Origin of the sequence: Streptomyces sp. RB17 (assembly GCF_009604455.1) — a bacterium.
Classification (GTDB): domain Bacteria; phylum Actinomycetota; class Actinomycetes; order Streptomycetales; family Streptomycetaceae; genus Streptomyces.
Genome location: NZ_WEGL01000001.1, coordinates 1471517 through 1523491, shown reverse-complemented (window position 1 = coordinate 1523491; position 51975 = coordinate 1471517). Strand labels below are relative to the sequence as shown.

54 protein-coding genes (1 of these 54 running past the window's edge) are annotated in these 51975 nt (G+C 71.5%); 26 read left to right on the top strand and 28 right to left on the bottom strand.

From position 1 onward, the window contains the following. Positions 1-405: 405 nt before the first annotated feature. A complete protein-coding gene (locus tag SRB17_RS07010; protein WP_153535428.1) occupies positions 406-1056 on the bottom strand; it encodes a DNA-3-methyladenine glycosylase in 651 nt (216 codons plus the stop codon). A gap of 99 nt (positions 1057-1155) precedes the next feature. Between SRB17_RS07010 and SRB17_RS07005 the strand changes: the two genes are divergently transcribed. The 3 genes from SRB17_RS07005 to SRB17_RS06995 all read left to right on the top strand — a co-directional run bounded on the left by SRB17_RS07005 (position 1156) and on the right by SRB17_RS06995 (position 3198). Further along, complete coding sequence (locus tag SRB17_RS07005; protein WP_153535426.1) at positions 1156-1938, top strand: sporulation protein; 783 nt, start codon at positions 1156-1158, stop codon at positions 1936-1938. A 45-nt stretch (positions 1939-1983) separates the two neighbouring features. Continuing rightward, entirely contained in the window at positions 1984-2523 is a 540-nt protein-coding gene (locus SRB17_RS07000) for a YbhB/YbcL family Raf kinase inhibitor-like protein (protein WP_323375099.1), read from the top strand. Positions 2524-2691: 168 nt separating this feature from the next. Continuing rightward, entirely contained in the window at positions 2692-3198 is a 507-nt protein-coding gene (locus tag SRB17_RS06995; RefSeq protein ID WP_153535422.1) for an HNH endonuclease, read from the top strand. A gap of 110 nt (positions 3199-3308) precedes the next feature. On the opposite strand, the gene SRB17_RS06990 is transcribed toward SRB17_RS06995, so the two are convergent. From SRB17_RS06990 to SRB17_RS06980, 3 genes are all read right to left on the bottom strand, one after another. Then, the gene (locus SRB17_RS06990) at positions 3309-4277 is read right to left on the bottom strand and encodes an SPFH domain-containing protein (protein WP_153535420.1); all 969 of its coding nucleotides are present in this window, start codon (positions 4275-4277) and stop codon (positions 3309-3311) included. 110 nt (positions 4278-4387) lie between these two features. Then, positions 4388-4819 carry an NfeD family protein gene (locus tag SRB17_RS06985; RefSeq protein WP_323375098.1) on the bottom strand — a complete coding sequence of 144 codons (432 nt, stop codon included), beginning with the start codon at positions 4817-4819 and terminating at the stop codon, positions 4388-4390. An 85-nt stretch (positions 4820-4904) separates the two neighbouring features. Continuing rightward, positions 4905-5696 (bottom strand): ABC transporter ATP-binding protein, encoded by a 792-nt coding sequence (locus tag SRB17_RS06980; protein ID WP_153535416.1) that lies wholly within the window; start codon positions 5694-5696, stop codon positions 4905-4907. 150 nt (positions 5697-5846) lie between these two features. Between SRB17_RS06980 and SRB17_RS06975 the strand changes: the two genes are divergently transcribed. Then, a complete protein-coding gene (locus SRB17_RS06975; protein ID WP_153535414.1) occupies positions 5847-6635 on the top strand; it encodes a hypothetical protein in 789 nt (262 codons plus the stop codon). Between the two features lie 156 nt (positions 6636-6791). On the opposite strand, the gene SRB17_RS06970 is transcribed toward SRB17_RS06975, so the two are convergent. The 3 genes from SRB17_RS06970 to SRB17_RS06960 form a co-directional block, all read right to left on the bottom strand. After that, positions 6792-7037, bottom strand: a complete 246-nt coding sequence (locus SRB17_RS06970; protein ID WP_323375097.1) for a chaplin — start codon at positions 7035-7037, stop codon at positions 6792-6794. A 159-nt stretch (positions 7038-7196) separates the two neighbouring features. Beyond that, positions 7197-7838, bottom strand: a complete 642-nt coding sequence (locus tag SRB17_RS06965; RefSeq protein WP_323375096.1) for a response regulator transcription factor — start codon at positions 7836-7838, stop codon at positions 7197-7199. Continuing rightward, positions 7831-8976: a GAF domain-containing sensor histidine kinase gene (locus SRB17_RS06960; RefSeq protein ID WP_153535412.1), complete on the bottom strand. Its 1146-nt coding sequence runs from the start codon at positions 8974-8976 to the stop codon at positions 7831-7833. The genes SRB17_RS06965 and SRB17_RS06960 overlap by 8 nt, the downstream gene beginning before the upstream one ends. Before the next feature lie 227 nt (positions 8977-9203). Between SRB17_RS06960 and SRB17_RS06955 the strand changes: the two genes are divergently transcribed. The 3 genes from SRB17_RS06955 (at position 9204) to SRB17_RS06945 (ending at position 12049) form a co-directional block, all read left to right on the top strand. Beyond that, positions 9204-9899, top strand: a complete 696-nt coding sequence (locus tag SRB17_RS06955; RefSeq protein WP_153535410.1) for an SDR family NAD(P)-dependent oxidoreductase — start codon at positions 9204-9206, stop codon at positions 9897-9899. Continuing rightward, complete coding sequence (locus SRB17_RS06950; RefSeq protein WP_153535408.1) at positions 9896-10978, top strand: S-adenosylmethionine:tRNA ribosyltransferase-isomerase; 1083 nt, start codon at positions 9896-9898, stop codon at positions 10976-10978. Before SRB17_RS06955 ends, SRB17_RS06950 begins: the two co-directional genes overlap by 4 nt. A gap of 300 nt (positions 10979-11278) precedes the next feature. Further along, complete coding sequence (locus SRB17_RS06945; protein ID WP_153535406.1) at positions 11279-12049, top strand: transglycosylase SLT domain-containing protein; 771 nt, start codon at positions 11279-11281, stop codon at positions 12047-12049. 84 nt (positions 12050-12133) lie between these two features. On the opposite strand, the gene SRB17_RS06940 is transcribed toward SRB17_RS06945, so the two are convergent. After that, positions 12134-14743, bottom strand: coding sequence for an FHA domain-containing protein (locus SRB17_RS06940; protein WP_323375095.1), 2610 nt, complete (start codon positions 14741-14743; stop codon positions 12134-12136). Positions 14744-14985: 242 nt separating this feature from the next. Between SRB17_RS06940 and SRB17_RS06935 the strand changes: the two genes are divergently transcribed. Next, a complete protein-coding gene (locus SRB17_RS06935; RefSeq protein ID WP_153535404.1) occupies positions 14986-16989 on the top strand; it encodes a streptophobe family protein in 2004 nt (667 codons plus the stop codon). A 323-nt stretch (positions 16990-17312) separates the two neighbouring features. Further along, complete coding sequence (gene serB, locus SRB17_RS06930; RefSeq protein ID WP_153535402.1) at positions 17313-18536, top strand: phosphoserine phosphatase SerB; 1224 nt, start codon at positions 17313-17315, stop codon at positions 18534-18536. A gap of 64 nt (positions 18537-18600) precedes the next feature. Here the strand turns inward: serB and SRB17_RS06925 are convergent, their stop codons facing one another. The 4 genes from SRB17_RS06925 to SRB17_RS06915 form a co-directional block, all read right to left on the bottom strand. Next, entirely contained in the window at positions 18601-19119 is a 519-nt protein-coding gene (locus SRB17_RS06925; RefSeq protein ID WP_153535400.1) for a SixA phosphatase family protein, read from the bottom strand. A 78-nt stretch (positions 19120-19197) separates the two neighbouring features. Further along, on the bottom strand, positions 19198-19404 hold the full coding sequence (locus SRB17_RS06920; protein ID WP_153535398.1) for a hypothetical protein: 207 nt from the start codon (positions 19402-19404) through the stop codon (positions 19198-19200). 182 nt (positions 19405-19586) lie between these two features. Then, positions 19587-19706, bottom strand: a complete 120-nt coding sequence (locus SRB17_RS47490) for an SGM_5486 family transporter-associated protein (protein ID WP_267133403.1) — start codon at positions 19704-19706, stop codon at positions 19587-19589. 897 nt (positions 19707-20603) lie between these two features. Further along, complete coding sequence (locus SRB17_RS06915; RefSeq protein ID WP_228395839.1) at positions 20604-22061, bottom strand: CynX/NimT family MFS transporter; 1458 nt, start codon at positions 22059-22061, stop codon at positions 20604-20606. Between the two features lie 100 nt (positions 22062-22161). Here SRB17_RS06915 and SRB17_RS06910 point away from each other — a divergent pair, with 100 nt between their 5' ends. After that, a complete protein-coding gene (locus SRB17_RS06910) occupies positions 22162-22854 on the top strand; it encodes a FadR/GntR family transcriptional regulator (RefSeq protein ID WP_153535396.1) in 693 nt (230 codons plus the stop codon). A gap of 11 nt (positions 22855-22865) precedes the next feature. On the opposite strand, the gene SRB17_RS06905 is transcribed toward SRB17_RS06910, so the two are convergent. The 5 genes from SRB17_RS06905 to SRB17_RS06885 form a co-directional block, all read right to left on the bottom strand. Further along, positions 22866-23216 carry a hypothetical protein gene (locus tag SRB17_RS06905; RefSeq protein WP_323375094.1) on the bottom strand — a complete coding sequence of 117 codons (351 nt, stop codon included), beginning with the start codon at positions 23214-23216 and terminating at the stop codon, positions 22866-22868. A 155-nt stretch (positions 23217-23371) separates the two neighbouring features. Beyond that, positions 23372-24139 (bottom strand): enoyl-ACP reductase FabI, encoded by a 768-nt coding sequence (gene fabI, locus SRB17_RS06900; protein ID WP_153535394.1) that lies wholly within the window; start codon positions 24137-24139, stop codon positions 23372-23374. Between the two features lie 5 nt (positions 24140-24144). Continuing rightward, positions 24145-24849, bottom strand: coding sequence for a 3-oxoacyl-[acyl-carrier-protein] reductase (gene fabG / locus SRB17_RS06895; protein WP_153535392.1), 705 nt, complete (start codon positions 24847-24849; stop codon positions 24145-24147). A 205-nt stretch (positions 24850-25054) separates the two neighbouring features. Beyond that, entirely contained in the window at positions 25055-26197 is a 1143-nt protein-coding gene (locus SRB17_RS06890) for an SEC-C metal-binding domain-containing protein (protein ID WP_153535390.1), read from the bottom strand. Between the two features lie 54 nt (positions 26198-26251). Next, the gene (locus tag SRB17_RS06885) at positions 26252-26704 is read right to left on the bottom strand and encodes an ATP-binding protein (protein ID WP_153535388.1); all 453 of its coding nucleotides are present in this window, start codon (positions 26702-26704) and stop codon (positions 26252-26254) included. A 167-nt stretch (positions 26705-26871) separates the two neighbouring features. Here SRB17_RS06885 and SRB17_RS06880 point away from each other — a divergent pair, with 167 nt between their 5' ends. The 5 genes from SRB17_RS06880 to tyrS all read left to right on the top strand — a co-directional run bounded on the left by SRB17_RS06880 (position 26872) and on the right by tyrS (position 32305). Then, positions 26872-27723 (top strand): helix-turn-helix domain-containing protein, encoded by an 852-nt coding sequence (locus SRB17_RS06880; protein ID WP_153535386.1) that lies wholly within the window; start codon positions 26872-26874, stop codon positions 27721-27723. Beyond that, positions 27720-27914 (top strand): DUF397 domain-containing protein, encoded by a 195-nt coding sequence (locus SRB17_RS06875; protein ID WP_153535384.1) that lies wholly within the window; start codon positions 27720-27722, stop codon positions 27912-27914. Before SRB17_RS06880 ends, SRB17_RS06875 begins: the two co-directional genes overlap by 4 nt. 141 nt (positions 27915-28055) lie before the next feature. Beyond that, positions 28056-29579, top strand: a complete 1524-nt coding sequence (locus SRB17_RS06870; RefSeq protein WP_323375093.1) for a TldD/PmbA family protein — start codon at positions 28056-28058, stop codon at positions 29577-29579. Further along, the gene (locus SRB17_RS06865) at positions 29576-30970 is read left to right on the top strand and encodes a TldD/PmbA family protein (RefSeq protein ID WP_153535380.1); all 1395 of its coding nucleotides are present in this window, start codon (positions 29576-29578) and stop codon (positions 30968-30970) included. The genes SRB17_RS06870 and SRB17_RS06865 overlap by 4 nt, the downstream gene beginning before the upstream one ends. Positions 30971-31036: 66 nt before the next feature. After that, the gene (gene tyrS / locus SRB17_RS06860) at positions 31037-32305 is read left to right on the top strand and encodes a tyrosine--tRNA ligase (RefSeq protein ID WP_323375092.1); all 1269 of its coding nucleotides are present in this window, start codon (positions 31037-31039) and stop codon (positions 32303-32305) included. 79 nt (positions 32306-32384) lie between these two features. Here the strand turns inward: tyrS and SRB17_RS06855 are convergent, their stop codons facing one another. After that, positions 32385-32672, bottom strand: a complete 288-nt coding sequence (locus SRB17_RS06855) for a GlsB/YeaQ/YmgE family stress response membrane protein (protein ID WP_153535376.1) — start codon at positions 32670-32672, stop codon at positions 32385-32387. A gap of 202 nt (positions 32673-32874) precedes the next feature. On the opposite strand from SRB17_RS06855, the gene SRB17_RS06850 reads away from it, so the two are divergent. Beyond that, positions 32875-33270: a DUF3099 domain-containing protein gene (locus SRB17_RS06850; protein ID WP_153535374.1), complete on the top strand. Its 396-nt coding sequence runs from the start codon at positions 32875-32877 to the stop codon at positions 33268-33270. Positions 33271-33510: 240 nt separating this feature from the next. After that, entirely contained in the window at positions 33511-33729 is a 219-nt protein-coding gene (locus SRB17_RS06845; RefSeq protein ID WP_153535372.1) for a hypothetical protein, read from the top strand. Here SRB17_RS06845 and moaA read toward each other — a convergent pair. The 3 genes from moaA to SRB17_RS06830 all read right to left on the bottom strand — a co-directional run bounded on the left by moaA (position 33726) and on the right by SRB17_RS06830 (position 36844). After that, a complete protein-coding gene (moaA, locus tag SRB17_RS06840; RefSeq protein ID WP_323375091.1) occupies positions 33726-34715 on the bottom strand; it encodes a GTP 3',8-cyclase MoaA in 990 nt (329 codons plus the stop codon). The two genes, SRB17_RS06845 and moaA, sit on opposite strands and share 4 nt — an antisense overlap. A gap of 156 nt (positions 34716-34871) precedes the next feature. Beyond that, a complete protein-coding gene (locus SRB17_RS06835; RefSeq protein WP_153535370.1) occupies positions 34872-36491 on the bottom strand; it encodes a cation acetate symporter in 1620 nt (539 codons plus the stop codon). Beyond that, positions 36488-36844 carry a DUF485 domain-containing protein gene (locus SRB17_RS06830; RefSeq protein ID WP_323375090.1) on the bottom strand — a complete coding sequence of 119 codons (357 nt, stop codon included), beginning with the start codon at positions 36842-36844 and terminating at the stop codon, positions 36488-36490. Before SRB17_RS06830 ends, SRB17_RS06835 begins: the two co-directional genes overlap by 4 nt. 261 nt (positions 36845-37105) lie before the next feature. Between SRB17_RS06830 and SRB17_RS06825 the strand changes: the two genes are divergently transcribed. The 4 genes from SRB17_RS06825 to SRB17_RS06810 all read left to right on the top strand — a co-directional run bounded on the left by SRB17_RS06825 (position 37106) and on the right by SRB17_RS06810 (position 42794). Continuing rightward, a complete protein-coding gene (locus tag SRB17_RS06825; RefSeq protein ID WP_153535366.1) occupies positions 37106-38635 on the top strand; it encodes a S8 family peptidase in 1530 nt (509 codons plus the stop codon). Between the two features lie 79 nt (positions 38636-38714). Next, complete coding sequence (locus SRB17_RS06820) at positions 38715-40238, top strand: S8 family peptidase (RefSeq protein WP_153535364.1); 1524 nt, start codon at positions 38715-38717, stop codon at positions 40236-40238. A 42-nt stretch (positions 40239-40280) separates the two neighbouring features. After that, positions 40281-41657, top strand: coding sequence for a CoA transferase (locus SRB17_RS06815; RefSeq protein ID WP_153535362.1), 1377 nt, complete (start codon positions 40281-40283; stop codon positions 41655-41657). A gap of 126 nt (positions 41658-41783) precedes the next feature. Continuing rightward, entirely contained in the window at positions 41784-42794 is a 1011-nt protein-coding gene (locus tag SRB17_RS06810) for a CopD family protein (protein ID WP_323375089.1), read from the top strand. A gap of 4 nt (positions 42795-42798) precedes the next feature. Here SRB17_RS06810 and SRB17_RS06805 read toward each other — a convergent pair whose 3' ends face one another. Then, positions 42799-43848, bottom strand: a complete 1050-nt coding sequence (locus SRB17_RS06805; protein ID WP_153535358.1) for a zinc-dependent alcohol dehydrogenase family protein — start codon at positions 43846-43848, stop codon at positions 42799-42801. 114 nt (positions 43849-43962) lie between these two features. Continuing rightward, the gene (locus tag SRB17_RS06800; RefSeq protein ID WP_323375088.1) at positions 43963-44673 is read right to left on the bottom strand and encodes a VIT family protein; all 711 of its coding nucleotides are present in this window, start codon (positions 44671-44673) and stop codon (positions 43963-43965) included. Positions 44674-45251: 578 nt separating this feature from the next. On the opposite strand from SRB17_RS06800, the gene SRB17_RS06795 reads away from it, so the two are divergent. The 5 genes from SRB17_RS06795 to SRB17_RS06775 all read left to right on the top strand — a co-directional run bounded on the left by SRB17_RS06795 (position 45252) and on the right by SRB17_RS06775 (position 50105). Next, entirely contained in the window at positions 45252-46253 is a 1002-nt protein-coding gene (locus tag SRB17_RS06795; protein WP_153535356.1) for a DEDDh family exonuclease, read from the top strand. A gap of 109 nt (positions 46254-46362) precedes the next feature. Next, positions 46363-46596 carry a hypothetical protein gene (locus SRB17_RS06790; protein ID WP_153535354.1) on the top strand — a complete coding sequence of 78 codons (234 nt, stop codon included), beginning with the start codon at positions 46363-46365 and terminating at the stop codon, positions 46594-46596. A gap of 34 nt (positions 46597-46630) precedes the next feature. Next, positions 46631-47440: an SURF1 family protein gene (locus tag SRB17_RS06785; protein ID WP_323375087.1), complete on the top strand. Its 810-nt coding sequence runs from the start codon at positions 46631-46633 to the stop codon at positions 47438-47440. Between the two features lie 119 nt (positions 47441-47559). After that, complete coding sequence (locus SRB17_RS06780; RefSeq protein WP_323375086.1) at positions 47560-49344, top strand: glycoside hydrolase family 15 protein; 1785 nt, start codon at positions 47560-47562, stop codon at positions 49342-49344. Between the two features lie 5 nt (positions 49345-49349). After that, positions 49350-50105: an SDR family oxidoreductase gene (locus tag SRB17_RS06775; protein ID WP_153535347.1), complete on the top strand. Its 756-nt coding sequence runs from the start codon at positions 49350-49352 to the stop codon at positions 50103-50105. Positions 50106-50117: 12 nt separating this feature from the next. Here SRB17_RS06775 and amaP read toward each other — a convergent pair whose 3' ends face one another. The 5 genes in view from amaP to SRB17_RS06750 are tightly spaced (at most 46 nt apart) and all read right to left on the bottom strand, a layout consistent with a single transcriptional unit that may run on beyond the window. Then, on the bottom strand, positions 50118-50699 hold the full coding sequence (gene amaP / locus SRB17_RS06770) for an alkaline shock response membrane anchor protein AmaP (protein WP_153535345.1): 582 nt from the start codon (positions 50697-50699) through the stop codon (positions 50118-50120). A gap of 5 nt (positions 50700-50704) precedes the next feature. Next, positions 50705-51319: a DUF6286 domain-containing protein gene (locus tag SRB17_RS06765; protein ID WP_228395838.1), complete on the bottom strand. Its 615-nt coding sequence runs from the start codon at positions 51317-51319 to the stop codon at positions 50705-50707. Further along, positions 51319-51675 carry a hypothetical protein gene (locus SRB17_RS06760; RefSeq protein ID WP_323375085.1) on the bottom strand — a complete coding sequence of 119 codons (357 nt, stop codon included), beginning with the start codon at positions 51673-51675 and terminating at the stop codon, positions 51319-51321. Before SRB17_RS06760 ends, SRB17_RS06765 begins: the two co-directional genes overlap by 1 nt. 6 nt (positions 51676-51681) lie before the next feature. Further along, positions 51682-51876, bottom strand: a complete 195-nt coding sequence (locus tag SRB17_RS06755; RefSeq protein ID WP_153535343.1) for a hypothetical protein — start codon at positions 51874-51876, stop codon at positions 51682-51684. 46 nt (positions 51877-51922) lie between these two features. After that, positions 51923-51975, bottom strand: partial view of an Asp23/Gls24 family envelope stress response protein gene (locus SRB17_RS06750; RefSeq protein WP_153535341.1) — the final stretch only. It continues 418 nt past the right edge of the window; only the last 53 of its 471 coding nucleotides appear in the window; its start codon lies beyond the right edge, outside the window; it ends in the stop codon at positions 51923-51925.

The window sequence follows — 51975 nt, the reverse complement described above, 5'->3', positions numbered from 1 at the left end:
ACCGAAGACGGGGTATCAACATATCTGGCGTTGACTTTTGGCACGCTGTTGAGTTCTCAAGGAACGGTCGCTTCCTTCGTACTCACCCTCTCGGGCTTTCCTCCGGGCGCTTCCCTTCGGTGTTTCCGACTCTATCAGATCTTTTCTCGATCCGATTCCCTGTCGGCGGGCCGTCTTCGGGGTTTTCGGCTTTCGCCGTCCGCCCTTTCGACATTCACTACGTTAGCTCATTCTCTCGGCGACTCATAATCGAGTCTCGCGAGTTCGAATTCGGGCACGCGAGCGCGCCAAAATCGACCCCGGCGAGGGGTTGTAGCTAGGTAGTGGGTTGGCCGCTCCGGCTGCAGGCGATCGCCGTACCCGGTTCAGCGGCTCGGGATAGATTACGCACCTTCGTGGGTCGCGTCAACTTAGGCGCCGCTTCGGCACATGTGCCCGATAGGGGCTCACCGTCGGGTCGTCAGCCACCCAGTACCGCCAGGGGTGGATGTCGCCGTTCCCGCCTTCGCCGGCGACTCCGGTGCGGGGGCCGTTTCGTACCTGGTCAGCGGCTACCGGCGTACCGGTGAGCATCCGCAGCGGGGTCTCGCCGGAGGTGCACGCGTCCGTGCCGTCCAGGGCGCGGTCGACTTCCAGCGCCGTCGCCAGGCGGGCCGGCCCCTTGGCCAGTTCCTTGTCGTTCCGGGCCGAAACTCGCCGTTTGCGGGCCAGTTCGATGCCGTCGACGACCTCGCCCGCGCGGAGCAGGACGGCGCTCGCCCGGCCCTCGGGACCGCAGACGAGGTTCATGCAGTGCCACATGCCGTAGGTGAAGTAGACGTACACGTGTCCGGGAGGACCGAACATCACCGCGTTGCGGGCGGTGGGGCCACGGTAGGCGTGTGAGCCGGGGTCGTTCGGGCCGTCGTAGGCCTCGACCTCCGTGAGGCGGACGGCGATCGGCCCGTCGGGTGTCGTACGCACCAGGACGCGGCCGAGAAGGTCCGGTGCCACCTCCAGGACCGGGCGGTCGAAGAACTCTCTCGGGAGTGGCGTACGGTCCGGGGGCGCGATCATGCCGTCCGAGGGTAATGCAGACGGGTCAGCGCGTCGGCGGAACCGGGCGCGGACGGATCGCGTTTGTAGGGGCGAGGTCCGTTCGTAAAGGGAGAGTCAATGGCGTTCAAGAAGCTGCTCGCGAGCCTCGGGGCCGGCGGGGCGTCGGTCGAGACGGTGCTGACCGAGGTCAATGTCGTGCCGGGCGGTGTCGTCCAGGGTGAGGTGCGGATCCAGGGCGGGTCCGTCAACCAGGACATCGAGGGGCTGTCGGTCGGTCTGCAGGCCAGGGTCGAGGTGGAGAGCGGCGACGAGGAGTACAAGCAGAACATCGAGTTCACCAGGACGCGGCTCGGCGGTGCCTTCGAGCTGCAGGCGGGTGCCGTGCACGCGGTGCCGTTCGGTCTTGAGATCCCCTGGGAGACGCCGGTCACGATGATCGACGGGCAGGCGCTGCGCGGGATGCACATCGGGGTGACGACCGAGCTGGCGATCGCGCGGGCCGTGGACTCCTCCGACCTCGACCCGATCAACGTCCACCCGCTGCCGGCGCAGAAGGCCATCCTGGACGCCTTCATCCAGCTGGGCTTCCGCTTCAAGAACGCGGACATGGAGCGCGGTCACATCAGGGGCACGCGGCAGACGCTGCCGTTCTACCAGGAGATCGAGTTCCACCCGCCGTCGCAGTACCGGGGGCTGAACCAGGTCGAGCTGAGCTTCGTCGCCGACGAGCACGCGATGGACGTCGTGCTGGAGATGGACAAGAAACCGGGTCTGTTCAGCGAGGGTTCGGACACCTACCGGTCCTTCCAGGTGGGTCTGAACGACTGGATGGGGACCGACTGGGCGGCTTATCTGAACAATTGGCTGTCCGAGGTCGGCAGCAAGCGCAACTGGTTCTAGGCTCGGGAACCGCTGGTTCCAGATCATCGATCAGGAGGTACCGAGGTGACCGAGCTCAAGCGGCGGCCGCTCCCCCATGACTTCCATCCGCCCGTCCCGTCGTTCACGGTGACGAGCGCGGACATCGAGGAGGGTGCGACGCTGGGGAGCGCCCAGGTCCATGCGGAGGGCAACACCTCGCCGCACCTGCGGTGGGAGGGCTTCCCGCCGGAGACCAAGAGTTTCGCCGTGACCTGCTACGACCCCGACGCGCCGACCGGCAGCGGGTTCTGGCACTGGGTCCTGTTCGACATCCCGGCCTCCGTGACGGAGCTGCCGACGGGTGCGGGCAGCGGCAAGTTCGAGGGCCTGCCCGAGGGCGCGGTGCATGTGCGCAACGACTACGGGACGAAGGACTTCGGTGGCGCCGCGCCGCCGCCCGGGGACGGGCCGCACCGGTACGTCTTCACGGTGTACGCGGTGGACCAGGAGAAGCTCGGTCCGGATGCCGATGTCTCTCCGGCCGTCGTCGGCTTCAATCTGCGGTTCCACGCGATCGCGCGTGCCCAGCTCATCGGTGAGTACGAGAATCCCGCGCAGGGCTGAGCGCGGCGCCGTGATTCAGCCGAGCGTTCATTGAACGTTTGCCCGTCTCCGGTCTTGGAAGTGATCGGAGGCGGGCATTTTTTATTGCGTTGTCCATCTCGGCGCGCCCGTCCAGAGTTGATCCAAGCCCGCCGGGGGGTGGGCAGGTGCGCACGGGAGGTGGGCTGGATGCGGGACACGCTGGTGCTGAACGCGAGCTTTGAGCCGCTGTCGACGGTGACGTTGAATCGGGCCGTCGTTCTGGTGCTCCAGGACAAGGCCGTCGTCGAGCAGGCCCACCCCGAACTGCGTATGCGGGGTGCCGATGTGGACATACCCGCGCCCCGGGTGATCAGGCTGTGCAGGTACGTACGGGTGCCGTTCCGAAGACAAGCCCCGTGGTCGAGGCGGGGGGTGCTGGTCCGGGACCGGCACCGGTGCGCGTACTGCGGGCGCAGGGCGACGACGGTGGACCATGTGGTACCGCGGGCGCAGGGTGGGCAGGACACGTGGCTGAATACGGTGGCCGCGTGTGCGGAGGACAATCATCGGAAGGCCGACCGGACTCCGGCGCAGGCGGGGATGGCTTTGCTGCGGGAGCCGTTCGAGCCGACGCCGGCGGATGCGATGCTGTTGGCTTTGGGGACCGAGGAGTTCGAGGCGCTGCCTGATTGGCTCGGCCGGGATGCGGCCTGAGCATCTGCCGGGTTCTGTTCGGCGGCGGCTGGGGGTTGCCTTGGGTTTCTCGCGCAGTTCCCCGCGCCCCTGACGGGGCGCGGTAGGAACCCGGCGCCGTTCAGCAACCCTCAGTCGATGCTCGGCTTCTCGCGGCGCTCTGTGTTGGGGCCGTTGTTCTGGGCGGGGACATTGGCTCCGCCGTTGCCCTGGTTGCCGCCGCCGAGGGGGCCGAAGTTGCCCATGGCGCCGGAGAGGCCCTTGAGCGCGTCGCCGATCTCGCTGGGGACGATCCAGAGCTTGTTGGCGTCGCCCTCGGCGATCTTCGGGAGCATCTGCAGGTACTGGTAGGACAGGAGCTTCTGGTCCGGGTCGCCGGCGTGGATGGCCTCGAAGACCGTACGGACCGCCTGGGCCTCGCCCTCTGCGCGCAGGGCGGCGGCCTTGGCCTCACCCTCGGCGCGCAGGATCTGGGACTGCTTCTCGCCCTCGGCGGTGAGGATGGCGGCCTGGCGCGTACCTTCGGCGGTGAGGATCGCGGCGCGCTTGTCACGGTCGGCGCGCATCTGCTTCTCCATCGAGTCCTGGATGGAGGTGGGCGGTTCGATGGCCTTGAGTTCGACGCGGTTGACTCGGATGCCCCATTTGCCCGTCGCCTCGTCGAGGACGCCGCGCAGGGCGGCGTTGATCTCCTCGCGGGAGGTCAGGGTGCGTTCGAGGTCCATGCCGCCGATGATGTTGCGGAGTGTGGTGACCGTGAGCTGTTCGATGGCCTGGATGTAGCTGGCGACCTCGTAGGTGGCCGCGCGGGCGTCCGTCACCTGGTAGTAGATGACCGTGTCGATGTTGACGACCAGGTTGTCCTGGGTGATCACCGGCTGCGGCGGGAAGGGTACGACCTGTTCGCGCAGGTCGATGCGGTTGCGGATGGTGTCGATGAACGGGACGACGATGTTCAGGCCCGCGTTCAGGGTGCGTGTGTAGCGGCCGAAGCGCTCGACGATGGCCGCGCTGGCCTGTGGGATGACCTGGATGGTCTTGATCAGGGCGATGAAGACCAACACCACCAGAATGACCAGGACGATGATGACCGGTTCCATCGTGTTCCCCGTACCCCTCTCCGCCTCGGCGCCTTCGGCAGATCTCGTGATTGCAGAAGATCTTGCTGGTCGAGTCTGACAGACTTCGCCCAACTCGTGGGCCGGATGCCTCAGATGACGAGGGCGGTGGCCCCTTCGATGTCCACGACGTCCACCTCCTGGCCCACTTCGTAGGCCCGGCCGGTGTCGAGGGCGCGGGCCGACCAGACCTCTCCGGCGAGCTTGATACGGCCGCCGGAGCCGTCGACGCGTTCCAGGACGACCGCCTGCTTGCCCTTCAGGGCGTCGACGCCGGTGGCGAGCCGGGGGAGTTGTCTGCCGTGCCGGGCGGCGATGGGGCGCACGACGGCGATGAGCGCGACGGAGACGACGACGAACACGAGGACCTGGATCACGCCGTCGAGGCCGAGTCCCGCGGCGACGGCGGCCGCGACGGCTCCCACCGCGAGCATGCCGAACTCCGGCATGGCGGTGACCACGAGCGGGATTCCGAGCGCCGCCGCGCCGACGAGCCACCACACCCATGCGTCGATGTCGTTCACACGGTCATGGTAGGGCCGGGGTCGGGCGGCGGACAGGGCGCGAGAAGGAGCGGGACGGGCTCGGGAAGGCCTTGCGCGGCGGGGGTCAGGACAGGGGCAGGCCCTGGGCCGTCCAGCGGTCGCCGACCTGCTCGACGACGAGCGGGAGGCCGAAGCAGAGGGAGAGGTTGCGGGAGGTCAGTTCCAGCTCGATCGGGCCGGCGGCGAGGACCTTGCCCTGGCGGATCATGAGGACGTGGGTGAAGCCGGGGGCGATCTCCTCGACGTGGTGCGTGACCATGATCATCGAGGGGGCGATGGGGTCGCGGGCGAGCCGGCCGAGGCGGCGGACCAGGTCCTCGCGGCCGCCGAGGTCGAGGCCGGCGGCGGGCTCGTCCAGCAGGAGCAGCTCGGGGTCGGTCATCAGGGCGCGGGCGATGAGGGTGCGCTTGCGCTCGCCCTCGGAGAGGGTGCCGAAGCGGCGGTCGACGTAGTCGCTCATGCCGAGGCGGTCGAGGAAGGCACGGGCGCGCTGCTCGTCGACCTCGTCGTACTCCTCCTGCCAGTGGGCGGTCATGCCGTAGGCGGCCGTCAGCACGGTCTCCAGCACGGTCTGGCGCTTGGGGAGCTTCTCGGCCAGGGCGATGCCGGCCACGCCGATGCGGGGCCGCAGCTCGAAGACGTCGACCTTGCCGAGGGTGTCGCCGAGGATGGTGGCGGTGCCCTTGCTGGGGAAGAGGTAGCTGGAGGCGACGTTCAGGAGGGTGGTCTTGCCGGCGCCGTTGGGTCCGAGGATGACCCAGCGCTCGCCCTCCTTCACCGACCAGGAGACCTGGTCCACCAGAGCCCGGCCCTCGCGGACCACGGATACGTCCTGAAGCTCCAGAACATCGCTCATGAGCGCGTTGTCTCCCCTTGCAGTGTGCCGGTCTCGGCTGGTCGCGTACGCCTGTGGCTCGGTCCGCCGCGCCTGTGGGCGCAGCCCCTATGAAATCTACGCCACGAGTGCCCGGCCCCATTCCCTCGGTCCGGTCCTTAGGGTGGTGGCATGCTCTCGGAACCGCGTTCAGGACGCCTTGCCGCATGGGGAAACGCCCTTTTGGCCGGACTTGTCTCGCCGGATGACGCCGCTCTCGCCATTGTGGGCGAGGACACGGTGCACCGGGTGGAGGGGCTGCCCGGGGAGTCCGCGCAGGTCGGGCTCACGCTCGCGCTGGGGCGGCTGCGGACGCTGGGGGCGTCCGGGCTGCGGATCGCGCTGCCGGCGCCGGGGCATCCGCTGGGGCTGAGCGGTCCGCCCGAGTTCAACGCGCGGGCGCTGGAGGCCGAGGAGGCGGTGGTCTGTCACGGCGCCGCGTTCGGGCTGGTGCCTCAGGTGTACGAGGCCGGGCCGGAGGGTGATGTACATGCCGAGGTGGTCTGGCATGTGCTGCCGGTGCGGGAGGCGCCGCCCGCCGATGTGCCGTCGCTGGGCGAGGCCGAGCGGGAGCTGGCGGAGGCGCTGCACGAGGCGACCGAGGTGCTGTCGAAGCTGGACGTCGCCGGGTCGGGGCCGGTGGCGGAGGCGGCGATCGACGCGTACCGGGCGCGGGCCGAGCAGGGGCGGGAGGTACTGGCGCCGGGGTATCCGCCGCGTGCGGTGCGGGTGTTGGAGCTGGCGCAGCGGGTCGCGCTGCTGGTGTCGCTGGCGTACGGCAGGGGTCACGGCGGTGCGGTCAGCTCCAGCGAGATGGCGGCTCGGGCGCAGGCGTTGCGGCCGGTGGAGCGGACGGCCAGGCGGGCCCAGGTGGCGGCGTACAACTCCATCGTGGAGGAGCGGGAGCGGGGGGCCCGGTGACGGGAGGGCTGGGGCGAGTGCACCGGCTCAGGGGCGCGGGGGTGTGGCGATCTGCGGCTCCGCCGCGGGGGTGCGCCCCCGCGATGCGCGGCGAACGAACATGACAGGCCTCCCGGTGGGCACCGGGAGGCCTCTCTGGTCAGTGTCGGCCGGACCTCAGTGGTTGATGCCGAGGTTGCCGAAGGCCGGGTTCAGCACGCCGATCACGCTCACGCTGTTGCCGACGGCGTTCACCGGGACGTGCACCGGGGCCTGGATGACGTTGCCCGAGATGACGCCCGGGGAGCCCTGGGCGTCGCCGCACGCGTGGGCACCCTCCGTGGCAGAGGCCATCCCCGCACCGGCGGCCACCAGACCACCGGCCACCATCGTCACGGCCGCGGCCTTCTTCAGGTTCTTCACTGTCCAACCCCTCCTAGACGTTCACCGCGGCGGTTCGCCGCAGCACGCACTGGAGAACGGCGGAGATCGCCGAAGGATGCGCCGTCCGGGTGACATTCCCACGACGGTATGAATCTCAGCCTGGGCTGTTGCCGTGGGTGAGGCCTTGGGGAGGGCGTGTCAGCCGGTCACGCCGTGGCGTACGGCCCACAGCGCGGCCTGGGTGCGGTCGGCGAGGTCGAGTTTCATCAGGATGTTGGAGACATGCGTCTTGACGGTCTTCTCGGACAGGACGAGGGCGCGGGCGATCTCGCGGTTGGAACGGCCGTCCGCGATCAGGCCGAGCACCTCGCGTTCCCGGTCGGTGAGCGAACCGCCCCTGCTCTGGCCGGAGTTGGCCTCCTCCTGGGAGAGCAGGGCGCCGGCGACCTCCGGCTGGAGCAGGATGTGGCCGGCGTGCACGGAGCGGATGGCGCCGGCGAGGGCGTCGGGGTCCACGTCCTTGTAGACGTACCCGGCGGCGCCCGCGCGCAGGGCCGGTACGACCGTGCGCTGCTCGGTGAAGCTGGTGACGATGAGCACGCGCGCGGGGTTGTCGAGTTCGCGCAGCTTGCGCAGGGCCTCGACGCCGTCCATGCCCGGCATCTTGACGTCCATCAGGACGATGTCCGGGCGCAGTTCCTCGGCGCGGGCGACTCCCTCGGCGCCGTCGGCGGCCTCGCCGACGACCTCGATGTCGTCCTGCACCTCCAGGAAGGTGCGCAGGCCCCGGCGGACGACCTGGTGGTCGTCGACGAGCAGCACCCTGATTGCGTCAGCCACCGGGGACCTCCATCTCGATCGTGGTGCCCTTGCCGGGCACCGATTCCACGGTCAGCGTGCCGCCGACGCCGCTCGTGCGGTCGCGCATCGAGACCAGGCCCAGATGCCGTCCGGCGCGGCGGACCGCCTTCGGGTCGAAGCCGCTGCCGTCGTCGGTGACGCGCAGCACGATTCCGCCGCCGCGCCGCTCCACGGCCACCTCGACGTGTTCGGCACCGGAGTGACGCAGGGCGTTGTGCAGGGCTTCCTGGGCGACCCTGAGGAGGGCTTCCTCCTGGGCGGCGGGCAGGGCGCGGAAGCCGTTGCAGCTGAAGGTCACGCGCGCGGTGTGGGCGCGGTCGAGGACCTGGGTCTGGGTGCGCAGGGTGGCGATCAGGCCGTCCTCGTCCAGGGCGGCGGGGCGCAACTCCACGACGGCGGCGCGCAGTTCGTCGGCGGCCTCGGCGGCGAGCGCGGCGACCTGGTGGAGTTCGCCCTTGGCGCGGGCGGGGTCGCGGTCGACGAGGGCCGCCGCGGCCTGGGCGGTCAGGCGCAGCGAGAAGAGTTTCTGGCTGACCGCGTCGTGCAGTTCGTGGGCGAGCCGGGAGCGTTCCTCGGCGATGGTGAGTTCGCGGCTGCGTTCGTAGAGCCGGGCGTTGGTCAGGGCGATGGCGGCGTGCTGGGCGAGGATGGCGAGGAGGTCCTGGTCCTCCTCGGTGAACCCGCAGCTCCCTTCCGGCTTGGGGCAGTTCTTGTTGGCCAGGAAGAGGGCTCCGATGACCTCGTCGCCGTCGCGGATGGGCAGGCCGAGGAAGTCGGCCAGGTCCGGGTGGGCGGCCGGCCAGCCCTCGAAGCGGGGGTCCTTGCGCACGTCGGCGAGGCGCTCGGTCTTCGCCTCGCGCAGCATTGCGGCGAGGATGCCGTGCTGGCGCGGTAGCGGGCCGATGGCGCGCCACTGCTCGTCGCTGACGCCGTCGACGACGAACTGGGCGAAGCCGCCGTGGTCGTCGGGGACGCCGAGGGCGGCGTACTGCGCGTCGAGCAGTTCGCGTGCGGAGGCGACGATCGTCTTCAGGACGTCGCGCACCTCCAGATGCCTGCTCATGGCCAGCAGCGCGGAACTGACCGCCGCGAGGCCGGACCGGGGGCCTTGACTCATGTCCTCACGGTACCGGCGGGGTGTGACAAGCGGATCGGACCTGTGGCGGCGGGGCCCGGTCCGCCGGCCCTAGGGCGGGCGGCCTAGGTCCCGGGGCCCCGGACGTGCGGTGTACGCCGAAGGGCCCCTGCGGTTTGCGGCCCGCGTCCGAGGCGGCCGAGGCGGTGCCGTTCCTAGGTTGTGGTCACCGCCCGAAGGAGGCGGAGGGCGACGAGGGGACGGTAGTCATGCCGGTGGCGATCATCACGGGGGCCTCGAAGGGCCTGGGGCGGGCGCTCGGAGCGGCGCTGGCCGCGCGGGGCTGGGATCTGGTGCTCGACGCCCGAGGCGCCGAGGCCCTCGAGGAGACCGCGGAGAGCCTCGCCGGGCACGGCACGCGCGTGGAGGCGCCGGCGGGGGATGTGACGGATGCCGGGCACCGGGCCGCGCTGGTGGCGGCCGCGCGCCGGCTGGGCGGGCTCGACCTGCTGGTCAGCAATGCGAGCGCGCTGGGTGCCGAGCCGCTGGTGCGGCTGGCGGAGCTGCCCCTGGAGGGACTGCGGCGGGCGCTGGAGGTGAACGTGGTGGCCGCGCTGGGCCTGGTCCGTGAGGCGCTGCCGCTGCTGCGGGAGTCGCCGGCCGGGACGGTGGTCGCGGTCAGCTCGGACGCGGCGGCCGAGGCGTACGGGACCTGGGGCGGCTACGGCGCCTCGAAGGCGGCCCTGGACCAGCTGGCGGCGGTGCTGGGCGTGGAGGAGCCCGGCCTGCGGGTGTGGGCGGTGGATCCCGGGGACATGGCGACGGACCTGTACGCGGCGGCCGTACCCGGTGACGACGATCCGCGTCCGGCGCCGGACACGGTCGTACCGGCGTTCCTGCGGCTGCTCGACGAGCGGCCGGCCAGTGGGCGGTACGCGGCGCCGGCGCTGCTGGAGCGGCGATGAGGACGTTCGTGCGCGTACCGGAGGGGCTGTCCGCGCGCGTGCCCGTCGAGCAGCGGGGTCCGGGGCTGGGCCGGGACGCCGTACGACTGCTGGTGTCGCGGGGTACGGAGGTGACGCATCACGGGTTCCGGGAGCTGCCGCTGCTGCTGCGGGCCGGGGACCTGCTGGTGGTGAACACCTCGCCCACGCTGGCCGCCGCGGTGGACGGGCGGGTCGGGCACGCGCGCGTGGTGGTGCACTTCTCCACGCGCGGGGACGACGGCCGGTGGGCGGTCGAGCTGCGGGAACCGGACGGGCGCGGTACCACGCGCGCGCGTACGGGCACGCGTGCGGATACCGAGGTGGTGCTGCCCGGGACCGGACGGCTGGTGCTGGAGGAACCGGTGAGCCCGCGCGGGGAGCGGTTGTGGTGGGCCCGTTCGGACGGGGACGTGCTCACGATGCTGCGCGTGCACGGGCGGCCCATTCGCTACTCCTACACGGAGCACGACCAGCCGCTGTCGGTGTACCAGACGGTGTTCGCGCTGCCGTCGCCGGACGGGTCGGGCAGCGCGGAGATGCCGAGTGCGGCCCGCCCCTTCACCGCGGGCCTGGTGGCGGAGCTGGTGAGCCGGGGTGTGCAGTTCGCGCCGGTCACCCTGCACACGGGGGTGGCGTCGGCGGAGGCGCACGAGCCGCCGTATCCGGAGCGGTTCGCGGTGCCGGAGGCGTCGGCGCGGCTGATCAACGCGGTGCGGGCGAGCGGGGGACGGGTGGTGGCCGTGGGCACGACCGCCGTGCGGGCCGTGGAGTCGGCGGCCGGGCCGGACGGGGTGGTGCGGGCGGCCGAGGGGTGGACGGATCTGGTCGTGACGCCTGAGCGTGGGGTGCGGGTGGTGGACGGGCTGCTGACCGGGCTGCACGAGCCGGAGGCCTCGCATCTGCTGATGCTGGAAGCGGTCGCGGGGCAGGCGACGGTCGACCGTGCCTACGAGGAGGCGCTCAGCGGGCTCTACCTGTGGCACGAGTTCGGCGACGTGCATCTCATCCTCCCGGCGGAGAACCCTCACACAGAGCGTTGCGATGGCAACTCCTGGTGAAACTGTTTCGTCTCCGATGTGAGCCCGCGCATAGGGTCCACATCACGTACGAAGAGACATAGGAGATAAACCCTCCCCGCATGAACGGGACAGACGGTCCAGTCTGTCCCGTTTTGCCCTTCCGTGATCCACTAAGGAGGATCGTACGTCACACCTTTGCCACCAAATTTTGCGCCAGCTAAGAATTGCTTCCGTCGCTCAGCGCCGTGGGTCACCGGCCCGCGGCGTTCGTGTGGGAGGAGCCGATTCCCCCGGCGGACGCAGGAGCGACCTCCGCGCTATCGAAGAGGTCCATCAGCTATGCCCAAGAACATCCTCAACCGTGCTCATAAGAACATCCTCAACCGTGCTCATAGTCTCGCCCTGACCAAGCAGCACAAGATCGGCATCGCCGGTGTCGCCTGCCTCGGCACCGCCGCCATCGCCCTCTCGGCCGTCCCGGGCAACGCCGACACCGTCACCACCGGTGCCCCGGCCGCCGCGGCCCAGGTCGCCGCCGGCACGACGCTGAAGAACGTCAAGGGCACGGTCACCGACCAGCTCGCCCCCGAGACGGTCAAGCTCGACACGTTCGCGGCGCAGAAGAAGGCCGCCGACGAGGCCGCCGCCGCCAAGCAGCGCGCCGAGGCCGCGAAGAAGGCCGCCGCCGACGCCGACGCCAAGAAGGCCGCGCAGGACCGCGCCGCCAAGGAAACCGCGAGCCGCTCCGCCCAGCGCATCGACATGCAGCCGGTCGCCGCGAAGACCTACGCGAACAACCTGGACGGCTGGATCCGGCAGTCGCTGGACATCCTGCGCGCCAAGGGCATCCCCGGCAGCTACAACGGCATCTACCGCAACATCATGCGTGAGTCCTCCGGCAACCCCAGCGCCATCAACAACTGGGACATCAACGCCCAGAACGGCATCCCGTCCAAGGGGCTGCTCCAGGTCATCGACCCGACCTTCCGTACGTACCACGTCTCCGGCACGTCGTGGAACATCTACGACCCGGTCGCCAACATCACGGCCGCCTGCAACTACGCGGCGCACCGGTACGGCTCGATGGACAACGTCAACAGCGCGTACTGAGGCCTGGCGCGGACCTCGGACACGTGACGCCGAAGGGCGGCACCCCATCGCGGGGTGCCGCCCTTCGTGTCGTACGGGGCGCGGTTACTTGCGCATGACCTCCGGTTCGTGGCGGCGCAGGAAGCGGGCCACGAAGAAGCCGCAGACGACGCCGAGCGCGATGAGCGCGATCATGTCCAGCGTCCAGGCCCCGGCGGTGTGGTTCCACAGCGGGTCCGTGCTGGTCGGGTCGTCGGTGTTCGGGGCGATGTTGTTGAAGTCCAGCGTGGCGCCGGCCGCGGCCACCGCCCAGCGCGACGGCATCAGGTACGAGAACTCGTTGACGCCGAACGTGCCGTGCAGGGTGAAGAGGCAGCCGGTGAAGACGACCTGGATGATCGCGAACATCACGAGCAGCGGCATGGTCTTCTCGGCGGTCTTCACCAGCGAGGAGATCACCAGGCCGACCATCATCGAGGTGAAGCCGAGCGCCATGATCGGCACGCACAGCTCGAAGAGGGTGGAGCCACCGAGGACGAGTCCCTGGTCGGGGATCTCGCGGCTGGAGAAGCCGATCACACCGACCATCAGGCCCTGCAGCACCGTGACGGCACCGAGCACGACCACCTTGGACATCAGGTACGCCGACCGGGACAGGCCGGTCGCGCGCTCCCGCTCGTAGATCACCCGTTCCTTGATCAGCTCACGGACGGAGTTCGCGGCGCCCGCGAAGCACGCGCCGACCGCGAGGATCAGCAGCACCGTGGTGGCCGTGCCGTTCGGGATGTGCAGTCCGGTCCTCGGGTTGACCGCCGGATTGACCAGCAGGCCGTGCTTGTGGTCGATCAGCAGGCTGACCGCACCGAGCACCGCCGGCAGGATCACCGTCAGCGCCAGGAAGCCCTTGTCGGAGACGATGACCGACACATAGCGCCGGATCAGCGTCATCAGCTGCGAGCCCCACGACTGCGGCTTGGGCGGCTTGATGGCCTGCGGCGGAGGCATGTGTACGGCCTGCGGGGCGACCGCGTCCACGTCCGCGGCGTACATCTGGTAGTGCTGCGAGCCCTTCCAGCGGCCCGACCAGTCGTAGTCGCGGTAGTTCTCGAAGGCGGAGAAGACGTCGGCCCAGCTGTCGTAGCCGAAGAAGTTCAGCGCCTCCTCCGGCGGGCCGAAGTACGCGACCGCGCCGCCCGGCGCCATCACCAGCAGCTTGTCGCACAGCGCGAGCTCGGCCACCGAGTGGGTGACGACCAGCACGGTGCGCCCGTCGTCGGCGAGGCCGCGCAGCAGCTGCATGACATCGCGGTCCATGCCCGGGTCGAGGCCGGACGTCGGCTCGTCCAGGAAGATCAGCGACGGCTTGGTGAGCAGCTCCAGGGCCACGGACACGCGCTTGCGCTGGCCGCCGGACAGGGAGGTGACCTTCTTGTCCTTGTGGATGTCCAGCTTCAGCTCGCGCAGCACCTCGTCGATGCGGGCGTCGCGCTCGGCCGCGGTGGTGTCGGACGGGAAGCGCAGCTTGGCCGCGTACTTCAGGGCCTTCTTGACGGTCAGCTCCTTGTGCAGGATGTCGTCCTGCGGGACCAGACCGATGCGCTGGCGCAGCTCGGCGAACTGCTTGTACAGGTTGCGGTTGTCGTACAGCACCTCGCCCTGGTTGGCGGGCCGGTAGCCGGTGAGCGCCTTGAGCAGCGTCGACTTGCCGGAGCCGGACGGGCCGATGACCGCGATCAGGGACTTCTCCGGGACACCGAAGGAGACGTCCTTCAGGATCTGCTTGCCGCCGTCGACCGTGACGGTCAGATGGCGCGCGGAGAAGGAGACCTCACCGGTGTCGACGAACTCCTCGAGCCGGTCGCCGACGATCCGGAAGGTGGAGTGGCCGACGCCGACGATGTCGGCCGGGCCGAGCTGCACCGAGCCGCCCTTGGGGATCGGCTGGCCGTTGACGTAGGTGCCGTTGTGCGAGCCGAGGTCGCGGATCTCCAGCCGGCCGTCGGGCATGGCGTGGAACTCGGCGTGGTGCCGGGAGACCTGCAGGTCGGAGACGACCAGCTCGTTCTCCAGGGCACGGCCGATGCGCATCACGCGGCCGACGGCGAACTGGTGGAACGTGGTCGGGCTGCGGTCGCCGTAGACCGGCGGCGCCCCCGCGCCACCACCGGGCGTCTTCTGCACGTACTGATCCGCGGGCCCCGCCTGCTGCTGCGGGAACGCGGGCGCCTGCTGCCAGCCCTGCTGCTGAGCCGGCGCCTGGTGCGGTGCGGCCTGCTGCGGAGCGGGTGCCTGTTGCGCCTGCTGCTGTGCGGCGGGCCGGCCGGCGGCGGGTGCCTGCTGCGGTACCTGCGGGGCCTGCTGGGCCCAGCCCGGCGCCCCGGCGCCCTGCGCCGCGTACGGCGCCGGCTGCTGCTGACCGACGGCGGCGCCCGACAGATTCAGCCGCGGTCCGTCGGTCGCGTTGCCGAGGTGCAGCGACGCACCCGGCCCGATCTCCGTCTGCTGGATCCGCCGGCCCTGCACGAACGTGCCGTTGGTGCTGCCATGGTCCTCGATGACCCAACTGCGGCCGTTGAAGCTGACCGTGGCGTGCCGCCAGGACACCCTGGCGTCGTCGAAGACGATGTCACCCTGCGGATCGCGGCCGAGGGTATAGGGCCTGGACGGGTCCAGCGTCCAGGTCCTTCCGTTTGATTCCAGTACGAGTTCCGGCACTCCATGCCCCACTGAGTTGTCCCCCGAATTTCCCCCATCACAGGGAGTCTAGGGATGTCGAACATCGGGGGGAACTATTTCAGGCGCGGCCCGCTGACCGAAACCCGGGCCTTGCCGACGGGCGCCCGCACACGCTTCAACTCGCCCCGTTGACGGGGTTGAAACCGGGCCGGAGAGTGGTAATCCCGGCGTGGGGGGACAAGCGCGGCTCCGGTGCCGCGCCGCGGATCGGGGGGTCTGCCATGAGGTCTGCCACGAGCGCCGAGACCGCCGCCGAGACCGTGCGGCGCACCACCACGGTGCCCTGGAAGGACGTCCTGCTGTCCGCGATCGCCGCGGTGAGCTGGGCGTTCATCGGGATGGCGGGCACGGCCGCGCTCGGACTCCACCTCCTGCGAGCGGACACGGCGGGCTCACTGGGCCCCATGACAGCGGCCGTTGTGGCACTCGGGGCGGGTGGTTCGGTCACGCCGTCGGGCGATGTGTCAGCGTTCGGGCTGAAGGGCGCCGCAGCCCACACCGCCATCGACATCACGCCACTCGGGGTGAGCCTGGCCGGTGCCCTGCTGCTGTCGTGGTTCTTCCTGCGCTCCCTGCGTACGGCCGGAGTTGTCGTCGCACCCGCCGAACTCCTCGCCCGCGCGGGCACGGTGGTCGTGCTCTTCGTCGCACTGCTCGGCGGTCTCGCCTGGGCGGGGCACGACGTCGTCACGATCGACGGCGGTTCGCTCGGGCTGGACAAGCTGCCGGGCACGGGCGGCAAGGGAAGCGGCGGGCTGAGCATCCCCGGCCTCGGCGACGTGGGCGGACTGCTGCCACACCGGATCGGCGACCTCATCCACGCCAAGGCCGCGGTGGGCTTCACCGTGGACACGCCGGCCACGCTGCTCGGGGGCGCGGTGTGGTGTGCCGGCGTGCTGCTGATCGCCCTGCTCGCCTCCCGGCGCGCTCCTCTGCCGCCCGGCTGGTCCGTCGTGCACCGGGTGGTACGGCCGCCGGTCTCGGCGCTCGTCACCGTGCTGCTGGTGACCGAGGCGGCGGGGCTCGCGGCGGCGGCGTACGCGGCGGCCGGCGACGACCACCCCGGGCGGATCGCCGGAGCGGCCCTGCTCGGCGCGCCGAACGGGGTCTGGCTGGGCCTTCCCCTCGGTCTCTTCGTCCCCTGGGACGGCCACGCCTCCGGTGTCCTCGGCAGGTACCTCCCCCACCCGCTGGACCAGCTCCTCGGTGCGCACACCGATCAGGCCGTGACGCTGGGCCGGCTGGCCGGCCTGGACGGCCGTGTGTGGCTGCTGGCCGTCGCCGCGGCACTGGCGATGATGCTGGCCGGCGTCCTGACGGCGGTCCGCACACCGGTGGTACGGGGGTCCGACGGCCGGGCGGTGCGGCGGTCCGACGGCCCGGCGGTGGGGCAGGCCGAGAGCCCGGGGGGACGGCAGGCCGACAGTGCCGTCGCTTTCGCCGCCCGGTGCGGACTGCGCCTCGGCGTCGCCACCGCACTCGCCCTCGCCCTGCTCGCCCGGCTGACGGCCGTGTCCCTGACCGCCTCCCTGTCCGTCCTCGGCTTCGACGCCTTCGGCGCCGGCCTCGACCTGCACGGCCGCCTCGGCCTCGCCCTGCTGCTCGGCGCGGCGTGGGGCGCGGGCGCGGGGGCGATCGGGGCCCTGACGGCCTGGGCGACCGGGTCGGCGGGGGGACGGGCGGCCTGGGCGGCTCGGGGGGTGCCGGGGAGGAGGGCGGTCGGGGGCGGCGGTCGTAGCGGACACCGGGACGGTCCAGGACACGGACACGGGAACGGTTCAGGACACGGGGACGGTCCCGGGCACGGGGAGGGTGTCGGGCACGAGGAGGGTGTCGGGCACGGGGAGGGTGTCGGGCACGGGGAGGGTGTCGGGCACGGGGAGGGTGTCGGGCACGGGGAGGGTGTCGGGCCGTACGCGCCGGGCGCGCCGTACCGGCCGCCGAACGCGGACACGAATCCGTATCTGCGGGTGCCGGAGGATCTCCCGGTGCCGCAGGACCTGCCCGAGGAGCCGCCGGGTGTCGGGCCGGAGACGGCCGGGGACGACATGTACGGCGCCCCGACCATCGCCCGGCCGCTCGACGCCGCTCCCCCGCCGCCCCGGCGCCGTCCCCCAGCACGGCGGGGTGATCGCTCGCAGGGGACGGACGGCACCGAATGGCCCCCGCCGCCCCCTCCGCCGCCGCCTCCGGCACCGCCGGGGAAGCCGAAGCGGCGCGGGTGAGTCGGCTGCATGGCGGGGGCGGATCCGACCGCGCGGGTACGTGGTGTACGTGGCCGGCGTCGCCGCGAGACCCTGAGGAGGCCCGGCCGGCGCCCGCCCCCCCTTGCCGTCCGGCCAAGGCGCGGTGGCTCCCTCTGCCCCTCCCCCTGCCCGTCAGGGCATCTCGTGGCACAGTCGTGGTGGAGCCGGGGGTCGCCGTGTGCGGGCGAGCGGTGTCTCCTGGTGGCAAGATCCCCGACACCGGCGCGACATCCAGTGTTCCGTGTCCGTCAGTCGGACCTCGGCGGCGGACGGCACTGGGTGCCGGATACGGTGGTGACACCATGAGCGCTTCGCAGACCTCCGCTTCACAGACCCCCGAGGTCCCCACCCTCCTTGTCAAGATCTTCGGCAAGGACCGGCCGGGCATCACGGCAGGCCTCTTCGACACCCTGGCCGCCTACCTCGTCGACGTGGTCGACATCGAGCAGGTCGTCACCCGGGGGCGTCTGGTGCTGTGTGCGCTGGTGACGCAGCCGCCGGCCCACCTGGAGGGCGACCTCAGGGCCACCGTGCACAGCTGGGCCGAGTCGATGAAGATGCAGGCGGAGATCATCTCGGGGCACGGCGACAACCGGCCGCGCGGTCTCGGGCGTTCGCTGGTGACCGTCCTCGGCCATCCGCTGACCGCCGAGTCCACGGCCGCCATCGCCAACCGGATCGCGAAGGCCGGCGGCAACATCGACCGTATCTTCCGGCTCGCCAAATACCCGGTGACGGCAGTGGAGTTCGCGGTGTCCGGCGTGGAGACCGAGCCGCTGCGCACGGCCCTGGTGACGGACGCGGCGGCACTGGGTGTCGACGTCGCGGTCGTGGCGGCGGGCCTGCACCGGCGTGCCCAGCGCCTGGTGGTCATGGACGTGGACTCCACACTGATCCAGGACGAGGTCATCGAGCTGTTCGCGGCGCACGCAGGCTGCGAGGACAAGGTCGCCGAGGTGACGGCGGCGGCGATGCGCGGGGAACTGGACTTCGAACAGTCGCTGCACGCGCGTGTGGCGCTGCTGAAGGGGCTGGACGCCTCCGTGGTGGAGAAGGTGCGCAACGAGGTACGGCTGACGCCGGGCGCCCGCACCCTGATCCGCACGCTGAAGCGGCTCGGCTACCAGGTCGGGGTCGTCTCCGGTGGCTTCACCCAGGTCACGGACGATCTGAAGGAACGGTTGGGCCTGGACTTCGCACAGGCCAACACGCTGGAGATCGTCGACGGCAGGCTCACCGGGCGGGTCACCGGCGAGATCGTGGACCGCGCGGGCAAGGCACGGCTGCTGCGCCGGTTCGCCGCCGAGGCCGGGGTGCCGCTGTCGCAGACGGTGGCGATCGGTGACGGCGCCAATGACCTGGACATGCTGAACGCGGCCGGTCTGGGCGTCGCCTTCAACGCCAAGCCGGTGGTCCGGGAGGCGGCGCACACGGCGGTGAACTTCCCCTTCCTCGACACGGTCCTGTATCTGCTGGGCGTCACCCGCGAAGAGGTCGAGGCGGCCGACACGCACGACGAGGGCTGATCCGGCCCGGATGCGCGGGGGCCCGGCACCACGGAGGTGCCGGGCCCCTGGCGCGCGGGTGGAGTCACTCGGCGGGGGCCCAGTAGTCCCTGAGTGTGGCCACGCCCGGCTCCAGGCCCTTCCAGGGGCCGTCGAAGGACAGCAGCGCGAAACCGGCGGCCGGGAAACCGCGGCTGTTCATCCGGTCGCGGGCGTCGCCCTCGGCCGCGCCGGACAGGATGTCGGCCAGGCCGTGGACGCCCGGGTTGTGACCGATCAGGATCACGTTCCGCACGTCGTCCGGAGTCTCGTTCAGCACGGCGATCAGTTCGCCGGGCGAGGCCTCGTAGACCCGCTCCTCGTAGACGGTCTTCGGCCGGTGTGCCAGTTCGTGGACGGCGAGCTTCCAGGTCTCGCGCGTCCGGTTGGCGGTGGAGCACAGGGCCAGGTCGAAGGTGATACCGGTGTCGGCCAGCTTGCGTCCGGCGACCGCGGCGTCCTTGCGGCCCCGCTCGGCGAGCGGGCGCTCATGGTCGGACACCTGGGGCCAGTCGGCTTTCGCATGCCGGAGGAGGACGATACTGCGAGGTTCTGCGGCGCTCATGAGACCCAGCTTCGCATGAAACAGGCCATGCGGCGCAGGGAGTTGACATGGGGATTCACCGCGTACGGGCGCTCCTGGTCAGCGGGTGAGGAGCTGGTGGGCGCGCTCGAAGAGGTGCGTGACCGCCGGGTCGCCGCTCGCCGCGTGCGCGTCCGACGGGTTCAGTATCAGCGCCAGCAGTGCGACGAAGGCGAGGGCCGGGAGGGCGAGGGCCCACCAGGGCAGCCGGATGTCGACGCCGCCCGTGGTCGCCGGGTGGGGCCGGGAGTGGGTGCGGGCCGACATGATCGCCTCCGTGGGTCTTCGAGCGGTTCGTGACCGTGTCGTGCGGTCACATCTCGAAGCTACGGAATCCGGGGCGGCCAACCCATCAGGACTTCCACCCAGTTGACCCTGACCCTTTCCCCCTAGGGGATGGGGGAGCTAGCCCCACCATCCGCCGGGGGACGCGGGCCGGGGCGCCGGCGTCACGGGGAGGCGAGGGTCGCGATGATGGCGATGATCACGAAGATGGCGAAGAACGAGCCGAAGACGATCAGCATCTTCTTCTGGCCGTTCTGCGGGTTCGGGTCGAGCACAGGCTGCATGCGCCCAGTCTTGCACCCCCCGCTCCACGAGGCTCGGCCGGGGCCGGGCAGTCGGCCCGGCGGGGACCGGTCAGGCACGGGGCATCCCCGGGCCGCGGGTTCGCCTCAAGCGCGGGCCATCGTCAGGCGCGTACCACGCCTCAGGCACAGGGCATCCCCGGGCCGCGGGTTCACCTCAAGCGCGGGCCATCGTCAGGCGCGTACCACGCCTCAGGCACAGGGCATCCCCGGGCCGCGGGTTCACCTCAAGCGCGGGCCATCGTCAGGCGCGTACCACGCCTCAGGCACAGGGCGTCCTCGGGCGCGGGGCATCCCCGGGCGCGGGGCATCCCCGGGTGCGGATCATCCTCCAGCCGCGCGTCATCCCCGGGCGCGGGCCATCGTCAGGCGCGCGTCATCCTCAGGCGCGAGCACTTTCACGCGCGGGTTGTCCCTCGCGCCCGCCCACGCCGGGGCCGCCCGGCTCGACGCGCCACGGGCGGGCATCGTCTCCCCACCGACCCGCACCGACCGGCCAGTGCGTGCCGCCGCGTCCCCAACCGGTCCGCCGGTGCGCGCCGACCCGTCGCCAACCGGTCCGCCGGTGCGGGGCCACCCCGTCTCCCACCGGTCCGCCGGAGGCCGAAGGAGCCATACGCGCGGGCCTGCCACGGGGCGCCGTACGCGGTTCTCAGCCCGCGCACCACCATCTCTGGGCTGCAGCGGTCAGCGCATCGCACTCTCCAGGTCCCAGCCCGCGGGTCAGCCGGCCTCTCCGGGTCGCACCCCGCCAGGTCCCGGCCCGCGATCCTCTGCGCACCACCACCCCCAGCACCCAGCCCCCGGGTCAGCGCTCGGACCCCAGCCCGCCATCCTCACCGCGTCGCAGCGCGCCGCCCCCTCCGGCCCGTCGCCGGGTCAGTGTGCGGCTGCCTCGTCCTCCACCGTGCGGTTGCGGCCCGCCAGGTAGCCCACCGCCATCTGCGGCAGCATCAGGGCTGTCATGAGGGCGATCGGCAGGCCCCAGCCGCCGCTCTGCTGGTAGAGGACGCCGACCAGCAGCGGGCCGGGGATGGAGATCAGATAGCCGGTGCTCTGCGCGAAAGCGGACAGCTGGGCCACGCCCGGCCCGCTCCGGGCCCGCATGCCGACCATCGTCAGGGCCAGCGGGAAGGCGCAGTTGGAGACGCCGAGCAGCAGCGCCCAGGCCCAGGCGCCCGCGGCCGGCGCGACGTACAGGCCGGCGTATCCGGCGAGCCCGCACACGCCGAGGACCAGCGCGATCGGTCCCTGGTGGGGCAGCCGGGTGGCGACCCGCGGGATGACGAAGGCCAGCGGCACGCCCATCACCATGGTGACGGCGAGCAGCACGCCAGCGGTGCCGGCCGGGACGCCGGCGTCGCGGAAGATCTGGGGCATCCAGCCCATGGTGATGTACGCGGCGGTGGCCTGGAGGCCGAAGAAGACGGCGAGCGCCCAGGCGGTACGGCTGCGGGTGATGCGCAGCGGGGGGTGATGCTCTCCCGCGCGCTGCTCCACCGCGCTCTGTTTCCCGGCGGGCTGCTCCTCAACGCGCTGCTCCCCCACGCCTCGCTCCCCCGCGCGCTCCTCCCCCACGCCTCGCCCGCCCGCGCGCTCCTCCCCCGCCGCGCGCTGCCGCTGCCGCGGCCGAGCCGGCGCGGTGTCGCTGCCGCCGGCCCTGCCGCGGTCCCGGAGGAGCGGTAGCCAGGGCAGGACGGCGGCGCCCGCGAGGGCGGCCCACACGACGAGGCCGGACCGCCAGCTGCCGCCGAGCGCGTCGGTCAGGGGCACGGTCACGGCGGCGGCGAGGGAGGTGCCGAGGGCGAGGGCCATCGAGTACAGGCCGGTCATGGAGCCGACCCGGTCGGGGAACCAGCGCTTGACGATGACCGGCATGAGCACATTGCTGACGGCGATGCCCATCAGGGCGAGCGCGCTGGCGGCCAGGAAGCCGGCCGTGCTGCCGAGATACGGCCGTATCAGCAGGCCGGCGGTGATGGCGGCCATGCCGACGCACACCACGGCGGCCGGACCGAAGCGCCGGGCCAGCCGCGGTGCGGTGATGCCGAAGACCGCGAAGCAGAGCGGGGGCACGGAGGTGAGCAGGCCGGCCACGCTGCCGCTCATGCCGAGCCCGTCGCGGACCTCCTCCAGGAGCGCGCCGAGGCTCGTGATGGCCGGGCGGAGGTTCAGCGCGGACAGCACGATGCCGACGACGACCAGGCGGGTCGCCCACGCGCGCGTGCGGCCGGTGCCGGGGGTCGTCTCGGGGGTGCTCGTCGTGGCGGCCGTACCGCGTTCGGTCGGTGACATCGCCGTACGGGTCTCCACTGTCCGGGTTTCCTCACGTGCCATGAGAGCCATCATAGAATCATGGGATGATTGGTTGTCCACATCCATTCGGTTTTCCGGTCCCGGGCCGTCTCCGCCCGGGCCTCGCGTGCGAAGGTGTGCCATGCCCTTGAGCCACCCGCGCCGTTCGGCGCTGTCCGAGCAGGTCATCGCCGAACTGCGCAACCAGATCACCTCCGGTGAGTGGCCGGTCGGCTCGCGCATCCCCACGGAGCCGGAACTGGTCGAGCAGCTCGGTGTGGCCCGCAACACGGTCCGCGAGGCCGTGCGCGCGCTGGCCCACAACGGTCTGCTGGACATCCGGCAGGGCTCGGGCACCTATGTGATGGCGACGAGCGAGCTGGCCGGTGTGATGCACCGCCGGTTCGCCGACGCCGATCCCCGGCACATCGCCGAGCTGCGCGCCGCACTGGAGTCGGCCGCGGCGAAGCTGGCCGCCGAGCGGCGCACCGAGAAGGACCTCAAGCAGTTGGACGCGCTGCTGGACCGGCGCGAGGTGGCCTGGGAGGCGGGCGAGGCGGAGGCCTTCGTGACCGCCGACGCCACCTTCCACCTGGCCGTCGTGGCCGCCTCGCACAACGACGCCATGACCGCGATGTACGCCGATCTGGGCGAGGTGCTGCGGGACTGGCTGCGTGCGGACGTGGGCGCGGAGCTGACCCCGGAGACGCACATGGATCACACGCGGCTGGTGGACGCGATCCGTGCCGGGGACGCGGAGGCGGCGGCCACGGAGGCCGCGAGCTATCCGTTCCTGTGCCGACCGGGCCGGTTCAGCACCCCTCCCGGTGACTGATCCCCGCCGGTTCAGTGCTCGTTCTGGTGGCTGATCCAGACCGAGCGGACTTCCTTCCAGCACCGGCCGGTGAGCCGTACGGTCATGGCGGGCCCGGTGTCCACCGGTGCGCTGTCGGTGTCTATGTCCCACCAGCGGGCGCACTCGATGTGCAGACGCACGCGATCGGTGTCGACATAGGGATTGTGGCAGTAGGCCACCACATGGGAGCCGTGGACGGTCGTACGGCAGGAGGCCCCGAAGAAGTCCGGCGCGGGGGGCTTTCCGTCGTGCACGCGCGCGTAGGGCATCGCGTCGTACGGCAGGAAGAACACCAGGGCCAGGGCCACGGTCACCGGGGCCAGGCTTCGGGACAGGCGCACAACGGGACCTCCTCGGCCGGGCTGGGGAGGGACACGTGAGGTGAACGCTGCATCCAGGGTGAGCCGCCCGGGCCGCGGGACGCCCGGCAGGTGGGCCGAACGGGTGACGCCCCGCTCCCCGCGCGCTGCGGGAAACGGGGCGTCGGATACGAGGGTCAGGCGCCGATGGCGTGCAGACCGCCGTCCACGTGGATGATCTCGCCGGTGGTCTTCGGGAACCAGTCGCTCAGCAGGGCGACGATGCCCTTGCCGGCCGGCTCCGGGTCCTTCAGGTCCCACTCCAGCGGAGAGCGGGTGTCCCAGACGGAGGCCAGCTCGCCGAAGCCCGGGATGGACTTGGCGGCCATGGAGCCGATCGGGCCCGCCGAGATGAGATTGCAGCGGATGTTCTGCTTGCCCAGGTCGCGGGCGATGTAGCGGCTGGTGGCCTCCAGGGCCGCCTTGGCCGGGCCCATCCAGTCGTACTGCGGCCAGGCGAACTGCGCGTCGAAGGTGAGGCCGACGACCGAGCCGCCGTTCTGCATCAGCGGCAGGCAGGCCATGGTGAGCGACTTCAGGGAGTACGCCGAGACGTGCATGGCGGTGGCCACCGACTCGAACGGCGTGTTGAGGAAGTTGCCGCCGAGCGCGTCCTGCGGCGCGAAACCGATGGAGTGCACGACGCCGTCGAGGCCGCCCAGCTCCTCGCCGACGAGGTCGGCCAGCCGGCCCATGTGCTCGTCGTTGGTGACGTCCAGCTCGATGACCTTGGTGGGCTTCGGCAGCTTCTTGGCGATGCGCTCGGTCAGCGTGGGCCGCGGGAACGCGGTCAGGATGATCTCGGCGCCCTGCTCCTGGGCCAGCTTGGCCGCGTGGAAGGCGATGGAGGACTCCATCAGCACGCCGGTGATCAGGACGCGCTTGCCCTCGAGGATTCCGCTCATGGTGATCAGTGACCCATTCCCAGTCCGCCGTCAACGGGGATGACGGCTCCAGTGATGTACGAGGCGTCGTCCGAGGCGAGGAACCGCACCGTCGCGGCGATCTCCTGCGGCTGCGCGTAACGGCCGAGCGGCACCTGCGAGACGATGTTCTGGCGCTGCTCGTCGCTGAGCACCTTGGTCATGTCGGTGTCGACGAAACCGGGCGCGACGACGTTGAAGGTGATGTTGCGCGAGCCCAGCTCACGGGCGAGGGAGCGCGCGAAGCCGACCAGGGCGGCCTTGGAGGCGGCGTAGTTCGCCTGGCCCGCCGAGCCGAGCAGGCCGACCACGGACGAGATCAGGATGACGCGGCCCTTCTTGGCACGCAGCATGCCGCGGTTGGCGCGCTTGACGACGCGGAAGGTGCCGGTGAGGTTGGTGTCGATGACCGAGGTGAAGTCCTCCTCGGACATGCGCATCAGGAGCTGGTCCTTGGTCACGCCGGCATTGGCGATCAGTATCTCGACCGGACCGTGCTGCTCCTCGATCTCCTTGTAGGCCTGCTCCACCTGCTCCGGGTCGGTGATGTCGCACTTGACGGCGAGGAAGCCGGCCGGCGGCTCACCCGAGCGGTATGTGATCGCGACCTTGTCGCCGGCGTCGGCGAACGCGCGGGCGATGGCGAGGCCGATGCCCCGGTTTCCTCCGGTGACGAGAACCGAGCGGCTCAACGGATCACCCTTTCGATAGCGGTCAGCAGATGTCGGACAACCCGCCCGAACACCTGGATGACAGGCGGCTTCATCGAAAACCTATCGGTACGGCCGGGCCCGTGGGCATTCGGGCACCGACAGTCACTCATGCCGCGCGCTGTGGGATCCCTACAGTCGGCGGGCCTGCGCAGACCTGCGCACCTGCTCGGTCACCACCGTGCGGTCACCCGTTCGCAGGGTTCCCGCAGCACTTCTTGTACTTGCGTTCCGAACCGCACCAGCAGGGGCCGTTGCGCGGCGGGGGCCAGTCGTGCGCCTGGCCCGTGCGAGCCAGCTCCGCCGCGTACGCGGACCGCGTGGCCGGCATATCGGGGGATCCGCCCGATTCGCGCACGTGCGCCTCCAGACCGCTCACCGTGGCCCGGCCGACCGCCAGGCGGGTGCCGCCCTCGTCCGACAGCTCCCGCAGGGTGCGCTCGACCTGCCGCAGATGGGCGGCATGGTCGTCGCCGTACGCGTCCGCGGCGGACGGCCGGCGCTGCAGCAGGCGGTCGAACTCCTCCCGCGGCCAGAACAGCACACACGTCGCCGGCCGCCCGGTGCGTACCGCCCGGTCCTCGGCAATCGCGTCCGCGAGCTCGCCGAACTCTGCCTCCAGGGCTTCGGGCCCGCCCTCCGCCAGCCTCGCAAGCCGGACGGGATCGTGCAGTACGTCCAGGGGGTGCGTCCGCCCCTGCAGGGGCGATGCGCGCCGCTCGTGCAGTTCGTCCGCCACATCGTCCCAGTCGTCGTGCGGCTCGCGGAGCAGACGCCGCACCCGGTGGCGGCCGATGAGGAGTGTCTCCACGTCGAAGCCGTCGGAAGATACCTCCACGGTGTCGGCCGTCACCGGCGTACCGGCGCCCAGGGCGTGTGTGACGCCCGCCGTGTACCACTCGGCCGCCGTCGCCGGCTCGTGCGCGGACTCGAAGACCTCGGCGACGAACATCCAGGCGCCCCCGTCCCGGGGATGGCGCCTGCGGAACGCTGCGGCCGCGGCGCGGGCCTCGTCCCGGCGCCCGGCGTCCCACAACGCGTTGATGCGCAAGGCGTCCACCAGATCAGGCTCCCGGCAGCCCTCGCCCAGCGGGTCCAGCAAACGCTCGTACAGGGCGACCGCGCGCTCGTGCTCGTCCGCGTCGCTCCAGGCCTCGGCCGCTTCCCGCAGCAGGTCCTCCCGCTCCTCGGGGTACAGCTCGGCCAGCCGCTCGCACTCCGCGGCGGCCTGCGCGGGAGTGGGTGTGGGACGTCCGGGACGGAGAGCGGTGGCGCGCCCGCCCCTGCGCTTCATCCTGTTCTTGCCCGCTTTACCGTGCTTGCTGGACATGGACTCACCGTAGTGCCGTCGGAGCCGGGCGCGCCGGGGAAGAAGTTCCTGGCCCTACCGGCACTGGCCGACATCGCACTCCGCCCACACGGTCTTGCCGGGTCCCGGCCGCTCACCGACGCCCCAACGCGCGGCGACGGCCGCCACGAGGAGCAGTCCCCTGCCGCCGTCGGCGTCCGTGGGGGTCCGGGGCGCCGGTCCGGGGGGCTCGGGGCGCCGCGGGTGCGTGTCGGACACCTCCACGCGGACGACGCGTGCGGCGCGGTCGTAGCGCAGGCACAGCTCGAAGTCGCGGCCGGGGACGCGGCCGTGGAGGACCGCGTTGGCGGCGAGTTCCGCGACGACGAGAGCGACGGCGTCGGAGGCCGGGCTGCCGTACGGCACGCCCCACAGGTCGAGCCGGTGTACGGCGAGCCTGCGGGCGAGGCGGGCCCCTCGGCGCGTGGCGGAGAAGCGCTGGGCGAACACACTTACGGTGACGGCCTGTTGGGTCCGTGGTGCTGGCATGAGCCCAGCGTTCCTGTGCCGTTCGGCCCGCCAACAGGTACGACACCCATACAGACGCGGCTGTATCAGTGCACACTCTGGACTGGGTGGGTAACTCCCCGTGACCCTGGGTGGGTTGGGCGGGGTTCGGCAGGACGCGGAAACGTGAGCACGGGAGGCGCGCGGCGATGACGGCGGACCACGGCGCAGGCGGCACGAACAACACCGAAGCGGAACTCTCCGACAGCCTCAAGACCTTCGGCGCGGTCCTGAAGGCGCTGCGGGAGGAAGCCGGCCTGACGCAGGAGGAGTTCGCGCTGCGGGTGCGGTACTCGGCCGCGTACGTCGCCAAGATCGAGCAGGGGAAGCGGTTTCCCCCGGCGGATCTGCCGACGCGGGCGGAGGTGGTGCTGGGGCCGGTCGCGCTCAAGGTCCTGACGGCGGCGGCGAAGAGCCTGACGCGGAGGGCGGGGCTGGCGTCGTGGTTCCGGCAGTGGGCGGGGATCGAGGAGGAGGCGATCTCCTTGTACGCGTACGAGTGCCGGGCGGTGCCGGGGTTGTTGCAGCCGGAGGGTTACATTCGGGCGATCTTCGACCGGCAGATTCCGCCGCTGTCCGAGGAACAGTTCGAGCGACAGGTCACAGCCCGCCAGGAACGGCAGCGGCTCCTGGTGGAACGCCCCAACACGGCGTTCTCCTTCCTCATCGAGCAGGCCGTTCTGGAGCGGCGACTCGGAGGTACAGCCGTGACACGGCAGGTCATCAACAACCTCCTGGAGCAGGGCAGCCGCCGGAACGTCGAGATCCTGGTCATGCCTCTGCGTCAGGAGGATCACTCCGGCGTCGATGGCCAGATGTACCTCGCCGAACGCGATAACCACCAGTGGGTCGGCTACGTCGAGGGACACGACAGCAGCACCCTGATCGGTGACCCCAAATTGGTCAGCTCCATGCTCCAGCGCTATGGGAAGATGCGGTCACAGGCCCTGAGTCGTATGGCCACTGTGGACCTGCTGGGAAAGATGCAAGGAGCGTTATGAGCACCGAACTGGCCTGGTTCAAGAGCAGCTACAGCGGCAGTGGCGGTGGCAATTGCGTCGAGGTCGCCATGCGCCCCGAAGCGGTCCACATCCGCGACTCCAAGGACAAGCGCATCCGCCCCCTCGTCGTCACGCCGAGCGCCTGGGCCGCGTTCACGGTACTTGCGGCGGACTCCTCTCTGGACGGCTGAGGCCACGTCATACGTGACGTTCACGGGCGGGCGCGGGAGTTGATCCCGCGCCCGCCCGTTTTTTCGGGAGAGCCCCGCAGTGAGACATGATTCACTGCCTGCGACGGCCATCACAGGCGAGCACTGAAGGGATTCCCACCCGTGCCCCATGAAATCGATCAGTCGTTTCTGGCGCTTCCACTGAGGTCCCTCGCCGACGCCGCCCTGGCACGCGCGCGTGCGCTCGGAGCCGAGCATGCGGACTTCCGGTTCGAGCGGGTGCGCAGCGCGTCCTGGCGGCTGCGCGACGCCAAGCCCTCCGGATCGTCGGACACCACCGACCTCGGGTACGCGGTGCGGGTGGTGCACGGCGGTACGTGGGGCTTCGCCTCCGGTGTGGACATGACCATGGACGCGGCAGCCAGGGTGGCCGCGCAGGCGGTGGCCATGGCCAAGCTGTCCGCGAAGGTCATCAAGGCCGCCGGGTCCGACGAGCGGGTGGAGCTGGCCGACGAGCCGGTGCACGCGGACCGTACGTGGGTGTCGTCGTACGAGATCGATCCCTTCTCCGTGCCGGACGAGGAGAAGGCCGCGCTGCTGGCGGACTGGAGCGTGCGACTGCTGGGCGCGAACGGCGTCAACCACGTGGACGCCTCGCTGCTCACCGTGCACGAGAACAAGTTCTACGCCGACACCGCCGGGACCGTGACGACCCAGCAACGGGTGCGGCTGCATCCGCAGCTGACCGCGGTGTCGGTGGACGAGTCCAGCGGTGAGTTCGACTCGATGCGGACCCTCGCGCCACCGGTCGGGCGCGGCTGGGAGTACCTGACCGGCACCGGCTGGGACTGGGACGACGAACTGGAGCGGATCCCGGAGCTGCTCGCCGAGAAGATGCGGGCGCCGAGCGTGGAGCCGGGCCTGTACGACCTGGTGGTCGACCCGTCCAACCTGTGGCTGACCATCCACGAGTCCATCGGGCACGCGACGGAGCTGGACCGGGCCCTCGGCTACGAGGCCGCCTACGCCGGCACCTCCTTCGCCACCTTCGACCAGCTGGGCAAGCTGCGTTACGGCTCCGAGCTGATGAACGTCACCGGCGACCGCACCGCCGAGCACGGCCTCGCGACGATCGGGTACGACGACGAGGGTGTCGAGGCGCAGTCCTGGGACCTGGTGAAGGACGGCACGCTGGTCGGCTACCAGCTGGACCGGCGGATCGCCCGGCTCACCGGGTTCGAGCGGTCCAACGGGTGCGCGTACGCCGACTCCCCCGCGCATGTGCCGGTGCAGCGCATGGCGAACGTCTCGCTCCGGCCGGACCCGGCGGGGCTGTCCACCGAGGGTCTGATCGGGAGTGTCGACCGGGGCATCTACGTGGTCGGCGACCGGTCCTGGTCGATCGACATGCAGCGGTACAACTTCCAATTCACCGGGCAGCGCTTCTTCCGGATCGAGAACGGGCGGATCACCGGGCAGCTGAAGGACGTGGCCTACCAGGCGAACACGACCGACTTCTGGGGCTCGATGACCGCCGTGGGCGGCCCGCAGACCTACGTCCTCGGCGGCGCCTTCAACTGCGGCAAGGCCCAGCCGGGGCAGGTGGCCTCCGTGTCGCACGGGTGCCCGTCAGCTCTGTTCAGGGCAGTGAACATCCTCAACACCACGCAGGAGGCCGGCCGATGAGCGCCCGTACCGACAAGCCGCACGAGATCGTCGAGCGGGCGCTCGCGCTGTCCCGGGCCGACGGCTGTGTCGTCATCGCCGACGAGCACTCAACCGCCAACCTGCGCTGGGCGGGCAACGCGCTCACCACGAACGGCGTGACCCGCGGCCGTACGCTCACCGTGATCGCGACCGTGGACGGCAAGGAGGGCACCGCCTCCGGTGTCGTGTCGCGCTCGGCAGTGACCGCGGAGGAGCTGGAGCCGCTGGTGCGGGCCGCCGAGACCGCCGCGCGCGGTGCGGGGCCCGCCGAGGACGCACAGCCGCTGGTCGGCGATGTGCCGCAGTCGCCGGACTTCACGGACGCGCCCGCCGAGACCTCCTCCGCGGTGTTCGCCGACTTCGCCCCGGCGCTCGGCGAGGCGTTCGCACGCGCGCGTGCGGGCGGCCGTGAGCTGTACGGCTTCGCCAACCACGAGCTGGTGTCGACGTACCTGGGCACGTCCACCGGGCTGCGGCTGAGGCACGACCAGCCCACCGGCACGCTGGAGCTGAACGCCAAGTCGCCGGACCGCACGCGCTCGGCCTGGGCCGGCCGCTCCACCCGGGACTTCAAGGACATCGACCCCGGCGCGCTCGACGCCGAGCTGGCCGTACGGCTCGGCTGGGCCGAGCGGCGCGTGGAGCTGCCCGCCGGCCGCTACGAGACGCTGCTGCCGCCCACGGCCGTGGCGGACCTGCTGATCTACCAGCTGTGGTCGGCGTCGGGCCGGGACGCGGCCGAGGGCCGTACGGTGTTCTCCAGGCCGGGCGGCGGCACGCGCGTGGGCGAGAAGCTCGCCGAGCTGCCGCTGACCCTGCGCAGCGACCCGAACGAGCCGGGCCTGGAGTGCCCGCCCTTCGTGGTCGCCCACTCCTCCGGCGGGGACCAGTCCGTGTTCGACAACGGACTGCCGACCCACACGACGGAGTGGATCGCCGAGGGCGTGCTCAAGCACCTGACCACCACGCGGCACAGCGCGGGCCTGACCGGGCTGCCGGTCGCCCCGGTCCTCGGGAACCTGATCCTGGACGGCGGGGACGACCGCTCGCTGCAGGACATGGTCGCGGGCACCGAGCGCGGGCTGCTGCTGACCTGCCTGTGGTACATCCGCGAGGTCGACCCGGCCACACTGCTGCTCACGGGCCTGACCCGGGACGGCGTGTACCTCGTGGAGAACGGCGAGGTGACGGGGCAGGTGAACAACTTCCGGTTCAACGAGTCGACGGTGGACCTGCTGCGGCGCGCCACCGAGGCGGGCCGTACGGAGAAGACACTGCCGCGCGAGTGGGGCGACTGGTTCACCCGGGCCGCGATGCCCGCGCTGCGGATCCCGGATTTCAACATGAGCTCTGTCAGTCAGGGCGTATAACCTCGTAGGCGTTCGTGGTCGGGTGTCACCCGACTGCCCGAAGATCATCAAGGAGACGCGAGAACCGTGACGGACATCGTCGACGAGCTGAAGTGGCGTGGGCTCATCGCCCTCTCCACGGACGAGGACGCATTGCGCAAGGCGTTCGCGGACGGTCCCGTCACGTTCTATTGCGGTTTCGACCCGACCGCGCCGAGCCTGCACCTCGGCAACCTGGTGCAGATCCTCACGATGCGTCGCATCCAGGAGGCCGGTAACCGGCCGCTGGCGCTGGTCGGGGGTGCCACCGGTCTCATCGGCGACCCGAAGCCGACCGCGGAGCGCACGCTGAACGCGCCGGAGGTCGTGGCCGGCTGGGTGGAGCGGCTGCGCGCCCAGATCGAGCCGCTGCTGCACTTCGACGGGCCGCACGCGGCCGTCATGGTCAACAACCTGGACTGGACCCAGGGGCTGTCGGCCATCGAGTTCCTGCGGGACATCGGCAAGCACTTCCGGGTCAACAAGATGATCGCCAAGGAGGCCGTCTCCCGGCGGCTGAACTCCGACGCGGGCATCAGCTACACCGAGTTCAGTTACCAGATCCTGCAGGGCATGGACTTCCTGCAGCTGTACCGCCGGTACGGCTGCACCCTGCAGACGGGCGGCAGCGACCAGTGGGGCAACCTCACGTCGGGCACCGACCTGATCCACCGGGTCGAGTCGGACGCCGTGGTCCACGCGCTCGGTACGCCGCTGATCACCAAGGCGGACGGCACGAAGTTCGGCAAGACCGAGTCGGGCACGGTGTGGCTCGACCCGGAGATGACGACGCCGTACGCGTTCTACCAGTTCTGGGTGAACGCGGACGACCGTGACGTCTCGAAGTTCCTGCGCATCTTCAGCTTCAGGTCCCGTGAGGAGATCGAGGAGCTGGAGCGGCAGACCGAGGAGCGGCCGCAGGTCCGGGCCGCGCAGCGGGCGCTCGCCGAGGAGCTGACGACGCTGGTGCACGGCGCCGACCAGACGGCCGCGGTGATCGCCGCGTCGCGCGCCCTGTTCGGGCAGGGCGAGCTGGCGGAGCTGGACGGTCGGACGCTGGCGGCGGCGCTGTCCGAGGTGCCGCACATCCAGGTCGCGGAGCTGGGTGCCGTGGTCGACCTGTTCGCCGAGGTCGGGCTCGTCGCCAGCAAGTCCGCCGCGCGGCGGACCGTGAAGGAGGGCGGGGCCTACGTGAACAACGTGAAGGTCGCCTCCGAGGACGCGGTGCCCTCGTCCGAGGATCTGCTGGACGGGCGGTGGCTGGTGCTGCGGCGTGGCAAGAAGAACCTTGCCGCGGTGGAGGTCGTCGGCGGGTAGCGCCGTGGGGGCGTGGGTGGTCTGCGGGCAGTTCCCCGCGCCCCCGCGCCCCTTTCGGGGCGCTTCCCTCAGGGCATTTCTAAGCTCCGGCTCTCTCCTGCTTCCTCTTGCCCAGCGTCGCCATGTAGAGGGCGTCCACGGCTGCGACGATGATGATCGCGGCCACCAGCTGGAAGGCGTGCCGGGTCCAGTCGATGCCGCGGGTCGCCGCCACGCCGACAGCGCGGGCGACCGCGTTGCCCACGATGGCGCCGAGCATGCCGCAGATGGTCGTCAGCCAGAGGGGGCTGTGCTGCTTCCCCGGGATGACCGCCTTGGCGATGATGCCGAGCACGAATCCCACGATGATCGCCCACAACCAGCCCATTGCTGCCTCCTCGTACGGCTCGACGTGAGCATTAGGGCCAGTGTGGGTCGGTGGGCCGTACGGCGCATGTCGGGTTCCCCCGTGCGCGGCAGGGCGGTGGCGTCACCGCAGGCAGCGGGCGACCCGGTCTCGTGGGCGGCACAGCCCCGGCGTAACGTGGGAGGATCGGGGACGGTCCGATGCGGGCGGATGGTGGAATGTGATGCGGAAACAGCACGGCGGCAGCGTCCAGGTGTTCCGGATCACTGGGGCCCGGACGGGTCTCGCCGAAGACGTACGCGGCCGGCAGCGCAGGTACGTCATCTCGATGACGATCCGCACGGTGTCGGTGATCCTCGCCGTCTCCCTGTGGAATGTCGAGCGGTACGTCGCCATGGTGGCGCTCGTCGCCGGAGCGCTGCTCCCCTATATCGCCGTGGTGATCGCGAACGCCGGCCGGGAGCGGCCGCCGTCCCTGCCCTCGACGTTCATCACCGCGCCGATGCGGCCGATGATCACGCCGCCGCGGGAGGCGGAGGAGACGCAGGCGGACTCCGCACCGAAGGATGCGGCGGCTCCTTCGGCGGCGGCGCACGGTGAACGGCCCGACTCCGCGTGACCACGGCGGATACGCCGGAAGCGGAACGTCGTCGCCCGCCAAGCTCAGGAAAAGCTCAGATCAATCATGTAGTTCCAGTGCCGGGCGATGGGGTAGCCGTGACATACTGCGTACGCGCTCCGCATCCCCCGTCGGAGCGACGGACCGACGCCGGGCAGCTCCCCCCGTGGCTGCCCGGCGTCGCCTTGTTCGGACCCCTTCGGTCAGTCCCCCTCTGTACGACGAACCCGAGACGAACCTGTGAGTGACGAGACCCCGATCTGCTCCGCCAAGGGCTGCCGTGCCCCTGCCGTGTGGGTGCTGGCGTGGAACAACCCGAAGATCCACACGCCGGAGCGGCGCAAGACGTGGCTCGCGTGCGAGGAGCATCGCGAGCATCTTTCGCAGTTCCTCGGGGTGCGGGGTTTCCTGAAGGACGTCGTGAAGTTCGCCGACTATCAGGATCCCGAAGGGCCCTAGCCGCCGATCGCCGACATCGGCCGGTCCGGCTGGACGAACGACGGGTCGTCCAGTCCTGCCCCGGCCTTCTTCCCCCACATCGCCAGCTTCCAGATGCGGGCGATCTCCTCGTCCGGGGCGTCGGAGCGCAGGGCTGCGCGCAGGTCCGTCTCCTCCGTCGCGAAGAGACACGTGCGTATCTGGCCGTCGGCCGTGAGGCGGGTGCGGTCGCAGGCCGCGCAGAAGGGGCGGGTGACCGAGGCGATGACGCCGACCCGGTGCGGGCCGCCGTTCACCAGCCAGCGTTCCGCCGGGGCCGAGCCGCGCTCGTCGGCGCCCTCGGGGGTGAGGTCGAAGCGGGTGCGCAGGGAGGCCAGGATGTCCCCGGCGGTGACCATGCCCTCGCGCTTCCAGCCGTGCTGGGCGTCCAGCGGCATCTGCTCGATGAAGCGCAGTTCGTAGGCGTGCTCCACGGCCCAGGCCAGCAGGTCGGGGGCCTCGTCGTCGTTCAGGCCCGGCATCAGGACCGTGTTGACCTTGACGGGGGTCAGGCCGGCCTCGCGGGCGGCCTCAAGACCTTCGAGGACGTCCTTGTGGCGGTCGCGGCGGGTCAGCGCCTTGAAGACTTCCGGGCGGAGGGTGTCCAGGGAGACGTTGACCCGGTCCAGGCCGGCGGCCTTCAGGGCGGTCGCGGTGCGCTTGAGGCCGATGCCGTTGGTGGTGAGGGACATCTGGGGGCGGGGGGCGAGGGCCGCCACGCGCTCGACGATGCCGACCAGGCCGGGGCGCAGCAGCGGCTCACCGCCGGTGAAGCGGACCTCCTCGATGCCGAGCAGCCGCACGGCGATGTCGACGAGGCGGACGATCTCGTCGTCGGTGAGCAGGTCGGGCTTGGCCAGCCACTGCAGGCCCTCCTCGGGCATGCAGTACGTGCAGCGCAGATTGCAGCGGTCGGTGAGCGAGACCCTCAGGTCGGTGGCCACCCGGCCGTAGGTGTCGATGAGCACGTGGGCCCCCTCCCTCGATCCCGGAGCACTTGTTTTCCGTCACGTGCGAGCCTACGTGACAGCACTGACAACCACAGCGGCTCGATCCGACGAGGTACGACACGGCCGCGTCGTAGGACCCTACAGTCCCGTCACGACGCGGCCGTCGTACGAAGGTCAGTGTGCCCCGGTGCCGGTCAGGGACCGCACCTCCAGTTCGGCGTACTTGCCGGCGTCCGGGACCTCCTTGGACAGCAGGGTGCCCACGACGCCGAGCAGGAACCCGACCGGGATGGAGATGATGCCGGGGTTCTCCAGCGGGAACCAGTGGAAGTCGACGTCGGGGAACATCGAGGCCGGGCTGCCGGAGACGACCGGGGAGAACAGCACCAGGCCGACCGCGGTGACCAGGCCGCCGTAGATCGACCACAGGGCGCCCGAGGTGGTGAACCGCTTCCAGAACAGGCTGTAGAGGATGGTCGGCAGGTTTGCGGAGGCGGCGACCGCGAAGGCGAGCGCGACCAGACCGGCCACGTTCAGGTCGCGGGCCAGGGCGCCGAGGACGATCGAGACCGCGCCGATACCGACGCTCGCCCAGCGGGCCGCGCCGACCTCCTGTTTCTCGGTGGCCTGCCCCTTCTTGATGACGTTGGCGTAGATGTCGTGGGCGAAGGAGGACGACGAGGCCAGGGTGAGGCCCGCGACGACCGCGAGGATCGTGGCGAAGGCGACGGCCGAGATGGTGGCGAGCAGGATCGCTCCCCAGTCGGAGTCGACGCCGCCCAGATGCAGCGCCAGGAGGGGTGCCGCGGTGTTGCCCGCCTTGTTGGAGGCGATGATCTCGTCCGGTTTGATCAGCGCGGCGGCGCCGAACCCGAGGGCGAGGGTCATCAGGTAGAAGGCGCCGATCAGGCCGATCGCCCAGATGACCGACTTGCGGGCGGCCTTTGCGGTCGGGACCGTGTAGAAGCGGATCAGGATGTGCGGCAGGCCCGCGGTGCCCAGGACCAGGGCGAGGCCCAGGGAGATGAAGTCCAGCTTGGTGGTGCCGGTGGCGCCGTACTTCAGGCCGGGCTCGAGGAACGCCGAGCCCTTGCCGCTGTTGTCGGCGGCCTTGCCGAGCAGGTCGGAGACGTTGAAGTGGAACTTCAGCAAGACCAGGAAGGTCAGCAGCAGGGCGCCGGCGATCAGCAGCACCGCCTTGACCATCTGGACCCAGGTGGTGCCCTTCATCCCGCCGATGGTGACGTAGACGATCATCAGGACGCCGACCAGGGCGACGATGCCGATCTTGCCGCCGTCGCTGGTGATGCCGAGCAGGAGCGAGACGAGGACGCCGGCGCCCGCCATCTGGGCCAGCAGGTAGAAGATCGAGACGACGATCGTGGAGGTGCCGGCGGCCGTGCGGACCGGGCGCTGGCGCATGCGGTAGGCCAGCACGTCGCCCATGGTGTAGCGGCCGGAGTTGCGCAGGGGTTCGGCGACCAGGAGCAGGGCGACGAGCCAGGCGACCAGGAAGCCGATGGAGTACAGGAAGCCGTCGTAGCCGAACAGGGCGATGGCGCCGGCGATGCCGAGGAAGGACGCGGCGGACATGTAGTCGCCGGAGACGGCGAGGCCGTTCTGGAAGCCGGTGAACTGGCGTCCGCCGGCGTAGAAGTCGGCGGCGTTCCTGGTCTGGCGGCCCGCCCAGACGGTGATGACGAGGGTCGCGGCGACGAACACCGCGAACAGGGTGGTGATCAGCGTCCGGTGGTCGCTCGCCGCACCGGCGGCCAGGGTGATCGCGGGGCTCATGCGCCGCCCTCCATCCGGGACTTGATGGCCTCCGCCTTGGGGTCGAGCTTCGCGGCGGCGTGCCGTGCGTACCACCAGGCGATGAGGAAGGTGGTGAGGAACTGGGCGAGGCCCAGGACGAGGGCCACGTTGATGTTGCCGGCCACCTTGGTGCCCATGAAGCCGCCCGCGTAGTTGGAGAGCAGCACGTACAGCAGGTACCAGGCGGTGAAGGCGACGGCCAGCGGGAAGGCGAACGAGCGGTGGGCGCGGCGCAGTTCGCCGAACTCCGCACTCTGCTGCACCTCGGCGAACTCCTCGGTGGAGGGAAGTGGGGCCCCCGGTGTGGCGGGGGGCGGTGTCTCGGTGGCCACGGGGTCTCCTCGCGTTGCGGAAGCAATGACGGACGGGGAGCTCGATCGTGCTGGCGCTCCCTGTCCAAGGTCCACGGCGCCACGCGAGGACCGGTTCAAGTCCTATGAGTTGTTTCGCAAGCGGTCTTGTCGAGCCATTGCCAAGTCATTGCTGATCGGTGAGCCGTCGGGTTAGCTTCTGCCTGCACCACGCGTCATGCACCTGCCCGGGCACCATCTGTGTCTCGGGCGGTTTTCGTATCCGGATGAAGTGGAGATCCCATGGTTCATCTGCGTTCCAGACGCCGGCTCGCGCTCGCCGTGCCCCTCGTGCTGTCGCTGACCGCCTCGCTCGGCTTCCTGCCGACGTCCGCCTCGGCTGCTCCCGCCACGGCCGGCGCGGTGCGGGCTGCGGACGACGGTCCGAACCTCGCGTACGTGGTCAACACCCGTACGGATCACCGCACGATCGAGTCCGTGCAGCGGGAGATCGTCCGCAACGGCGGCTCCGTCGTGGCCAGTTACGACAGGATCGGCGTGATCGTCGCCCACTCGGCGACGGCGGACTTCGCCGCGCGGATGCGCGCGGTGCGCGGGGTGGACTCGGCGGGCGCCACGCGTACCGCGCCGCTGAGTGCCGCGGGGACGACCGACGAGGGCGCGGTGCAGGTCCTGTCGAAGACGGAGGCCGCGAGGCTCTCCCAGGCCGCTGCCCCGGGCGAGGAGCCGCTGGAGGCGGACCAGTGGGACCTGCGGGCGATCGGCGCCGACCGGGCCGCGCGGATCAACCCGGGCAGCAGGAGCGTGACCGTCGGTGTGATCGACACCGGCGTGGACGACACCCACCCGGACATCGCCCCGAACTTCTCGGCCTCCCAGTCGGCGAACTGCGTGAGCGGCAAGGCGGACACGACGTACGGCGCGTGGCGCCCGGCGGACGCCGACCACTACCACGGCACCCATGTGGCCGGTGAGATAGCCGCGGCCCGCAACGGCATAGGCGTGGCCGGTGTGGCGCCGGGCGTGAAGGTCGCGAGCATCACGGTGGCCCAGCCGGACTCGACACAGCTGTTCTACCCGGAGAGCGTGGTCTGCGCCTTCGTGTTCGCCGCCGACCACGGCATCCAGGTCACCAACAACAGCTACTACGTTGATCCGTGGCTGTACAACTGCATGGATGATCCGGATCAACGTGCCATTGTTGACGCGGTCAATAGAGCCCAGCTGTATGCACAGCGCAAGGGCACGCTCAATGTGGCCGCCGCGGGCAACTCCAACGACGACCTGGACGCGCACGCGCTCGTGGACGCCTCCAGCCCCGACGACTCGACGGCCACGACCCGCACGGTCGACCCGCACAAGTGCTTCGACGTGCCGACCCAGCTGCCCGGTGTGGTGACCGTGAGCGCGGTGGGCGTGAAGGGCGCCAAGTCGTACTACTCCAGCTACGGCCAGGGCGTGATCGACGTGGCGGGGCCGGGCGGCGACAAGTACCAGATCCCGGACACACCGTCGAAGAACGGCCGCATCCTGTCCACGCTGCCGAACGACCAGTACGGCTTCCTCCAGGGCACCTCGATGGCCTCCCCGCACGTGGCCGCGGTGGCCGCGCTGCTGAAGTCGGCCCATCCGAACGCCACTCCGGCCCAGCTGCAGGCCCTGCTGAAGGCCGAGGCGGACAACCCGGGCTGCCCGAGCGGTCCCTACGACGGCAACGGTGACGGGGTCGTGGACGCGACCTGCGTCGGCGGCAAGCGCGTCAACGGCTTCTACGGCTACGGCGTCGTCGACGCGCTGCGCGCGGTCAAGTAGCCGGCCAAGTCGCCGTACTCCTCGTGGACTTCCCGCACGGCACGCTCGTAGTCGCGAACGAACTGGAGAGAACTGACCCATGACAGCGCCCAAGCCGCGCTTGCGCCGCGCCCTCGCGATCCCGGCCGGGATGGCCCTGGCCACGGCCCTGGCGTTCCTGCCGAACGTCACCGCGTCCGCGGCGGACAACACCCCGGCTGCCACTGCCGACGGGACCGCGCTCAGCTATGTCGTCAACGTCCGCCCCGGGAACGGCATCTCGGCGCACGTACAGCAGGCGATCACCCGGGCCGGCGGTTCCGTGGTGATCGCGTACGACCAGATCGGCGTGATCGTCGTCCATTCCGCCGACCCGGACTTCGCCAAGGAGATCCGCACGGTACGCGGGGTGGACTCGGCCGGTGCCACGCGGAACGCGCCGCTGCCCGCCCAGTCCACCACCGACGTCGGCACCCCGAAGGTGCTCGGCGCCGAGCAGGTCGCCGAGGCCGGCGCCGAGGCGACGGCGGGACAGGACCCGCTGGAGCCGCTGCAGTGGGACCTGCCGGCCGTCAAGGCGGACAAGGCGCACGAGAAGACGCTGGGCAGCCCGGACGTCACGGTCGCGGTCATCGACACGGGTGTGGACGACACCCACCCGGACATCGCGCCCAACTTCGACCGGGCGGCCTCCGTCAACTGCGTGTCCGGCAAGCCCGACACGACGGACGGCGCCTGGCGGCCGAGCGCTTCGGAGAGCCCGCACGGCACGCACGTCGCGGGTGAGATCGCGGGTGCGAGGAACGGCGTCGGCATCACGGGCGTGGCGCCGGGCGTCAAGGTGGCCGGCATCAAGGTCGCCAACCCGAACGGGTACTTCTACACCGAGGCCGTGGTCTGCGGCTTCGTGTGGGCGGCCGAGCACCACGTCGACGTGACCAACAACAGCTATTACACCGACCCGTGGTACTTCAACTGCACCACCGACCCCGACCAGAAGGCGCTGGTCGACGCCATCACGAGGGCCTCGCGGTACGCCGAGAAGAAGGGCACGGTCAACGTCGCCGCGGCCGGCAACGAGAACTACGACCTCGCGTCCGACTCGATCACCGACCCGGTCTCCCCGAACGACGGCACCCCGTCGGACCGTGTGATCGACCCGCACACCTGCTACGACATACCGACGCAGCTGCCGGGCGTCGTGACGGTCGCGGCGACCGGCGCGAAGGGCCTGAAGTCGTCCTTCTCCAACTACGGCCTCGGCGTGATCGACATCGCCGCACCCGGCGGCGACTCGACCGCCTACCAGAAGCCGGAGCCCCCGGCGACCAGCGGTCTCATCCTGGGCCCGCTGCCGGGCGGCAAGTGGGGCTACATGGCCGGTACATCCATGGCGACGCCGCATGTCGCAGGTGTCGCCGCATTGATCAAGTCAACCCATCCGAACGCCCCGGCCTCCCTGGTCAAGGCGCTGCTGTACGCGGAGGCCGATGCCACGCCGTGCACGGACCCATACGACATCAACGGCGACGGCAAGGTCGACGCGGTGTGCGAGGGGGCGAAGAACTACAACGGCTTCTACGGCTTCGGCACGGCGGACGCACTGGCCGCGGTGACCAAGTAGGCCCTCCAGATATTGATTCAGTCAATACTGCATAGTGCAGTCATGACTGCTATCAAGTTCGGCTGGTCCGCGCTGGGCGGCGACCCCACCCTCCTCGCGCGGCTCACCACCGTGGTGCGGGAGGGCGCGCTCGATGCGCGCCTTCCCGTACGGGAGCTCGCCCGTGCCTGTGTCGGCTCCTGCGCGCTGGCCGCCGCCGAGCTGGCCGCCCGACGCGCCGGGCTCGCCGAGGTGCCGGGCGTGCGGGTCGACGACGGCGCCGTGGCGGCCGCCTTCCACAGTGAACGGCACCTGCTGGTCGACGGGCGGGCACCGGTCGTCTTCGCGCCGCTGTCGCGGTTCTGGCGGACCGCCGACGGCTGGGTGCGCACCCACGCCAACTACCCGCACCACCGGGCCCGGTTGCTCGGCGCACTGGGCCTGCCCGCGGACGCCTCGCCGGAGGCGCTGGCCGACCGGCTCGCCGAGCGCTCCGCGGGAGAGGTGGAGGAGGCGGTGTACGAAGCAGGCGGCCTCGCCGTGGCCCTGCGCACCCCGAAGGAGTGGGCGGCCACCGAGCAGGCCGCCGAGGTGGCCGCACGCCCGCTGGTCGAGCGCGAACGCCTCGACTTTCCGCACGCGCGCGTGCTCGCCCCGCTCGATCCCGCCGCCTCTCCCCTGCTGCCCGCCGCCGGGCTGCGCGTGCTGGACCTGACCCGGGTCCTGGCGGGCCCGGTCGCCACCCGCACCCTCGCCCTGCTCGGCGCGGACGTGCTCCGCGTGGACGCCCCCTGGCTGCCCGAACTCCCCGACCAGCACGCCGACACGGGCTTCGGGAAGCGGTCGGCGACGCTCGACCTCACCGCCGACCGCGACACCTTCGAGGAGCTGCTGGCCGCCGCCGACGTCGTCGTCACCGGCTACCGGCCGGGCGCCCTCGACCGGTTCGGGCTCTCACCGCAGGAGCTGTGCGCGCGCCGGCCCGGACTGGTCGTGGCGCAGGTCTCGGCCTGGGGCGCGTACGGCCCCTGGGGCGGGCGGCGCGGATTCGACAGCCTGGTGCAGGTCGCGACCGGCATCGCCGCGACCGAGGGCTCGGCCGAGGAGCCCGGCGCACTGCCCGCGCAGGCGCTGGACCACGGCACCGGCTATCTCCTGGCGGCCGCCGTCCTGCGGGCGCTGACCGAGCAGTCGTACGACGGGGGCGGCCGGCTCGTGCGGCTGGCGCTGGCCCGGACCGCGCGCTGGCTGACCGACGGGATCCGGCCGACCGCGGCCACGGGTGCGCCGTACGAGGGCCCGGACGCCTGGCTGGCCGAGACGGACAGCCCGCTCGGCCGGCTGCGGCACGCGCTGCCGCCGGTGTCCTTCGCGGGCGGCCCCGCCGACTGGGCACGGCCTCCGGTGCCGTGGGGGTCGGACGGCGCCCGCTGGCGGTGAGTGCGCGGGCGGCCGTAAACAGGTGAGCGCACGGGCGGCCGGAAACGTATGTATGCACGGAATGCCGTACTGCCAGTTGCTTTCCGGGACTTGCCCGGTTCTGCGGCGGCTGGCGAAGATCACGGGGTGAGCTTGATACGACCGACCGCCGAGCCGACCGACGACGAGGGCCCCGCCCGGCGGTCCGGCACCGGCCGGACCGTCGCCCTCCTGCTCCTGGTCGCGCTGGGCGCCCTGATCCCCCTGCTCGGGCCGTCGGCGGCGCTGCACGGCACCGGGGAGGCCGCCGCGCCCGGGGCCGGCGGCATCGGGCTGCTGCGCACGGTGCTGTTCGCCGCCCTGAGCGTGCCCCTCGGCGAGCTGTTCGTGCACCGGCTCGCCCGGCACCTGCCCGGTGTGCCGCCAGAACGGCCGCGCAGCTGGGCGCTGTTGGCCGACGCCGCCGGTTTCGTCGCCGCGCTGGCGCTCGCCTCGGTGGTGTCCGCCGGCGATCTGATCCCGCACCGCCTCGGCCAGATCGACGTCGGCGGCCTGTACGGCTCCCGCGACGGCCGGCTGGCCCTGCTCGAGGTCAACGCCTTTCTGCTGGCGGCCCTGTGCGCGCTCCTGAGGCGCCCGGCGGCCCAGGTGTGGCCGCTGGCCGCGGTGGTGGCGGCGGAGGCGCTGCGCGCCCACCCCACGACCGAGCAGAGCCCGCTGGTCGGTTCGGGTCTGACGCTGGTGCACCTGGCGTGCGCGGCGCTGTGGACCGGCGGTCTGCTGCACGCCCTGCGGCTGCTCGGGCGGTGGCGCGGCGATCCGGCCGGGGCCGCTCTGCTGGGCCTCTACGCGCGCGTGGCGGCCGTCCTGCTCGCCGCGATCACGGCGAGCGGCGTGTGCAGTGCACTGCGCCGCATGCCGTCGGCCACGATCCTGGACCAGCTGACGACGACGGCGTACGGACGCACCCTGCTGGCCAAGGCCGTCCTGGTCGCCGCCGTCGCGCTGCTCGCCCTGTGGGCGCGGATCCGGCTGCGCCGCGCCGCCGACCCGTTGTCCGCGTACACGCCCGCGCGCGCCGAGGTGATCGCCCTGGGCACGGTCGTCGCGGTCTCGGGGCTGCTCACGGCGCTGCCGCTGCCGATCCGCTGGACCTAGCGGGTCACCGGCCGCCGGTGACCAGGACCTTGAGGGCGGTGCGCTCGTCCATCGCCTTGTAGCCCTCGGGCACGCCCTCGATGCCGACGGTCATGTCGAACACCGGCGAGGGGTCGATCGTGCCGTCCAGGACGTCGGGGAGCAGGTCCGGGATGTAGGCGCGAACCGGGGCGACGCCGCCGCGCAGGGCGATGTTCCGGTCGAACATGACGCCGAGGTCGAGGCCGGTGCCGCTGCCGTGCGGCACGCCCACGAAGCCGATCGCACCGCCGTCGCGGGTGATGCTGACCGCCGTACGCATGGATTGTTCCGTGCCGACGGCCTCGACAACCGCGTGCGCGCCCTGGCCGCGGGTGAGTTCGCGGACGGCCTCGACGGCCGCCTCCCCGCGCTCGGCGACGACGTCGGTGGCCCCGAAGCGGCGCGCGATGTCGGTGCGGACCTCGTGCCGGCCGAGCGCGATGATCCGCTCGGCGCCCAGCCGCTTGGCGGCGAGGACCGCGCACAGGCCGACCGCGCCGTCACCGACGACGGCGACCGTGGCACCGGGGCGGGCGCCCGCGCCGAGGGCGGCGTGGTGGCCGGTGCCGAGGACGTCGGAGAGGGTCAGCAGGGCAGACAGCAGATGGTCGTCGGAGGCCGCGTCCTTGGGGAGCTGGACGAGGGTGCCGTCGGCGAACGGCACGCGGACGGCCTCGCCCTGGCCGCCGTCGTAGCCGGCGGAGCCCCAGAAGCCGCCGTGCTCGCAGGACGTCGTCAGGCCCTCGCGGCAGTAGTCGCAGACGCCGTCGGACCACATGAACGGCGCGACCACCAGGTCACCGCGCCTGACGGTGCCCACCTCGGAGCCGGTCTCCTCGACGATGCCGAGGAACTCGTGCCCGATGCGCTGCCCCGGCTGCCGGGCCGCCTCGCCCCGGTAGGCCCACAGGTCGCTGCCGCAGATGCAGGCGCGCAGCACCCGTACCACGGCGTCGGTGGGCAGCTGCACCACGGGCTCGGGGACGTCCTCCACGCGCATGTCGTACGGGGCGTGGATGGTGGTGGCGCGCATGGCGAGGGTCCTTCTCGTGCGGGATGGTGCGGTCGCTCGTGGGGTGGTCGAGCGCACCTCACGGTACGCCGTCGCCGGCCCGGCCCGCGCGCCCAGGTCCCCCGGGCCCGCGTGTCAGACGCCCGCGGCGCCCAGCAGGCTGCCCGCCGCGTAGGTGACCCCCATCGCCAGCGCCCCGCCCACCACGTTGCGCAGCACCGCCCGTCTCGGGTCCGCCGCACCGAGCCGGGCGCTCTTCCAGCCGGTGAGGACGAGCGCGGCCAGGACGGACACGACGGTGACGCCCAGCCGCCAGCCGGCCGGGGGCAGGACGATGGCCAGCAGCGGCAGCAGGGCGCCCACGGTGAAGGCCAGGAAGCTCGCCCAGGCCGCGTGCCAGGGGTTGGTCAGCTCCTCCGGGTCGATACCGAGCTCCACGCGCGCGTGCGCCCTGAGCGGATCCCGCGCGGTGAGCTGTTCGGCGGCCTCCCTGGCCACCTCGCGGGACAGTCCGCGCTCCTCCAGCAGCGTGGTCAGCTCCTGCAGCTCGGCCTCCGGCTGCTCCCGCAGTTCCCGTTTCTCCACGGCCAGCGCGGCCATCTCGGAGTCGCGCTGGGTGGAGACGGAGACGTACTCGCCGGCCGCCATGGACATCGAACCGGCGAGCAGGCCGGCCAGTCCGGCGGTGAGCAGGGCGGACCGGCTCTGGGTGGCGCCGGCCACGCCGACGACGATGCCCGCGGTGGAGACGATGCCGTCGTTCGCGCCGAGCACGGCGGCCCGCAGCCAGTTCAGCCGCGAGCCGAGCGCGCCCCCGTGGGTCTCTTCGTGGGTTGGTTCGGTCACAGGACCGAGGATGGCACCTCCAGGGCCGCCGGACCCGTACGACGCACCTCGTACGTCACCACACCCGGACCGACGCCCCACGGGCGAACAGCGGGCCGGTGGCGTCCGCCGGTGTGGGGATGAGTGCCCTCGTCGTGCGGATGGTCGCCGCCCCACGGGAGTCTTGCCGACGCCGACGCGGTCCCGCCCCGCCGGCGTGGCCCACCGCATCCGCGAAGACACCGTGCGGGGACGCTGGTACCTCACCGCCTCATGGACGAACCCACAGACCGTGCCGCCGGCCACCGTGACGCGCAGGTCCGGCACGCCCTGATCCGCCGAACTCGGCGTCCCCGTCGGTGCTGTTGACCCGGAAACCGCCCCCGCATTCCCGGACCACGGACCCGATCCGTGCGCCCCGGACGCGGAGCGAACGCGGTGGACCAGAACGCCCAACCCCGTTCGGGGCGTTCGGCCGGGCATGGGCCGGACAGGGCACGCACGTGCGTGCGGTGCCCGCACACCCGGACGGGGGCCGGTCACCGAGACCGGGACCTGCGGGACCGGGCTGTCGGTCGCGGCCCGTATCCTCAGTGACCATGCTCGAAGACCGTGCGACCGCAGTGTCCTCCCCCACCCAGTGGCCGGCCGCGTATCCGAAGGGATACGCGGTCGTTGACGTGGAGACCACCGGCCTTGCCCGGGACGACCGGATCATCTCGGCGGCCGTGTACCGGCTGGACGAGCGCGGCGAGGTCGAGGACCACTGGTACACGCTGGTCAACCCGGAGCGCGATCCGGGACCGGTGTGGATACACGGCCTGACGAGCGAAGTACTCGAAGGGGCGCCGCTCTTCGCGGACATCGCCGAGGAGTTCGCGGCCCGGCTGGACGGCCGGGTGCTGGTCGCGCACAACGCCGTCTTCGACTGGCAGATGATCGCGCGCGAGTACGCGCGCGCGAAGCGCGAGGCACCGGTGCGTCAGCGGCTGTGCACCATCGCGCTGTCGAAGGAGCTGGGGCTGCCGCTGCCCAACTTCAAGCTGGAGTCGCTGGCGGCCCACTACGGCGTCGTACAGCAGCGGGCGCACCACGCGCTGGACGACGCGCGCGTGCTGGCGGAGGCGTTCCGGCCGAGCCTGCGGACCGCGGCGGCGGGCGACGTACGGCTTCCGCTGCTGGAGTGCCGGCCGCTGACGGAGTGGTCGGACCGTCCGGTGCCCCGGCAGTCCTCGGGCGGATACGGCGGGCAGGGCGGATACGGCGGTTATCGGCCGAGCAGTTGGCGCCCCTCCCGCAAAAAGCCCGCGTGCCCCCATCCCAACCCGGGGCGCTACGAAGACGGCAAACGCCTCAAACAGGGCATGCGGGTGGCGTTCTCCGGGGACACCTCCGTCGAGCGCGAACTGCTGGAGGACCGCGCCACCGAGGCCGGTCTGCATGTGGCGTCCAGCATCTCCCGCCTGACCAGCCTGCTGGTGACCAACGACCCCGACTCGGGCACGTCCAAGGTGGTCAAAGCGCGGCAGTTCGGCACGCCGATCGTCGACGAGGCCGCGTTCGGGCAGCTGCTGCGGGACGTCGAGCCCGCGAACGAGTGACGGCACGTATCGGCACGGAAGCCGTATTCATCGTACGAACGGGTGGTTGCCCGACGACTCACCCGGCGCCCGCTCGCCGGGCGCCGGGCGACGGCCCACCCTGTGGCGCATGGCGAAATGCGAAGTTTGCGGCAATGACTACGGGATGACCTTCGAGGTCCACGCACAGGGCTCGGTGCACGTCTTCGACTGCTTCTCCTGCGCGATCCACCGGATGGCCCCGATCTGCGAGCACTGCCGGGTGCAGATCATCGGCCAGGGCGTCGAGGCCGACGGCCGGTTCTACTGCGGAGCCCACTGCGCCCGCGCCGAGGGGAAGGTGGGCATCGTCGACCGGGTGTGACCCGGTACCCGCCTGAATGCACCCCACGGCCCGGATGTACCGTCGTGGGGTGCACCGCTACCGCTTCCTGTTGTCCCGCCAGTGGGTGATCCTCAGCATCGTCGCGATCGCGCTGATCCCGACGATGATCAGGCTGGGCTTCTGGCAGCAGCACCGGTACGAGGAGCGCACCGCCCGGAACGACCTGGTCGCCTCGGCGCTGCACGCCAAGCCGGTCCCGGTCGAGGACCTCTCCTCCCCCGGGCACGCCGTGACCCGCACGGAGAAGTACCGCACGGTCACCGCGACCGGCACCTTCGACACCGCCCACGAGGTCGTGGTCCGGCGCCGGACCAACTCCGACGACGAGGTCGGCTTCCATGTGCTCACCCCGCTCGTCCTGACCGACGGCAAGATCCTCCTCGTCAACCGCGGCTGGATCCCCGCGGACGGCGCCCAGACCGCCTTCCCGAAGGTCCCCGCCCCGCCGTCCGGCCGGACCACCATCACCGGGCGGCTGATGGCCGACGAGACGACCGCGGCGAGCGGCATCAAGAACGTCAAGGGCCTCCCCGACCGGCAGATCATGCTGATCAACAGCGCGGAGGAGGCGCACCGGCTCGGCGCGCAGGTGCTCGGCGGCTATGTCGAGCAGACGGCGCCCACGCCCAAGGACGGCCCGGAGCAGATCTCCGACCCCGGCAGCGAGGACGCCCCGCTGAACTACGCGTACATGATCCAGTGGTGGCTGTTCGCCGCGGGCGTCCCGGTCGGCTGGTGGTTCCTGGTCCGGCGGGAGATCCGCGACCGGGAAGAGGCCGCGGCGCAGGCGGAGCCGGAGGAGAGCGCACCGGTCACCGTGTGACCGGGAAGCGCGACGAGGAAGCAGCGCGGAGAAACACCACAGGGGAGCACCGCGGGGAACGGTCACTCCCCCGGCGCACCACCTGATTGGCCCTCTGGCCCGCCGGGAAACCGGAACCCGTGAACGCGCGCATCGAGGACTACGCACTCATCGGTGACGAGCAGACCGCCGCGCTGGTCGGCAAGGACGGCTCGATCGACTGGCTGTGCCTGCCCCGCTTCGACTCCGGCGCCTGCTTCGCCCGGCTGCTGGGCGGCGAGGACCACGGCTACTGGCGGATCGCCCCCGGGGGAGCCGACACCTGCGCGCGCCGCGCCTACCGGCAGGACACCCTCGTTCTGGACACCGAGTGGGAGACCCCGGACGGCACGGTCCGGGTCACCGACCTGATGCCGCAGCGCGACCGCGCCCCCGACGTCGTACGCATCGTCGAAGGCGTCAGCGGCCGGGTCACCGTCCGCAGCACCCTGCGTCTGCGCTTCGACTACGGCTCGATCATGCCGTGGGTGCGCCGCGCGGACGGGCACCGGGTGGCCGTCGCGGGCCCGGACTCGGTCTGGCTGCGCTCCGAGCCCGCCGTGCACACCTGGGGCGAGGACTTCGGCACCCACTCCGAGTTCACCGTCGCCGAGGGCGAGCGGGTGGCGTTCGTGCTCACCTGGCACCCCTCGCACGAGGAGCGCCCGCCGCTCAACGACCCCTTGGAGGCCCTGGAGTGCAGCGTCGCCGACTGGCAGCGCTGGGCACGGCAGTGCTGTTATCAGGGGCCCCACCGGGACGTGGTCGTCCGCTCCCTGATCACCCTCAAGGCCCTCACCTACGTCCCGACCGGCGGGATCGTCGCCGCGGCGACCACCTCGCTGCCGGAGAAGCCGGGCGGGGTGCGCAACTGGGACTACCGGTACTGCTGGCTGCGCGACGCCACGCTCACCCTCGGCGCGCTGCTCACCGCCGGCTATCACGAGGAGGCCTCGGCCTGGCGCGACTGGCTGCTGCGCGCGGTCGCCGGCAACCCGGCCGACCTGCAGATCATGTACGGCGTCGCGGGCGAGCGGCGGCTGCCGGAGATGGAGCTGTCCTGGCTCCCCGGCTTCGCCGACTCCGCCCCCGTACGCATCGGCAACGGCGCCGTCGAACAGCTCCAGCTCGACGTGTACGGCGAGGTGATGGACTCGCTCGCCCTGGCCCGCAGCTCGGGCCTGTCCCCGCGGCCGCACATGTGGGCGATGCAGCGTGCCCTGATGGGCTTCCTGGAGTCGGCGTGGCGCCGGCCCGACGAGGGCCTGTGGGAGGTGCGCGGCGGCCGGCAGCAGTTCGTGCACTCCAAGGTGATGGTGTGGGTGGCCGCCGACCGGGCCGTGAAGACGCTGGAGCAGTACAAGGACCTCAAGGGCGACCTGGAGGGCTGGCGCAGATTCCGCGACGAGGTCCACGCGGAGGTGTGCGAGAAGGGCTACGACCACGAGCGCAACACCTTCACCCAGTACTACGGCTCCCGCGAGCTCGACGCGGCGCTGCTGCTCATCCCGCGCGTCGGCTTCCTGCCGCCCGACGACCCGCGGGTGGTCGGCACGGTCGACGCGATCCGCGACGACCTCGGGCACGGCGGCTTCCTGCGCCGCTACGACACCGAGGACTCGGTGGTGGACGGGCTGCCGTCCGGCGAGGGTGCCTTCGTGGCCTGTTCGTTCTGGCTGGCCGACGCCCTGTATCTGACGGGCCGCAAGGACGAGGCCCGGGAGCTGTTCGACCGGCTGGTGTGCCTGGTCAACGACGTGGGGCTGCTGGCCGAGGAGTACGACCCCGTCCACGACCGCCAGCTGGGCAACTTCCCGCAGGCCTTCAGTCACATCGCGCTGGTGAACACCGCCCTCACGCTGTTCGGCGACGACCAGGCAGGATAGGGGCCATGGATCTTGGACTGAAGGACCGGGTGTACGTCGTCACCGGGGCGACCCGCGGGCTGGGCAACGCCGCCGCGCGGGAACTCGTCGCCGACGGGGCGAAGGTCGTGATCAGCGGCCGGGACGGGAAGCGGGTGGCCGACGCCGCCGCCGAACTGGGCGCGAACGCGGTGGGCGTGAGCGTGCACAACGCCGACCCCGAGGCGCCGGAGCGGCTGATCGCGGCCGCGCGTGAGCACTTCGGCGGCCTGCACGGCGTCCTGGTGAGCGTGGGCGGGCCGGCGCCGGGGTTCGCCGCGGACAACACCGACGAGCAGTGGCGCGACGCGTTCGAGTCGGTTTTCCTCGGTGCGGTCCGGCTCGCTCGCGCGGCGGCTGCCGAGCTGGAGCCGGGCGGGGTGATCGGATTCGTGCTGTCCGCGTCGGTGCACGAGCCGATTCCCGGCCTGACCATCTCCAACGGGCTGCGGCCGGGGCTCGCCGGGTTCGCCAAGTCCCTCGCCGACGAGCTGGGGCCGCGCGGGATCCGGGTGCTGGGGCTGCTGCCGTCGCGCATCGACACGGATCGCGTGCGCGAGCTCGACGCGCTGTCGGCGGATCCCGAGGCCACCCGGGCCGCGAACGAGTCCCGGATTCCGTTGCGGAGGTACGGGACGCCGGAGGAGTTCGGGAAGGTCGCGGCGTTCCTGCTCTCTCCGGCGGCCTCTTATCTGAGTGGGGTCATGCTGCCTGTGGACGGCGGGATGCGGCACGGGTTCTAGGGGGCATCGCGGTCAAGTGACCCGTTCCGCGCGGTGCTTGACCCCCCGTAGCCGTACCTCTGCCGGAAGCGAAGGCAAGCGGGCCGACCGGCGGGCGTGGGTCAGGGCCTTGGCCGTGAACTCGGTCAGGGCCGTTGCCGGATCCACGTGTGGCTCCAGCTGGAGCCACACCCTTGCCGTGGGTGCCGTACGGCGGCCCCGCAGGAGGATCTCCGTGTGGGCGACGCCCTCCTGCTGTACGGCGTCCCGGGCCAGGGCCGATTCCAGGGCCCTGGCGCGCAGGAGGGCGGACTCGTCGTCGCCGGTGTCGATCAGGATCTCGGTCAGCCTGCGGCGCCGCAGGACCGTCGTGAGCCACCACAGGGCGAGCAGGACGACGACGGCGAGGGCGGCGATGACCGCCGGCCACCACCAGCCCCTGCCGCGCCAGTGGGTGCGCTCGGCGTTCGTGAGCAGGACGTCGTGCGGGCCGGTGTGGATCCACCAGGAGGGCGGTGGCGCGCCCAGTCCGACGGCCAGCACCGCGCCGCCGAGCGCGAGCAGGAGCAGGCCGACGAGGGCCAGCAGGACGCGGTTGAGGCCGCCGGTGCGCATCGTCCTCACCCCTTCCGCCCAGGCCGGGACACCTGCAGCGACAGCTTGGGCTGCCGGGTCAGGCCGAGGCCCCGGATCGCGTCCGTGAGCACGGTGTCCAGGTCGGCGCGTACCTCGTCCAGGTCACGGAAGTGCGAGACGGCACGGACATCGGTCCTGGCGCGGCGCATCCGGACCCGGACCGACCGGACCCCGGACACGTCCATGGCCCGGTCGCGGAGCAGGAGCGCCGCCGCGTCGCGCCGGAGCGCTGCCCGGACATCGGGGTGCGGGCGCCGCATGGGCAGCAGTGCGCGCAGGCCGGGCGTGACAGCGAGGGCGATCAGCCACAGGCCGAGTACGACGGCGACGGCCGCGCCGGTCAGCACCCAGGTGTCGTCCAGCGGCCGTTCGGCCAGTTGCCGGGCGAGTGCGCGGCGCCAGCGCATCGCGGGGTGGTGGGCCCGTACGGCGGCGATGTCGTACAGCAGCAGGCCGGCGCCGGCCAGCAGCGCGAGCGCGACGAGGGCGGCCGGGACGCGGCGCGGCGACCAGAAACGGCCGCTGCCCTCCGCGGGGGCGGGCGGGGTGGTTCCGGGCTCCTTGTCGAGGGTGGGGGTGGTCGACCGCGGTTCGCTCATCACGCCCTCCCGTGCGGTGCCGGGTGCAGCCGTTCGACCTGGACGGCGACCTCGGGCACCTCCATGTCCACCAAGGCGCCTACCCGCTCGGTGACATGGCGACGCACGGCGGCGCAGTGGGCGCCGATGTCGCAGGGGTAGCCGAGTTCGAGGTGGACACGGACGCGGGCCGCCTGCCGGTTCACGACGACCACGGCGTGCGGGGCGGCCGCCTCGGCGGGCAGCGGCGGCAGCGCCTCCCGGGCGGCCTGCGCGGCGATCTTCGCCACGACCCGGTCGGCGATCCAGGTGGCGCCGCGCTCGCCCGGCGGCACGAGGGCCGACGGCGGGCGCGCCGCGCCGGTCTCGGCACTCACCCGCGGTCACCGCCGCCGGTCGCGCCGGTCGCCACGGGTGCGGAAGAAGTCCCCCAGTTCGAGGTCGCCCTCCGCGAACCGGCCGACGACGAACCCGATCGCGCCCAGCGCCGCCACCAGTAGAAAGGCGGCGAAGCCGCCGAAGTACCCGGCGAAGCCCAGCGCCATTCCGGCGATCATGCCGACCACGGCCATGCTCATGGTGCGCTCCTCAGCTCGTCAGGCGTGCAGGGTCCGGGACCGGGGCTCACTGGATCCGGGGCTCCGGCTCTTCTTCCTCTTCCTCGGGCAGTTTGACGT

Coding starts and splice junctions, on each gene's coding strand:
- SRB17_RS06755 (WP_153535343.1), bottom strand. CDS start 51,876: ATGAGCATGGCCGTGGTCGGCATGATCGCCGGAATGGCGCTGGGCTTC.
- SRB17_RS06850 (WP_153535374.1), top strand. CDS start 32,875: ATGCGGAAACAGCACGGCGGCAGCGTCCAGGTGTTCCGGATCACTGGG.
- SRB17_RS06790 (WP_153535354.1), top strand. CDS start 46,363: ATGGCGAAATGCGAAGTTTGCGGCAATGACTACGGGATGACCTTCGAG.
- SRB17_RS06995 (WP_153535422.1), top strand. CDS start 2,692: ATGCGGGACACGCTGGTGCTGAACGCGAGCTTTGAGCCGCTGTCGACG.
- SRB17_RS07005 (WP_153535426.1), top strand. CDS start 1,156: ATGGCGTTCAAGAAGCTGCTCGCGAGCCTCGGGGCCGGCGGGGCGTCG.
- SRB17_RS06825 (WP_153535366.1), top strand. CDS start 37,106: ATGGTTCATCTGCGTTCCAGACGCCGGCTCGCGCTCGCCGTGCCCCTC.
- SRB17_RS06875 (WP_153535384.1), top strand. CDS start 27,720: ATGAGCACCGAACTGGCCTGGTTCAAGAGCAGCTACAGCGGCAGTGGC.
- SRB17_RS06925 (WP_153535400.1), bottom strand. CDS start 19,119: ATGAGCGCCGCAGAACCTCGCAGTATCGTCCTCCTCCGGCATGCGAAA.
- SRB17_RS06795 (WP_153535356.1), top strand. CDS start 45,252: ATGCTCGAAGACCGTGCGACCGCAGTGTCCTCCCCCACCCAGTGGCCG.
- SRB17_RS06815 (WP_153535362.1), top strand. CDS start 40,281: ATGACTGCTATCAAGTTCGGCTGGTCCGCGCTGGGCGGCGACCCCACC.
- fabI (WP_153535394.1), bottom strand. CDS start 24,139: ATGAGCGGAATCCTCGAGGGCAAGCGCGTCCTGATCACCGGCGTGCTG.
- SRB17_RS06855 (WP_153535376.1), bottom strand. CDS start 32,672: ATGGGCTGGTTGTGGGCGATCATCGTGGGATTCGTGCTCGGCATCATC.
- SRB17_RS06935 (WP_153535404.1), top strand. CDS start 14,986: ATGAGGTCTGCCACGAGCGCCGAGACCGCCGCCGAGACCGTGCGGCGC.
- SRB17_RS07010 (WP_153535428.1), bottom strand. CDS start 1,056: ATGATCGCGCCCCCGGACCGTACGCCACTCCCGAGAGAGTTCTTCGAC.
- SRB17_RS06960 (WP_153535412.1), bottom strand. CDS start 8,976: ATGAGTCAAGGCCCCCGGTCCGGCCTCGCGGCGGTCAGTTCCGCGCTG.
- SRB17_RS06980 (WP_153535416.1), bottom strand. CDS start 5,696: ATGAGCGATGTTCTGGAGCTTCAGGACGTATCCGTGGTCCGCGAGGGC.
- SRB17_RS06775 (WP_153535347.1), top strand. CDS start 49,350: ATGGATCTTGGACTGAAGGACCGGGTGTACGTCGTCACCGGGGCGACC.
- SRB17_RS06805 (WP_153535358.1), bottom strand. CDS start 43,848: ATGCGCGCCACCACCATCCACGCCCCGTACGACATGCGCGTGGAGGAC.
- SRB17_RS06820 (WP_153535364.1), top strand. CDS start 38,715: ATGACAGCGCCCAAGCCGCGCTTGCGCCGCGCCCTCGCGATCCCGGCC.
- SRB17_RS06865 (WP_153535380.1), top strand. CDS start 29,576: ATGAGCGCCCGTACCGACAAGCCGCACGAGATCGTCGAGCGGGCGCTC.
- SRB17_RS47490 (WP_267133403.1), bottom strand. CDS start 19,706: ATGCAGCCTGTGCTCGACCCGAACCCGCAGAACGGCCAGAAGAAGATG.
- SRB17_RS06885 (WP_153535388.1), bottom strand. CDS start 26,704: ATGCCAGCACCACGGACCCAACAGGCCGTCACCGTAAGTGTGTTCGCC.
- SRB17_RS06835 (WP_153535370.1), bottom strand. CDS start 36,491: ATGAGCCCCGCGATCACCCTGGCCGCCGGTGCGGCGAGCGACCACCGG.
- SRB17_RS06915 (WP_228395839.1), bottom strand. CDS start 22,061: ATGGCACGTGAGGAAACCCGGACAGTGGAGACCCGTACGGCGATGTCA.
- SRB17_RS06955 (WP_153535410.1), top strand. CDS start 9,204: ATGCCGGTGGCGATCATCACGGGGGCCTCGAAGGGCCTGGGGCGGGCG.
- SRB17_RS06975 (WP_153535414.1), top strand. CDS start 5,847: ATGCTCTCGGAACCGCGTTCAGGACGCCTTGCCGCATGGGGAAACGCC.
- SRB17_RS06945 (WP_153535406.1), top strand. CDS start 11,279: ATGCCCAAGAACATCCTCAACCGTGCTCATAAGAACATCCTCAACCGT.
- serB (WP_153535402.1), top strand. CDS start 17,313: ATGAGCGCTTCGCAGACCTCCGCTTCACAGACCCCCGAGGTCCCCACC.
- amaP (WP_153535345.1), bottom strand. CDS start 50,699: ATGCGCACCGGCGGCCTCAACCGCGTCCTGCTGGCCCTCGTCGGCCTG.
- SRB17_RS06880 (WP_153535386.1), top strand. CDS start 26,872: ATGACGGCGGACCACGGCGCAGGCGGCACGAACAACACCGAAGCGGAA.
- SRB17_RS06785 (WP_323375087.1), top strand. CDS start 46,631: ATGTACCGTCGTGGGGTGCACCGCTACCGCTTCCTGTTGTCCCGCCAG.
- SRB17_RS06890 (WP_153535390.1), bottom strand. CDS start 26,197: ATGTCCAGCAAGCACGGTAAAGCGGGCAAGAACAGGATGAAGCGCAGG.
- SRB17_RS06990 (WP_153535420.1), bottom strand. CDS start 4,277: ATGGAACCGGTCATCATCGTCCTGGTCATTCTGGTGGTGTTGGTCTTC.
- SRB17_RS06950 (WP_153535408.1), top strand. CDS start 9,896: ATGAGGACGTTCGTGCGCGTACCGGAGGGGCTGTCCGCGCGCGTGCCC.
- SRB17_RS06920 (WP_153535398.1), bottom strand. CDS start 19,404: ATGTCGGCCCGCACCCACTCCCGGCCCCACCCGGCGACCACGGGCGGC.
- SRB17_RS06765 (WP_228395838.1), bottom strand. CDS start 51,319: ATGAGCGAACCGCGGTCGACCACCCCCACCCTCGACAAGGAGCCCGGA.
- SRB17_RS06910 (WP_153535396.1), top strand. CDS start 22,162: ATGCCCTTGAGCCACCCGCGCCGTTCGGCGCTGTCCGAGCAGGTCATC.